We start from the raw sequence: 42,720 nt of genomic DNA, 5'->3' as shown, positions 1-42,720 counted from the left end.
GCGCGCCCTCGCCGAGGCGGCCTCCGTGTTCGCCCGCGAGGCCCGCCCGCTCACCGCCCAGGGCGCGCCTGTCACCCTCCTGCGCCGCGAGGGCCGGGCCGGTGCCGGAGCCCTGCTCATCCTGCTCAACACCGACGCCGAGGCGGAGGCCGCGCCGCCGCCGCTGCCGCCCGGCGCGCGCCCGCTGCTGCCCGACGAGCAGGGCGATGGTCCCCTCGCCCCTGCCGAGTGCCGCCTCATGGTGCTGCCCCCCGAGGGCGCGCCGGCCCTGCCCCGCCGCAGCCGCCGGCGCGAGGCCGAGGCGGTGCGCGAGGCCGCAGCGCACGAGCACCGGGTGATCATCGAGGCCATCGCGCCTTCGGTCGACGGAGGCACCGTGCCGGTGAAGCGCATCGCCGGCGAGCCGGTGGAGGTGACCGCCGACATCTTCGCCGACGGCCACGAGAAACTGGGCGCCGAGCTGCTCTGGCGCCCCGCCGGCGCGCGCGACTGGGAGCGCGTGCCGATGAAGCCGCTCGGCAACGACGCCTGGGGCGCTTCCTTCACCCCCTGGACACCGGGCGCGCATGTCTTCGGCGTCGAGGCCTGGATCGATCCGTTCGGCGCCTTCGCCCGCGATCTGGGCCGCAAGCACGAGGCGGGCGTGGTGCTCGAGGTCGACCTCATGGAGGGCCGCGGGCTGGTGGAGGAGGCCGCGGGCCGCGCGCGCGGCAAGCTTGCCCGCCGCCTTTCCGCCGTGCTCACCGCCCTCGACGGGGCGGACGCGGCCGAGCGCACCGCTCTGCTCCTCGCGCCCGCGCTGCTGCCCGACATGGCGGCGGCCTGCGCGCGCCCGCACCGCACGGTCTCGGCCGGCATGCCGCTCGACGCCGAGCGCCTCGCCGCGCGCTACGCGAGCTGGTACGAGCTCTTTCCGCGCTCGATGAGCCCCGAGCCCGGCCGCCATGGCACGTTCCTCGACGTGATCCCCCGCCTGGCGGCGGTGCGCGACATGGGCTTCGACACGCTCTACTTCCCGCCCATCCACCCCATCGGGAGGGTAAACCGCAAGGGGCCGAACAACACGCTCACCCCCGGGCCCGGCGACCCCGGCAGCCCCTATGCCATCGGCTCGGCCGAGGGCGGGCATGACGCCATTCACCCCGAGCTCGGCACCATCGAGGATTTCCGCACCCTGCGCGATGCCGCGGCGGAGCACGGGCTCGAGCTCGCGCTCGATTTCGCCATCCAGTGCGCGCCGGACCACCCCTGGCTCTCGCAGCATCCCGGCTGGTTCGCCTGGCGGCCCGACGGCTCGATGAAATACGCCGAGAACCCGCCGAAGAAGTACCAGGACATCGTGAACGTGGACTTCTACGGCCCGGACGCGGTGCCCGAGCTCTGGCTCACCCTGCGCGACATCGTGCTGATGTGGATCGGCGAGGGGGTGAAGACCTTCCGCGTCGACAACCCGCACACCAAGCCCTTCGCCTTCTGGGAATGGATGATCGGCGACATCCGCGCCCGCCACCCGGAGGCGATCTTCCTCTCCGAGGCCTTTACCCGGCCCAAGGTGATGTATGCGCTGGCGAAGGCCGGTTTCAGCCAGTCCTACACCTATTTCACCTGGCGCGACGACAAGCAGGGCCTGACCGACTACATCACCGAGCTCACCACCACCCCGCCGAAGGAGTTCTTCCGGCCGCATTTCTTCGTGAACACGCCGGACATCAACCCCTACTTCCTGCAGACCTCCGGCCGCCCGGGCTTCCGCATCCGCGCGGTGCTGGCGGCCACGCTCTCGGGGCTGTTCGGGGTGTACTCGGGCTTCGAGCTCTGCGAGGCGGCACCGCTGCCGGGGCGCGAGGAATATCTCGACTCGGAGAAATACCAGATCCGCCAGCGCGACTGGCAGGCCCCCGGCAACATCATCGCCGACATCACCCTGCTCAACCGCCTGCGCCGGCTGCACCCGGCCCTGCAGACCCATCTCAACACCCGCTTCCACCACGTGGGCAACGACAACATCCTCTACTACGCCAAGCCCGCGCCGGACGGCTCGGACATGATCCTCGTGATGGTCTCGCTCGACCCGCACCACCCCCAGGAGGGCGATTTCGAGCTGCCGCTCTGGGAGTTCGGCCTGCCCGACGACGGCAGCCTCGCGGCCGAGGATCTCGCCACCGGCGCCCGCTTCACCTTCACCGGAAAGGGCCAGCGCGTGTCCCTCACGCCCGAAGAGCCCTACCGCATCTGGCATGTCATGCCGCAGGGAGACGAACCTCATGGCTGAGCGCATCCACGCCGCCGACCCGCACTGGTACAAGGACGCGCTGATCTACCAGCTGCACGTGAAATCCTTCATGGACAGCAACAACGACGGTATCGGCGACTTCCCGGGCCTGATCTCGAAGCTCGACTACATCGCCGATCTCGGCGTCACCGCCATCTGGCTGCTGCCCTTCTACCCCAGCCCGCGGCGCGACGACGGCTACGACATTTCCGACTACCGCGACGTGAGCCCGGACTACGGCACGATGGAGGATTTCCGCGCCTTCGTGGCCGCCGCGCACGAGCGGGGCATCCGGGTGATCACCGAGCTCGTGATCAACCACACCTCCGACCAGCACGAGTGGTTCCAGCGCGCGCGCAAGGCGCCGCCGGGCAGCCCGGAGCGGGATTTCTACGTCTGGTCGGACACCGACAAGGCCTACGAGGGCACGCGCATCATCTTCCTCGACACCGAGAAGTCGAACTGGACCTGGGACGAGGAGGCCGGCGCCTATTTCTGGCACCGTTTCTACTCCCACCAGCCGGACCTGAACTTCGACAACCCCGCCGTGATGGCCGAGGTGCTCGACGTGATGCATTTCTGGCTCGACCAGGGCGTGGACGGGCTGCGCCTCGACGCCGTGCCCTACCTCGTCGAGCGCGAGGGCACCTCGAACGAGAACCTGCCCGAAACCCACGAGGTGCTGCGCCGCATCCGCGCCGATCTCGACGCCTACGCCCCCGGCCGCATGCTGCTGGCCGAGGCCAACATGTGGCCCGAGGACACCCAGGCCTATTTCGGCGAGGCGGGCGACGAGTGCCACATGGCCTTCCACTTCCCCCTGATGCCGCGCATGTACATGGCCGTGGCCCAGGAGGACCGCTTCCCCATCACCGACATCATGCGCCAGACCCCGGACATCCCGGAGGCCTGCCAATGGGCGATCTTCCTGCGCAACCATGACGAGCTGACGCTGGAGATGGTGACCGACGCCGAGCGCGACTACCTGTGGAACACCTACGCGAACGACCGCAAGGCGCGCATCAACCTCGGCATCCGCCGCCGCCTCGCGCCGCTTATGGAGCGTGACCGCCGGCGCATCGAGCTGATGAACGCGCTGCTGCTCACCATGCCGGGCACCCCGGTGCTCTACTACGGCGACGAGATCGGCATGGGCGACAACATCCATCTGGGCGACCGTGACGGCGTGCGCACGCCCATGCAGTGGAGCCCGGACCGCAACGGCGGCTTCTCGCGCGCCGACCCCGCCGTCCTCACCCTCCCCGCCATCATGGACCCGGTCTACGGCTTCCAGGCGGTGAACGTCGAGGCGCAGGTCTTCGACCGCCATTCGCTGCTGCACTGGCTGCGCCGCATGCTCGCCGTGCGCCGCGAGAGCCAGGCCTTCGGCCGCGGCACCCAGCGCTTCCTGCGCCCGCGCAACCGCCGGGTGCTCGCCTACCTGCGCGAGCATGGCGAGGACGTGATCCTCTGCGTTGCCAATCTCGGTCGCACCGCGCAGGCGGTGGAGCTCGACCTGTCGGAGTTCGGCGGCCGCATCCCGGTGGAGCTCACCGGCGAGACGCCGTTTCCCGCCATCGGCCGGCTGCCCTACCTGCTCACCCTGCCGCCCTACGGCTTTTCCTGGTTCCGCCTCGCCACCGAGGCGGAGGCGCCGGACTGGGCCTCCGCCGCCCCGCCCTCGGAGGCCGAGCAATACACCTTCGTGCTGCGCCCGGCGCTGGAGGACGTGGCCCGCGGCCGCAACCTCGAGGTGTTCGAGCGCGAGATCCTGCCCGACTACGTCTCCCGCCGCCGCTGGTTTGCCGGCAAGGACGCGCTGATCTCGCGCGTCGAGCTGCTCACCACCGCGCCGATGCCCGATGCGACCGACCTGCTCTATGCCGAGGTGGCCGTGACCACCGGCGAGGGCGCCGAGGCGGTGACGGAGACCTACGCCCTGCCCCTCGGCATCGCCTGGGAGGGGGGCGAGGCCGGGCCCTTCGCGCCCAATCTCGCGCTCGCGCGGGTGCGGCGCGGCCGGCACGTGGGCCTGCTGACGGACGGCTTCGCCATGCCCGCCTTCGCCGATGCGGTGGTGGCGGGGCTGCGCGACGGTGCCGCGGTGCCGCTGCCCGGCGGCGAGTTGCGCTTCCACCCCGCCGAGGCGCTCGATCTGCCGGAGGCGCCGGAGGCGGAGTGGATCGCGGCCGAGCAGTCCAACAGCACGCTCATCCTCGGCGGGCGCGCGGTGATCAAGCTGCTGCGCCGGCTGCAGCCCGGCCAGCACCCGGAGGCGGAGATGATCCGCCACCTCCGCACCCGCGGCTTTGCCCATGTGCCGCCCTTCCTCGGCACGGTGGAGAAGAACACCGGCGGCGAGAGCTCGATGCTGATGCTGGTCGAGGGCTTCGTGCCCAACCAGGGCGACGGCTGGCGCTGGACCCTCGATGCCATCGCCCGCGCCGCCGGCGACGCGGAGGCGGAGGAGGAGCTCTCCCGCGCCGAAAGCCTCGCCACCTCCCTCGGCCGCAGGCTGGCGGAGATGCACGCCGTGCTCGCCGCCCCCGACGCGCCCGAGGCCTTCGCCCCGCGCCGCATGAACGCCGAGACCGCCGAGGCCCTCGCCGCGCGCATCCGCACCGAGGTGGGCGAGGCGCTCGACCTCATCGAGCGCGCCAATCTCGGCGGCGAGGGCGGCACCGAGGCCGGGCGCTGGCTGATCGAGCAGCGCGAGGCGCTGCTGGCCCGCGCCGGCGAGGTGGCCGGCGCCGCCCGCGGCCGCGAGACCATCCGCGTGCACGGCGACCTGCACCTGGGCCAGGTGCTGGTGACCGGCTCCGATGTCACCTTCATCGACTTCGAGGGCGAGCCGGTGAAGACCCTCGCCGAGCGCCGGGCGCATGACCTCGGCCTGCGCGACCTCGCCGGGCTGCTGCGCTCCTTCGGCTATGCCGCGGCGAGCGCGCGCGCCGCCCACCCGGACATGCCGGCCACGCTGGCCGATGCCTTCGAGGAGCGGATGCGCGACGCCTGCCTCGCCGCCTACCGCGACGGCGCGCCGGAGGGGGCTGCCGACACCGGCCTGCTCGCCCTTCTCGTGCTGGAGAAGGCCGCCTACGAGGTACGTTACGAGGCCTCCAACCGCCCGCAATGGCTGCGCATTCCGGTTCACGGCATGGCCGGCGCCGCCCGGGCCCTGCTGGGGGAGACAGTGTCATGAGCGCGATGCAGAGCATGGAGGACGCGGGCCTCGTCGGCGCCCTGGCCGCCGACGCGATGAGCGGGCGGATGGAAAACCCCTTCGCCGCCTTCGGCCCCCGACGGCTGGAGGACGGGCGCCTCGCCCTGCGCAGCTTCCAGCCCGGCGCCGAGGCGGTGGAGGTGGCAGCCCCCGACGGCACCAGCCTCGGCCAGCTCGAACAGGCCCCCGGCGGGCTGTTCTTCGGCGCCATCGCCGCCCCCGCCGCCGAGGGCCCCGGCGCCTACGTGCTGCGCATCCGCTGGCCCGGCGGCGTGGTTCAGGAGACGGAAGACCCCTACGCCTTCGGCCTGCTGCTGGGCGACCTCGACCTGCATCTCTTCGCCGAGGGCCGGCACTTCGACATGGGCCGGGTGTTCGGCGCGGTGCCGATGGCGGTGGAAGGCGTGCAGGGCACGCGCTTCTCGGTCTGGGCGCCGAACGCGCGGATGGTCTCGGTGATCGGCGATTTCAACGGCTGGGACGGCCGCCGCCACCCGATGCGCCTGCGCCATGACGCGGGCGTGTGGGAGCTGTTCGTGCCCCGGCTCGGCCCCGGCACGCGCTACAAGTTCCAGCTCCGCGGTGCGGGCGGCGGCGTGTTCGACAAGGCCGACCCCCTGGCCCGCGCCACCGAGCGCCCGCCCGCCACGGCCTCCGTGGTCGCCGCTCCGCCGGATTTCGACTGGTCCGACGAGGCCTGGATGAAGACCCGCGCCGCGCGCGCGGCGAAGGACGCGCCGATGTCGGTCTACGAGGTGCATTCCGCCTCCTGGCTGCGCCCCGGCCCCGGTCCGCACGCGGTCCATGACTGGGACGGGCTGGCCGAGCGCCTGGTGCCCTATGCCGCCCTCATGGGCTTCACCCATCTCGAGCTGATGCCGGTGATGGAACACCCGTTCGGCGGCTCCTGGGGCTACCAGCCGCTGTCGCAGTTCGCCCCCACCGCCCGCCACGGCAGCCCGGAGGGCTTCGCGCGCTTCGTGAACGCCGCGCATCGCGCGGGGCTGGGCGTGATCCTCGACTGGGTGCCCGGCCACTTCCCCACCGACCCCCACGGCCTCGCCCGTTTCGACGGCACGCCGCTCTACGAGCACGGCGACCCGCGCGAGGGCTTCCACCACGACTGGAACACCTACATCTACAATCTCGGCCGGCGCGAGGTGTCGGGCTTCCTGCTCGCCTCCGCCATCTGGTGGCTGAAGGAATACCACGTCGACGGGCTGCGCGTGGATGCGGTCGCCTCGATGCTCTACCGCGACTACTCGCGCAAGCACGACGAGTGGGTGCCCAATGTCTACGGCGGGCGGGAGAACCTCGAGACCGTCTCCTTCTTCCGCAGTCTCTCCACCCTGGTGGCCGAGCACGCGCCCGGCGCCGTCACCATCGCGGAGGAGAGCACGGCCTGGCCGGGTGTCACCGCCCCGGTCACCGAGGGGGGCCTCGGCTTCGACTACAAGTGGAACATGGGCTGGATGCACGACACGCTGCTCTACGCGGGCCGTGACCCGGTGCACCGGCGCTGGCACCATGACGAGCTGACCTTCGGCCTCGTCTACGCCTTCTCCGAGGCTTTCGTGCTGCCGATCAGCCATGACGAGGTGGTCTACGGCAAGGGCTCGCTCTTCGGCCGCATGCCGGGGGATGACTGGCGCAAGCGCGCCGGCCTGCGCGCCTATCTCGCCTTCATGTGGACGCACCCGGGCAAGAAGCTGCTGTTCATGGGCCAGGAGCTGGGCCAGCCCGGCGAGTGGAACCATGACGCCGACCTGCCCTGGGACCTGCTCTCCGACCCCGGCCATGCCGGCATCCAGGGCCTGGTGCGCGCCCTCAACACCCTGATGCGCGAGAACCCGGCGCTGCACCGCCACGACACCCGCCCCGACGGTTTCGCCTGGGTGGTGGGGGATGACCGCGAAAACAGCGTCTTCGCCTGGACCCGCCACGGCGGGCCGGACGACCCCCCCGCGCTGGTGGTGCTCAACATGACCCCCACCCCGCAGGAAGCCTACCGCATCGGCGTGCCGCGCGCCGGGCGCTGGCGCGAGGTGCTCAACACCGATGCCGCGGCCTTCGGCGGCTCCAATCTCGGCAATGGCGGCGGGGCGGAGACAGCGCCCGAGCCCGCGCATGGCCGGCCCCACAGCCTCTCCCTCACCCTTCCGCCGCTCGCCGCGGTGGTCTTCACCCACGAGGATGACGCATCTTGACGCGATTTCCGGACACGCTCGAGCCCGGCTCGGCCTATCCCCTCGGTGCGTCCTTCGACGGGCTGGGGGTGAATTTCGCGGTGTTCTCCGCCAATGCCGACCGGATAGAGCTGTGCCTCTACGACCCCACCGGCCGCCGCGAGATCGCCCGCTACACCCTGCCGGAATGGACCGACGAGGTTTGGCACGGCTACCTGCCGGACGCCCGGCCGGGCCTGCTCTACGGGCTGCGCGCCCACGGCCCCTACCGCCCGGAGGAGGGCCACCGCTTCAACCCCGCGAAGCTGCTGATCGACCCCTATGCCCGCGGGCTCCATGGGCCCCTGCGCTGGTCGGACGCGCTGCACGGCTACTCGGTGCGCTCGCGCCGCGCCGACCTCAGCCTTGACCGGCGCGACAGCGCGCCCTTCCTGCCCAAGAGCGTGGTGACGGCCGAGCATTTCGACTGGTCGCAGGACGTGCGGCCCCGCACGCCCTGGTCGCGCACGGTGATCTACGAGGCCCACCCCCGCGGCCTCACCATGCTCTTCGACCAGGTCGACCTGCCCGAGCGCGGCACCTTCGCCGCCCTCTCCCACCCCGCGGTAATCGACCACCTGCTCTCGCTCGGCGTCACCGCGCTGGAGCTCTTGCCCGTGCACGCCTACGCGCAGGACCGCTTCCTGCTCGAGAAGGGCCTGTCGAACTACTGGGGCTACAACACGCTCAACTTCTTCACCCCCGAGCCGCGCTACTTCGCCTCCGCCACGCGCGACGAGTTCCGCTACGCCGTGCGCCGGCTGCACGCGGCAGGCATCGAGGTGATCCTCGACGTGGTCTACAACCACACCGCCGAGGGCTCCGAGCTGGGCCCCACCCTGTCCTGGCGCGGGCTCGACAACGCGAGCTACTACCGCCTGGTGGCCGACGCGCCGCGCCACTGCGTGAACGACACCGGCACCGGCAACACGCTGAACATGAGCCATTCGCGCACCGTGCAGATGGTGGCGGATTCGCTGCGCTACTGGGCCACTTCCTACGGCATCGACGGCTTCCGCTTCGACCTCGGCACCGTGCTGGGCCGCACCGACGCGGGCTTCGACCCCGGCCACGCCTTCTTCCACGTCGTGCGCCAGGACCCCGTCCTGCAGCGCCTGAAGCTGATCTCCGAGCCCTGGGACATCGGGCCGGGCGGCTACCAGCTGGGCCATCACCCGCCCGGCTTCGCCGAGTGGAACGACCGCTTCCGCGACACGCTGCGCAGCTACTGGCGCGGCGACCCCGGTCGCCGGGGCGAGCTCGCCGCCCGCCTTTCCGGCTCGGGTGACCTCTTCGACCGCCGCGCCCGCAGGCCCTGGGCCTCGGTGAACTTCCTCGCCTCGCATGACGGCTTCACCCTCGCCGATCTCACCGCCTACGAGCACCGCCACAACGAGGCCAACGGCGAGGACAACAACGACGGCCACGGCCACAACCTGTCGCGCAACTGGGGTGCCGAGGGCGAGACCGACGATCCCGCCGTGCTGGAAACCCGCGGCCGCGTGCAGCGCGCCATGCTCACCAGCCTCTTCGCCGCCATGGGCACGCCCATGCTGCTGGGGGGCGACGAGTTCGGCCGCACGCAGCACGGCAACAACAACGCCTATTGCCAGGACAACGAGCTGAGCTGGTTCGACTGGGAGCAGGCGCGCAGCCCCGAGGGCGCCGCGCTCATCGCCTTCACCGGCCGGCTCGCCGCCCTGCGGGCGCGCTACGAGAGCCTGCGCTCGCCGCGCTACCTCTACGGGCAGGAGCAGCCGGCCGAGCATGTCTCCGACCTCGAGTGGTTCGACGCCTCCGGCGAACGCACCGGCCCGGAGAGCTGGGACAACCCCGAGGAGCGCTGCCTGGTGATGCGCCGGGCCCTGCGCACGGCCGAGGGCGAGGTGGTGGCGATCACCCTGCTGCTCAACGCCGCCGACACCGAGCGCGAGGTGCAGCTGCCGCCGCCGGGCGAGACCCACCTGCTGCTGGTCGACAGCGCCGAGCCCGAGGCGCCCGAGCGCGAGATCGGGGCCCGCTACACCCTGCAACCCCAGTCCGCCGCCATCATCTGCGGCAGCGAGGCCCCGTCATGAGCCAGGCCACCCCCCGCAGCCTGCCGGAGGCGCCCGAGCCGCTCTGGGGCCCGCTGGTCACCGGCCCCGGCCGGGCGCTGTTCCGCCTCTGGGCCCCGGCCTGCGACACGCTCTCGCTGCTGCTGGAGGGGGCGGAGCCCGAGCCGATGCGCCCCGCCCCCGGCGGCTGGTTCACGCTCGAGACCGAGGCCGCCCCCGGCGCGCGCTACCGCTTCGTTCTGCCCGACGGCACCGAAGTGCCCGACCCCGCCTCCCGCGCCCAGTCGGGCGGGGTGCACGGCTGGTCGGTGCTGCGCGCGCCGCTTTCGCCCGCGCCCGGCTGGCCCGGTCGCCCCTGGGAGGAGACGGTGCTCTGGGAGGCGCATGCCGGCGTCTACGGCGGGTTCGACGGCCTCGCGGCCGAGCTGCCTCGCCTGCGCGCCCTGGGGATAACCGCGCTGGAGATCATGCCGGTGAACGCCTTCTCCGGCAGCCGCAACTGGGGCTATGACGGCGTGCTGCCCTTCGCGCCCGCCGAGGCCTACGGCCCCCCCGAGGCCCTGCACGCCCTGGTGGCGGCGGCGCATCGCGAGGGGCTGATGGTGTTCCTCGACGTGGTCTACAACCATTTCGGACCGGACGGGAACTTCCTCAACGCCTACGCGCCGGAGTTCTTCGACAGCCGCGTCGACACGCCCTGGGGCGGCGCCGTCGCGGTCTCGCGCCCCGAGGTGGCGGCCTTCTTCACCGAGAACGCGCTGATGTGGCTGGGGGAATACGGCATCGACGGGCTGCGCTTCGACGCGGTGCACGCCATCGCCAACCCCGCCTTCCTCGACCGCATGGCCGCCGACATCCGCGCCGCCCTGCCCGGCCGCCGCGTGCACCTCGTGCTCGAGAACGAGGAGAACGATGCGCCCCGGCTGGAGGCCGGCTTCGACGCCCAGTGGAACGACGATTTCCACAACACCATGCACGTGCTCCTCACCGGCGAGACCGACGGCTACTACGCCGATTTCGCCGAGGCGCCGGCCCGCCGGCTGGCGCGCTGCCTCGCCGAGGGGTTCGTGTGGCAGGGCGAGACCACGCCGCGCGGCCGGGTGCGCGGCCATGCCTCCGCCCACCTGCCGCCCACCGCCTTCGTGAACTTCCTGCAGAACCACGACCAGACCGGCAACCGCGCCATGGGCGACCGGCTGATCACCCTCGCGGCCCCCGGCCCCCTGCGCGCCGCCACCGTGCTGCTGGCGCTGATGCCCGCCATCCCGATGCTCTTCATGGGCGAGGAGCAGGGCGCGGTGACCCCCTTCCAGTTCTTCACCGATTTCCACGACGACCTCGCCGAGGCGGTGCGCGAGGGGCGGCGGCGCGAGTTCGCGCATTTCCCCGCCTTCGCAAACCCCGAGGCCCGCGCCCGCATCCCCGACCCCAACGCGGCCGAGACCTTCGCGCGCAGCCGCCCCGCCCCGGGCCCGGAGGCCGCGGCCTGGGAGGCGCTGTGGCGCGCCCTGCTCGACCTGCGCGCCGCCGAGATCGTGCCGCGCCTGCCCGGCGCCCGCGCCCTCGGCGCCGAGGCCACGGGCCCCCGCGGCGTGATGGCCGCCTGGCGGATGGGCGACGGCGCGCGGCTCGACATCCTGCTCTCGCTCGACCCCGCGGGCGCGGGCGACATCGCCTGCCCGCCCGGCGACCCCCTCTTCCGGGAGGGCGACCCGCTGCGCGGGCCGGGCTGCACCGTGTGGCTGGGCGCGTCATGACCGGGGTCGCGGAGCTGGCCGCGGCAACCGGCCTCGCCACCACCTGGCGCGACGCCCATGGCGAGGACCAGGAGGTGAGCCCCGAGGCCCTCGCCGGCGTGGTCGGCGCCCTCGGCCTCGCCGCGGGCTCGGATGCGGAGCGCGCCGACAGCCTGCGCGCCCTGCACGAGGAGGTCGCGCGCCCCGCCCCCCTCGCCATCGGCGAGGCCGGGCAGCCCGTGGTGCTGGAGGGCCGCGGCGGGCTCGAGGGCCGGGCCCTGCTCACGCTCGAGAGCGGCGCGCGCCACGAGATCACCTTCGAGGGCGGCCCGGCCCCCGCCCTGCCCCCGATCGAGGAGACCGGCTATCACCGGCTCGAGCTGGCGGACGGAACCGCGGTGGAAATCGCCGTCTGCCCGCCCCGCTGCCCGACGCCCCGGGCGCTCGGCGCCCGGGCGCGCAGCTGGGGGCTCGCGGTGCAGATCCCCGCGCTGCGCGACCCCGGCGCGCCGGATTACGGCGATTTCGGTGCCCTCGCCCGCTTTGCCTCCGCGCTGGCCGGCCGCGGCGCGGACATGCTGGCGATCAGCCCGGTGCACGCGCTGTTCCCGGCCGATGCCGGGCGCTTCAGCCCCTACGCGCCCTCCAGCCGGCTGTTCCTGAACACCGCCCTGGCCGACCCCGGGCTGGCCGGGCTGGAGCCGATGCCGCCCCGGCCGGGCGATTTCATCGACTGGGAAGCCGCCCTGCCGGCTCGCCGCGCCGCCCTGCGCGCGGAGTTCGAGCGCAGCCGCGGCGCCCTTGCCCCCGCGCTGGAGGACTACGCGCGCGAGCGCGGCGAGGAGCTGGTGCTGCACGCCACCTTCGACGCCTTGCACGCCCGCTTCCCCGGAACCTCCGGCTGGCCGGACTGGCCGGAAGAGTATCACGACCCCCGCGGCCCCGACGTGCGCGCCTTCCGCGGCCAGGCGGAGCCGGAGATCGCCTTCAACATCTACCTGCAATGGCTGGCCGAGCGCGGGCTGGCCGAGGCGCAGGCCGCCGCGGTGGCCGGCGGCATGGGCGTGGGGCTGGTGGCCGATCTCGCGGTGGGCACGGAGGCGGGCGGCAGCCATGCCTGGTCGCGCCCCGACGAGCTGCTCACCGGCCTCTCCGTCGGCGCGCCGCCGGACCCGCTCGGCCCCGACGGGCAGGACTGGGGCCTCACCGGCTTCGACCCCCGCGCCCTGCGCCGCACCGGCTTCCGCGCCTGGCGCGACACGCTGCGCGCCAGCCTGCGCCACTGTGGCGGGCTGCGCATCGACCACATCCTCGGCCTGCGCCGGCTCTGGGTGATCCCGCGCGGGGCGCCTTCGGCCGAGGGCGCCTACCTCGCCTTCCCCCAGCAGGCCATGCTGCGCCTGGCTGCGCTGGAGGCGGAGCGCGCCGGGGCAATCGTGGTGGGCGAGGACCTGGGCACCGTGCCCGAGGGCCTGCGCGAGGAGCTCGACGCCGCCGGGCTGATGGGCATGCGCGTGCTCTGGTTCGAGCGCGACAGCCTCGGCGCCTTCACGCCTCCCGGTGCCTGGGACCCCGGCGCGCTGGCGATGAGCGGCACCCATGACACCCCCACCCTCGCCGGCTGGTGGAGCGGGCGCGACATCGACTGGACCTGGCGGCTCGGCCGCGGCGCCCCGGCGGCCACCGAGCCCGCCCACCGCGCCCTGCGCGCGCGGGAGCGCAGCCGACTGTGGCAGGCGTTCTGCGCCAGCGGCGCGGCGTCCGGCCCGGAGCCGGACCCGGCGCAGACCGCGCCCGTGGTCGATGCCGGGCTCGCGCATGTGTCCTCGGCCGCCTGTGTCGCGACGCTGCTGCCGGCGGAGGACCTGTTCGGCCTGCCCGAGCAGCCCAACCTGCCCGGCACCACCGACGCCCATCCCAACTGGCGCCGCCGCCTGCCCGCCGACACCCCCGCCAGGCTCGAGGACCCGGCGGTGGAGGCACGGCTCGCGCGCATCGCCGCCGCCCGCGAAGCCCCCCCGCCCGAGGCGCCGCCGGCATCCGATCCGTCCCAGGAAGGACCCCGCCACAGATGATCCCCCGTGCCACCTACCGGCTGCAGTTCCACCCCGGTTTCACCCTCAACGATGCCCGCCGCATCGTGCCCTATCTCGACGCGCTGGGGGTGAGCCATGTCTATGCCTCGCCGCTCACCGCGGCGCGCCCCGGCTCCACCCACGGCTACGACGTGGCCGACCCCACGCGGGTGAACCCCGAGCTCGGCGGCGAGCCCGCGCTGCGCGCCCTCTCCGCCGCGCTCGGCGAGCGGGGCATGGGCCTGATCCTCGACATCGTGCCGAACCATATCGGCATCGGCGCCGACACGCCCTGGTGGGCCGACCTGCTGGCCCACGGGCCGCAGAGCGCCCATGCCGCGGCCTTCGACGTGGACTGGTCGCGCCACGGCGGCCGGCTGCTGCTGCCGCTGCTCGGCACGCCGCTGACGCAGGCGCTGGCGGCGGGCGAGATCCGGGTGATGCTGGCGCCCGGCCTGCCCGGCGGCTACGGCGTGGTGGCGCATGGCGCGCACTGGCTGCCGCTGCGCCCGGCCGATTGCGCGGCGCTGGCGGAGGCAGGTCCCGAGGGGCTCTCCGCCCTCGACCCCGGAACCCCCGTCGGCCGCGAGGCGCTGGAGGCCCTGCTCGCCCGCCAGCACTGGCTGCTGGCCTGGTGGCGGGCCGGGCACGACCTGCTGAACTGGCGGCGCTTCTTCTCCATCACCGATCTCGCGGGCCTGCGCATCGAGGAGGAAGCGGTGTTCGAGGCCGTCCACGCCCTGCCGCTGGCGCTCTACGGCGAGGGGGTGATCGACGGCTTGCGCGTCGACCATGTCGACGGGCTCACCGACCCCGCCGGCTACTGCCGCCGCCTGCGCGCCGCCCTCGACGCCCGCGCCGCCGACCGCCCGGCCCATGCGCTGCCCGGCCCGGCCTGGCTCGTGGTGGAGAAGATCCTCGGCCCCGGCGAGCAGCTCGCGCGCGACTGGGAGACGGACGGCACCACCGGCTACGACTTCATGGACGCGGTCTCCGCCCTGCAGCACGCGCCGGAGGGGGCGGCGCCGCTGGCACGCGCCTGGGCCGCCGCCTCCGGCCGGCACGCGCATTTCGCCCCGGAGGAGCTGCGCGCCCGCCGCCAGATGCTGGCCTGGGAGTTCGGCGCCCAGTTCGGGGCCACGCTCGACGCCTTCGAGCGCCTCGCCGCCGAGACGGAAGCCACCGCCCATCTCACCCGCGGCATGCTCGAACGGGCCCTGCGCGCCCTGCTCGAGACCTTCCCGGTCTACCGCACCTACGGCACCGGCGGCGCCGCGCCGGAGGGCGATGCGGAGATCCGCGCCCGGGCGCGCGCCCGCGCGCTGCCCGAGGCGGCCCCCGGCGAGGCGGAGGTGATCGACCTCGTGCTCGCCTGGCTCGCGGGCACCGGCCCCGGGGCCGCGGGCCGTGTGGCCGAGGCGGTGCGCCGCTTCCAGCAGCTCTCCGCGCCCATCGCGGCGAAGGCGGTGGAGGACACCGCCTTCTACCGCCACGGTCCCCTGCTGTCGCGCAACGACGTGGGCTTCGACCCCGAGTGCTTCTCTCTGCCGGTGGAGAGCTTCCACGCCCGGATGGCCGGCATGCAGACGCGCTTCCCGCACACGATGCTCGCCACCGCCACGCATGACCACAAGCGCGGCGAGGATGCCCGCGCCCGGCTCGCCGTGCTCTCCGCCGCCCCGCAGGACTGGATCGCGGAGATGGCGGCCTGCACCGCGCTGCTGGGCGACGCGGCCGAGGGGGTGGACGGCGGCGACCTCGCGATGCTGCTGCAGGGGCTCGTCGGCGCCTGGCCCGAGGGGCTGGAGAGCGCCTCGCGGCCCTCGCGCGAGGCTTTCGGCGACCGGCTCTCGGCCTGGGCGGTGAAGGCGCTGCGCGAGGCGAAGCTGCGCTCGTCCTGGACCGCGCCGGACGAGGGCTACGAGGCCCGGCTGACCGGGCTCGTCGGCCATGCCCTGCTCGAGCCTGGCGGCCGCACCCTGCGTGACCGGCTGGCGGAGTGGATGGCGCGCATCGAGGCGCCGGCGCGGCTCAACGCCCTCTCGCAGCTCGCGCTGCGCCTCACCGCGCCCGGGGTGCCGGACACCTACCAGGGCAGCGAGGGCGGGGATTTCTCGCTGGTCGACCCCGACAACCGCCGCCCGGTGGATTTCGACGCGCTCCGGGCCACGCTCGCCGACGACGCCTGCGTGAAGCAGGCGCTGCTGCGCCGGCTGCTGGAGCTGCGCCGCAGCCATCCCGCGCTGTTCACCGGCCCCTGGGAGGGGCTGCAGGCCGAGGGCCCGGCGGCGGGCCATGTGATCGGCTGGATGCGCAGCGCCGGCGAGACGCGGCTCGTCTGCGCCGCCGGCCTGCGCTTCGGCGGCCCGGGCCTGCCCGGCGCCTCCTTCTGGGACGGCACGGTGCTGCGCCTGCCCGAGGCCATCGCCACCGCGCCCTGCCGGGACGTCGCCGCCGCGCCGCTGGGCGTGCCGGCGGCGGCCACGCTCGCGCGTGGCAGCCTCGCGCGGCTTTTCGCCGGGCGGGACATGCCGCTCGCCATCCTGATCACCGGACCGGAGGCCGACGATGCCTGACGATACCCTCTCCGCCACCGCCACGCTGCCGCCCGTCCTCTCGCCGGCCGGCCAGGCGATCTTCCTCGATTTCGACGGCACGCTGGTGGAGATCGCCGAGCGGCCGGACGCGATCGAGGTGCCCGGAACGCTGCCGACCCTGCTCGCCGCCCTTGGAGAGGCGGCGGGCGGGGCGCTGGCGCTGGTCTCCGGCCGGCGGCTGGCGGACCTGCAAGGCTTCCTGCCCGGGCACCGCGGGGTGATCGTGGGCTCGCACGGCTCGGAGATCTGGCCGCCGGAGATCGCCGGGGAGGCCTCCGCCTTCCCCGATGCCGCGCCGGTGCGCGCCGCCCTGCATGCCCTGGCCGAAACCCGGGCGGCCTATCTCTGCGAGGACAAGCCCGCCGGCGCGGTGATCCACTACCGCGCCGACCCCGGCCTCGCCGAGGAGGCCCGCGCCGCGGCCGAGGCGGTGGTGGCCGCCCACCCGGGCTTTGCCCTGCAACAGGCGAAGATGGCCTGGGAGATCCACCCCGCCGGCGTCTCGAAGGACCGGGCGGTGGCGGCGCTGATGGAGCGTCCGCCCTTCCGCGGCCGGGTGCCGGTGTTCGCCGGCGACGACGTGACCGACGAGCCCGCGCTGGCCTGGGTCCGGGCGCGGGGCGGCATCTCGGTGCATGTCGGCACGGTGGCGGAGACGGCGGCGGAATGGCGCGTCGACAGCCCGGCCGCCCTGCTGGGCTGGCTGGCGGCGGCCCTGCCCCACCACGCCTGAGCGCAGGCCGCGCGGGCTTCGCCCCAGGGGCGGGCAAGGGCCTTCGACGGCCGGTGATGGCGTCGGGAGCGGCTCCCGCCCCGGCTGGCCACGGGCCCGGGCCGCGCGATGCGGCCCCGAGGCGGGCGGCCCGCGCATGCGGACGGGCCCCGGGGCCCCTCTCCGCTCCGCTGCGCGGTTTCGGGCGAGGGGCCGGGAGCGCTGCAGCTCCGGGCGGAAGAAGGGCCGGTCAGCCCGGGAGCTGACCGGCGAAGAGCTTGCTCGGTTCCGGCACGCCGCGCCGGTGCCAGACCACCTCGCGCAGGCGCTTGAGGTAGGTGGTGCTCCACCAGGTGATGTCCTGTTCGAGCAGCCGGCCCATGAGGGCCGCGTGACGCGTGCGGCGCTCGGCCAGCGGCATGCGCAGGGCCCGGTGGATGGCCTGGGCCACCTCGCCGCGGTCATGCGGGTTCACCAGCAGCGCCTCGCCCATCTGCTCGGCAGCACCCGCGAAGCGCGACAGCACCAGCACGCCGGGGTTCTCCGGGTCCTGGGCCGCGACATATTCCTTCGCCACCAGGTTCATCCCGTCGGCGAGCGGCGTGACCAGCCCCACCCGCGCGCGGCGGTAGAGCGAGCCGAGCTGCTCGCGCGGCAGGGCGCGGTGGATGTAGCGCAGCGGCGTCCAGTCTATGTCGGCATGCGCGCCGTTGATGCAGCCCGCGAGCCGCTCCAGCTCGGAGCGGATCTCGCTGTAGGCGCGCAGGCCCGAGCGGGTGGGCGGCGCGATCTGCAGGAACGACACCCGGCCGGAGAGCTCGGGATGCGTCTCCAGCAGGCGCTCGTAGGCGAGGAAGCGCTGCGGCAGGCCCTTGGAATAGTCCAGCCGGTCGACCCCGATGATGAGGTGCTGGCGCTCGGGGTCCTCCACGTGGCGCGGCGGCAGGGTGCGCGAGGCCTCCAGCGCGAAGCCCTCGGTGTCGATGCCGATGGGAAAGCTCGCCACCGTGGTGCGCTTGCCGAAGGCCGATACCGTGCCGTCGATCAGCAGCTCCGCGCCGGCGCAGGTGCGGCAGGTGCCGAGGAAGGCGTTCACGTCGCGCCGGGTCTGCAGCCCGATGAGGTCGTAGTCGAAGAGCGCGCGCAGCAGCTCCACGTGGTCGGGGACCACCTGGATGTCATGCGCGTCCGGAAAGGGGATGTGCAGGAACAGCCCGATGGCATTGCGCACCCCCAGACGGCGCAGCTCGGAGGCCAGCGGCAGGAAGTGGTAGTCCTGCACCCACAGCAGGTCCCCCGGCCGCAACAGGCCGGCTATCATCTGCGCGAGGCGCGCGTTCAGCGCGTGATACGAAATATCGTATTCCTCGTGATAGTCCATCAGGTCGGCGCGGCCGTGGAAGACCGGCCAGAGCACCGAGTTGGAATACCCGAGGTAGTAATTCTCGTGCTCCTGCCGGGTGAGGGCGAAGCCGAGCTTCACGAAAAGCGATTCCTCGAACTCGTGCAGGCGCTGCTCCGGTTCGTCGGCGATCTCGTCACTGGTGCCGATCCAGACGCCCCCGGTTGCGGAAAGGCAGTCGGACAGCGCCACGGCAAGACCCCCGGCCGAACTGCGCGCGCTCGGAAGGCGGTTCGATACGACGATGATGCGGGACATCAGCAGCGCCCTCCCCGGGCGGTGCCGTGCGGCGGGCGTTGAACGGGGCCGCGGGTCTCCCGGGCAGGAGCAGCGGCGGCAGGCGGGTTTCGGTCGGCGGGCTGCATCGGACTCTCCCCATGTCGATTGATGACAGACGCGCGGAGACTGAATTCTTCTTCCCGTCTTCCGACCGCCAATACCCGCGGGCGAAAGCCGGTTTTCTCCGATGCAGTGTTAACCTTTCAGTGAGGAAAAAGTTCCCGCGCAGCGCGCTGAATCGGCGAGATACCACCCGGAGCGCGACCATGGCCCGGCCGGGCCGGGCGGGATTTCGCGAGCGTTCTGCGGGGCATGCGTGCACCGGCGCGGCGCGGGGCCCGGCAGGCGCGCCGCGATCGGGCGCCCGCCGGGGGAGTGCAGTGTCAGAGCTTGCCGAGGGCGATGAAATGCGTCTCGCCGGAGCTGTCGTCCACGCCGTCGTTGTCGGTCACGGCGAAGGCATTGCCGGCGGCATCGACCGTGAAGCCCTCGATCTTGTCGACGACATAGCCCTTGGGCGCCTTCAGCTCGGGCAGGAAGTCATGCACCTTGGTCTTGTCCACCACCGGCAGTTCGCCGCCGAGCGGTGCGGGCTGCAGCGCGGAGACCGGCACGGCGTAGAGCTTCTTGATGCGCGCGGCGGCGCCGATCTGGTTGTCGCGCTCCAGGATCAGCACCCGATCGCCGTCGAGGCTGATCTCGGAGAGCCCCACCCAGCCGGCCTCGGCCGCGTCGAGCGGATAGTGCACCGCGCCCCACTCCCCGCTCGCGAGGTCGTGGGAGACGAATTTCACCATGCCCTTCGGGTCGTCCCCCCACTCGCGCTGGATGGCGAGCCAGAGCCGGTCGCCGATGCGGGTGATGCCCTCGATGCCGAAGCGCTTCTCGCCGGCGAGCAGGGTATCGGGGAGGGCGATCTCCTCCGCGATCGCGCCGTCGGCGCCCACATGCAGGATGGCATGGGGCACCTGCTTCTCGCTGTTGCCCTCGTTGCCCACCCAGAAGCTGCCGTCGGCATCGGCGAAGATGCCTTCCATGTCGAGATGCTCCGCGGGCCGGCCGTCGCGGGTCACCCGCAGCGCCGAGGTGATGCGCGCGGGGCGCGCCGTCGCGTCGATGGTGAAGATCGTGGGCTGCATGGCGTAGAAACTGTCGTTCACCGCATGGAGGCGGCCCGCCTCCTCCGGGTCGGCCGAGAGGCCGGAGAGCGCGCCCCAGCCGATCAGCTCCTCCGCGCCGGCGGAGGTGATGGAGGGATAGGCCGCCGGGGCGTCCTCCAGCCGGTAGATCATCACGTGCGAGCGCGCGCCGCCGTCCTCCACGAGGTCGGCTTCGTTCGCGCTCACCAGCAGCCCGCGCGCGGGGATGGCCACCAGCCCCTCCGGCGCGATGCCCGAGGGCAGGAGCTGGCGCAGCACCGGGGCCTCGCCGCCCATGTCGTAGACACCGATCACCGAGCCGCGCTCGGAGCCGATGAAGGCATAGGGCGTGCCGTCGAAGGTGGCGGTCTCCAGCGCCTCGGGCTCCACGCCCTTCTTGTCGGAGCGCTTCTCGGGGTAATGGCCGATCTGCACCACGGCCTTCTCGAAGCCGGCGCCGTTCTCGTAGAGCACCTCGCCCGCGGGGGAGAACACGGTCCAGCCGCGCGAGCCGCCCTTCCAGTCGCCCTCGTTGGCGGTCACCAGCCGGTCGTCGCCCAGCCACTGGATGGAATCGGGCTCGCGCGCCACGCCGGAAAGCGTGTCGGTGAAGGAGAGCGCGCCGTCGCGCTTCGTGTCGATGCCCTCGAGGTCCACCGTGCCGGCGGAGAAATGCGACAGCACCTTGCCCGTGCGGTCGAGCACCACGACGTGGTTGTTCTCCTGCAGGGTCACGGCGATCTCGCCGCGGGCGTTCACGTCGACGAATTCCGGCTCGGGGTCTTCCGGCGCCACCTCGGCGAGACCGGTCACATCGGCCTTCACCATGTTCGCGCAGTCCACCACGCCGTCGGTCACCGGCAGGATCACCACGTAGCCCGCGGGCATCTGCGGCAGGCCGCCGTCGCCCAGGTCCTCGTCGCGCTCGTTCTCCACCGCGACGGCGATGAAGCTCGCGTCGGGCGCCGCGGCGACACTGTCGGGCTGGCCGCCGATGTCGCAGCTCGCCCGCTCCTCGCCGCTGGTCAGGTCGAGGGTCACCAGCCTGCCCGAGGGGGCGGTGTAGCTCTCGGAGGTGTTCACGCCGACATAGGCCTGCTCCCCGATCACCACCACGGAGGTGGGCTCGCCGTTCATCGCGGTGACACCCAGCGGCTTCGGCGCCTCGGGGTCTGTGATGTCGATGCGGCCCACCACGCTGGCGGGGCTGTCGGTGTAGATCAGCATGTTGCCGGTCTCGTCGGCGTAGATGATCTCGGCCGAGGTCTCGGTCTTCGGGTCGGCGTCCCCGGGCAGGTTGTCGTTCACCGCGAAGGCGGCGATGCGGTTGAAGTTGCGGGCGCTCTCGGAAATCGCGTCCTGCGCGCCGGCGCGTGCGGCCGGAAGGGCCACCAGCGCGGCCAGCGCGCAGGTGCCGAACAATGCCTTTTTCATGGATCCATCTCCCCTCGGAATCACCGCCCGCACATCTGAACCGTTTTCGCGACGGTTCCGTGACGGCGGGCGGCGGGGAGACGGGGTATCAGGCCAGGGTGGCGTCGAGCGTGATCTCGGCGTTGGAGCCGAAGAGCTTGGACACCGGGCAGCCGGCCTTCGCCTTGGCGGCGAGCTCGGCGAACTGCTCGGCGGTGGTGCCGGGCACGCTGGCCTTGAGCTCGAGGTGAATCGCGGTGATGGCGAAGCCGCCGTCGACCTGGTCGAGGCTCACGGTCGCGGTGGTGTCCATCCGGTCGGCGGTGAGGCCCGCATCGCCCAGGATCAGCGACAGCGCCATGGTGAAGCAGCTCGCATGCGCGGCGCCGATGAGCTCCTCGGGGTTGGAGCCGGCCACGCCCTCGAAGCGGGTCTTGAAGCCGTAGGGATATTCCTTCAGCGCACCGCTCTGGGTGGAAATGGTGCCCTTGCCATCCTTCAGGCCGCCTTCCCAGGCGGCGGAACCGGTCTTCTTGATCGTCATGGCTAGCCTCGCTCTGCTTGTGTGAGTGAGACCCGGGCAGCCCCCGGGCCACGGCTTGACGTAGTACGGCCCGCGCAGCTTTCGAACCCCCGGCGGCAGGAAACATCCGAAACATGCAACGGCGCTTGACGGGCGGGCGGCCGGGATGCTCCCTGAGCCCCGGACCCGCCGCCGCCGCAGGGGAGACCCCGATGCGCTACTCGACAGGAACCATCCCCGCCACGCTCTGCGGCCCCGGCGCGATCGACCGGCTCGGCCCGGAGGCGGCGGCCCTCTCACCCGCCGGGTCGGTGCTGCTGGTGGCCGACCCCTGGCTGCAGGCGCAGGGGCGCCTTGCGCCGCTGGAGCAGGCCCTGGCCGGCGCCGGGCTCCGGGTCACCGCCTTCACCGGGCTCTCGGGGGAGCCGAAATCCACGCAGGTGGCGGCAGCGGCCGCGGCCGGGCGCGCGGCGGGGGCCGATCTCGTGGTGGGCATCGGCGGGGGCTCGGCGCTCGACACCGCCAAGCTCGCCACCGCCTGCATCCCCGGCGCGCCCGACCCGATGGCCTACGCGCTCGCCGCCGCCCCGATGCCGCCCGGCCTGCTGCCCTCGCTGCTGGTGCCCACCACCGCCGGCACCGGGGCCGAGAGCTGCGCCACCTGCATCTTCTCCGGCCCCGACGGGCGCAAGCTCTGGGCCTGGGACCCCGGGCTGAAGCCGCGGCTGGTGCTGCTCGATCCGGCCCTCACCGTGAGCCTGCCGCGCGATCTCACCGCCTTCTGCGCGCTCGACGCCTTCGTGCATGCCTTCGAGGCCGCCACCAATGCCCGTACCCACCCCGGCGCCGCCCTGCACGCGCACCACGCGCTGGGGCTGATCTGCGCCGCCCTGCCCCGGGTGGCGGAGGCGCCGGGCGACCTCGCGGCGCGCGAGGCGCTGCTGCTCGGCGCCTTCCACGCCGGGGTGGCGATCGACATGTGCGGCACGGCCATTGCCCATGCGCTGAGCCATGGCGCCGCCGCTCTCGCCCCGGTGCAGCACGGGCTGGCGACGGCCCTCGGCTTCGGCGTGAGCCTGGGCTGGCTCGCCGCCCGGCCCACACCGCAGGTCGAGGCCGCGGCCCGGGCCTGCGGCTGTGCCGGCGCCGCCGCCCTGCCCGGGTTCTGGGAGGCGCTGGTGGCCCGCTCGGGCGCCACGCTGGCCCTGCCCGCGGCCTTTCGCGGCGTGAGCGCCGAGGCCCTCACCCGCGCCGTGGAGGGGCCGGAATGCGCCCCGATGCTCACCGCCCATGCCGAAACGCCCGACCGCGAGACGCTGCTCGGCTTCGCCGCCGCCATGCTCGCCACCGCCGCCTGAGCTGACACGCCTGACCTGACCTGCCCACGCCTGACCTGTCCGAAGCTGCCGGAGCCTGCCCATGTCCCGTATCGCCGCCATCGAGATCAGCCATCACCGCCTGCCGCTCGATCCCGCCTTCAAGGCGAGCTGGGACGGCCGCCCCCGCCGGCATTTCGACGCCACCATCGTGCGCGTGCGCGACGATGAGGGCCGCGAGGGCATCGGCTCGGGCGACCTGATGCACGGGTTCGAGGGCCACGAGGAGCTGTTCCTCGGCCAGGACCCCCGCCACCTCGAGCGGCATTACGAGGTGCTGAGCCACATCCAGTTCCACGGCGGGCGCTGCTGGCCGCTCGACCTCGCGCTCTGGGACCTCGCGGGGAAGGTCACCGGCGAGCCGGTGTGGCGCATGCTCGGCGGGCGGGCGGAGCGGGTGCGGCTCTACGCCTCCTCCGGCGTGCTGCGCGACGCGGGCGCGATGGCCGCGCAGGCCGAGCGCTACCTCGCCGAGGGGTTCACCGCGATGAAGGTGCGCTTCACCTCCTCCGCCGGCGGCCGCGGCGGCTGGCGCGACGACCTCGCGGCGCTGGAGGCGATCCGCGCCCGCACGGGCGACAGGCTGGCCCTGATGGTCGACTGCAACCAGGGCTGGCGCATGCCCTGGGACACCTCGGCCCCCTGGACGATGAAGGATGCGCTGGAGGTGGCCCGCGCGCTGGAGCCGCTGGGAATATACTGGATGGAGGAGCCCCTGCACCGCGGCGACAGGCGCGGCATGGCCGAGCTGCGCGCCGCCTCGCCCCTGCGCATCGCCGGCGGCGAGATGACCCGCGAGCTGCACGAGTTCCGCGACCTGATCGGCGAGCGTTGCCTCGACGTGCTGCAGCCCGACGTGGCGCTGGTGGGTGGCATCACCGGGCTGCGGCGGGTGGCGATCATGGCGCGCGAGGCCGGGCTCACCTTCACCCCGCACAGCTGGACCAACGGCGCCGGCGTGCTCGCCAACGCCCATCTCGCCGCGGGGCTGGGCGAGGTGCCCTTCCTCGAATGGCCCTACGATCCGCCGGAATGGTCGCTCGCGCGGCGCGACTACCCGCTCGCGGCCCCGCTTCAGGCGTGGGACGGCTGGCTGCAGCTCTCCGATGCCCCCGGCCTCGGCCTCGTGCCCGACGAGGAGCGGCTGGCGGCGCTGCGGCTCTGAGCGGCGGCGCGGGGCAGTGCTTCCGGGCGGAGGCTGCGGAGGCTCCGGGGGGGCCCCGGCTCTGAACGGCTGTGCGGCCTACTCCCAGAGCTGCCAGGTGTCCCAGGGCTCCCAGGGGGCGGGCTGCGGCTCGACGTTCTCGGGCAGCACGTCGGTCGAATCCCAGGTGACGAGCAGCATCAGGATCCAGTCCGCCTTGTGGGAGAAGCCGTATTGCGGCCCGGTGGAGGACACCATCTTGCCGGTCTCGCGGTCCCAGGCGGTGGCGGCGATCTTGGCCACGCCCTCCACGGTGTCCTGCTTGAAGAGCGCGATCTCGGGGGTGGAGGCCACGTCGACGAAGGGGATCGGCAGGCTGATCTCCGGCAGGCCGAGCAGCGAGCTCTCGGTGTCGAGCGACAGCGCCCCGGTGCGGATCTCCACGATGGTCTGCGCCGTCTCGCGCGATTCGGCCAGGGCGGCGCCGTGGCGCAGCAGGCTGTCGCGGATGGTGGCGATGGCGTATTTCGCGTCGTAGCCCTCGAAGTAGCCGGCATCGACGAAGATCTTGCCCTCGACCTTGAGGGATTTCGCCAGCTTCTCCGCGGCCTTGTCGACCGCGGTCGAGATCAGCAGCTCTTCCGTCGCCGTGCGCGCCGGCGTGCTGATGGACTTGCTCGAACACCCGGCCGCCAGCAAGCCTGCGGCCGCCAGCCCGGTGAGCCTTGCGATACGTGACGCCAAAGGTTCCTCTCCGCCGTTGGTCTTCCCGGATCCCCGGCGCCACCGAAACACGCGGCACCGGATCTGCCTGTTCATTGCCCCTCACCACGGGGGTCTGCCCGGACCGGGCCGGCGGCGGGGGGTGAGACCTCCCCCGCGCTCCCCCGCCTTAGCATGTGCAGCATTGCACGTCCCTTCAAATTTTCCCGGGGGCGGCGGATTGCCGTTGCGTACCCCCTCCACGTCCCGCCCCTGCGCGCCCGAAGCGCGGGTTCCGGACGCGGCGCTGCCGCGAGAGCCGGCGCGGGGTGCGCGAGCCTCTGGTTTATTCGGCGAATTACCTTATAAAGAGGTGGTTCGCAGGGAATGGAGCATGACCAGCCGTACCGCCACAGCCGCGCTGCCGCCCTCACTCGGGCTGGTGGTTGATCACCAGGTCGGAGGCCTGGTCGTAGACGCCCGACAGCAGGTGCATGAGCGTGGTGGTCTCGGAGAGCTCGCCCGTCACCGGGGCCATGCGCGCGTAGAGCCGCAGCAGGGTGCGCCGGCGCTCGGCCAGATAGGCCTCCACGATCTCGCGGCCGCGCGGCGAGACACCGTAGGTCATGGTCTTGCGCGCCGCCCCGCGCTTCTCCAGCAGGCCGAGGCGCAGGAGCTTCTTCACCCCGTACTGCAGGTTGGTGTGGTCGTCGCGGTGCAGGATGCGGCCGATCTCCGAGAGGCCCTTCGCGGTGTCGTTCATGTGGACCACGTGCAGGATCGAGGCCTCGGTGCCGCCGAGCCCCAGGTCGCAGACCGCGGCGAAACAGTCGCGCCGCCAGCGCGCGAAGGCGGCGCCCAGGTGCCAGAGCGCGAATTCGAAATCGGCCAGGCCGCGCTCGGCCTCGGCGGGCATCTCGCCCGCGGGATGTTCAGGCGGCATGTCCCGCAGCCCTCCCTCTTCTCTCAGGCCCCCATCACCCCGTATCGACAGGACCCGGCATGACGGCGCAGCAAGACCCATCGACCCCCGAAAGTCAACGCGCCGGCAGCGTGCATGCGCTCTTCGCCGCCCGGGCCGCGGAATGGCCGGGCAACGACCTCCTCGTGCTGCCGGCGAAGGTGGCGGCGCTCTGGGGCGCGGCGAAAACCCGCTGGAGCTATGCCGAGGCGGCGGCCGAGGTGGCGCGCCTCTCGGCCCGCTATGCCGCCGCCGGCTACGGCGCCGGCCACCGGGTGGCGCTGCTGCTGGAGAACCGGCCGGAGCATTTCCTGCACTGGCTGGCGCTCAACGCGCTCGGCGCCGGCATCGTGCCGGTGAACCCCGACTACCGGGAGGACGAGCTCGACTACCTGCTCTCCCATTCCGAGAGCGTGCTCGCCGTGCGCCTGCCCGCCCGCGCCGGGCAGATCGACGGTGTGGCGGCAAGGCTGGGCGTGCCCGTGGCGGGGCCCGACGACACGCCGCCCGCCGCCCCACCAGCCCCGGGCGGGCCATCGGGCGAGGCGGCGGAATGCGCCCTCGTCTACACCTCCGGCACCACAGGGCGGCCCAAGGGCTGCATCCTGTCCAACCGCTTCTTCCTCGGCTGGGCGGAGTGGTATCCGGCGCAGGGCGGGGCGATCTCGCTCACCCCCGGGGCGGAGCGGCTGATGACCCCCCTGCCCACCTTCCACGTGAACGCCACCGGCCATTCCTTCATGGGCATGCTGGGCGCGGGCGGCGCGCAGATCATCATCGACCGCTTCCACCCGCGCGACTGGTGGGAGACCGCGATCGAGACCGGCGCCACCTGTTTCCACTACCTCGGGGTGATGCCCGCCATCCTGCTCGAGCTGCCCGAGGCGCCGCATGACCGGGGCCACGCGCTGCGCTTCGGCCTCGGCGGCGGGGTGCACCCGGGCCATCACGCGCGCTTCGAGGCGCGCTTCGGCGTGCCGCTGCTCGAGGGCTGGGCGATGACCGAGACCGGCGGTGCCGGCACCTTCTGCGCGGTCGAGGCCCCGCGCCACGTGGGCGCGCGCTGCATCGGCCGCCCGGACCGGCCGGGCCCGGCGATGGAGATCCGCATCCTCGACGATGCCGGCGCCGAGGTGCCCCCCGGCACGCCGGGCGAGCTGGTGCTGCGCGCCGCCGGCCCCGACCCGCGCCGCGGCTTCTTCTCGGGCTACCTGAAGAACGCCGAGGCCACCGAGGCCGCCTGGGAGGGCGGCTGGCTGCACACCGGCGACGTGATGCGCCAGGGGCCGGACGGCGCGGTGTTCTTCGTCGACCGTAAGAAGAACATCATCCGCCGCTCGGGCGAGAACATCGCCGCGGTGGAAGTGGAGCAGGTGCTGGCCTCCGTGCCCGGCGTGCGGCAGGTGGCGGCCATCGCCGCCCTCGATGCCCTGCGCGGCGAGGAGGTGATGGCCGTGGTGCTGGCGGAAGCGGGCGCCGACCGCCCCGCCCTCGCCCGCGCGCTCTACGAGGCCTGCGCCTCACAGCTCGCCTATTACAAGGTGCCCGGCTGGGTGGTGTTCGTCGAGGACATGCCCACCACCTCCACCCAGAAGGTGCGCAAGGCCGCCCTGCGCGACCTCGCGGAGGCGCCCGAGGCTGCCCCCGGCGCGTTCGATTTCCGCGCCGGGAAGCAGGCGCTCCGGACCCGCGGCGCATGAGCCGGGCCGCCTTCCGCGACGTGGTGCTCGCCTGCCCGGTGAGCGTGCCCTACGAGCGCTTCTCGGCCCGCGGGGCGCAGTATTTCATCGGCACCGCGCTGCGCGGGCTGCTCGCCGAAGGCGGGCTGGCGAAGCGCGAGGTCGACGGGCTCTGCGCCTCGAGCTTCTCGCTGTTCCCCGACAGCGGCATCGGCCTGCTGCGCGCGCTGGGGCTGGAGGCGACCTGGCTCGACACCATCCCCCTCGGGGGCGCGAGCGGCATCGTGGCCCTGCGCCGCGCCGCGAGAGCGGTGGAGAGCGGCGACGCCGATATCGTCGCCTGCATCGCGGGCGACACCTGCGCCCCCGGCGGCTTCCGCGAGGCGACGGCGCGGTTCTCCCAGGCCTCGCAGGACGCGGTCTACCCCGTGGGGGCCGGCGGGCCGAACGCCTCCTTCGCCATGATCACCGACCATTACATGCGCCGCTTCGGCGCGGTGGCGGAGGATTTCGGCCGGCTCTGCGTCGCACAGCGCGCCAATGCCGGGCCAAACCCCCGCGCCCTGCTGCGCAAGCCGATCACGCTGGAGGAGTACCTCGCCTCCCGCCCCATCTCGGCGCCGGTGCGGCTGCTCGACTGCGTGATGCCCTGCGCCGGAGCCGAGGCCTTCCTGGTGATGCGCCGGGAGGAAGCCGAGGCCCGGGGCCTGCCGCATTGCCACCTGCTCGCCGCCACCGAGCGCCACAACGCCTATGCCGATGACCCGGTGCAGGAGCGTGGCGGCTGGGCGGCGGACCGCGAGACGCTCTTCGCCGCCGCGGGCGTGACCCCCGCCGGCGTCGACCTGTTCCAGAGCTACGACGACTACCCGGTGATCTCCTTCCTGCAACTCGAGGACCTCGGCTTCTGCGCCAAGGGCGAGGCCGGGGCCTTCGTGGCCGCGCATGACCTTTCCACCACGGGGGATTTCCCGATGAACACCGGCGGCGGCCAGCATTCTACCGGGCAGGCCGGGGCGGCGGGGGGCTTCCTCGGCCTCACCGAAACCCTGCGCCAGCTCACCGGCGCGGCCGAGGGGCGCGCGGTGCCCGGCGCGCGCATCGGCCTCGTGAGCGGCTTCGGGATGATCGCCTATGACCGGGGCCTGAGCTGCGGTGCGGCCGTGCTGGCGGCGGCATGAGCGCGCCCGCCCTGCCCCCGCGACTGCGCTCCGCCCCCGCGCTCGGCCTCACCGCCCGGGCGGCGGAGGGGCGTTTCGCGCTTCAGCACTGCGCCGAGTGCGGCGCGGTGCAGTACCCCCCGCAGGAGATCTGCGCCGCCTGCCTCTCGGGAGATCTGCGCTGGAAGGATGTCGCCCCGAAGGGCCACCTGCTCGCCGGCACGCGGCTCAGCCACTCGCTGGAGCCGTTCTTCCAGGCCCGCGCCGGCCGGCCCGCGCCCTGGCGGCTGGGGCTGGTGCGCCACGAGAGCGGCGCGGTGCTCACCTGTTTCGTGCATGCCGCCTGCGCCGGGGCAGGCCCGGTGCGCCTCAGCCTCACCACCGACCGCGCCGGCATGGCCTGCCTGCTCGCCCTGCCGGAACACGCCGAGGAGGAAGACCCGATGCTTGCACAGATCAGCGCCGTCACCGGCCGGGGCCCCGCCCTCGTGACCGACGCCACGACGCCCGTGGGCGCCGCCTTCGCCCGCGCCCTGCTCGCGCGCGGGGCGGGGCCGGTCTGGCTCGGGCACGCCGGGCCGCTCGACCCCGCGCTGGCCGGGGCCGAGGGCGCGCGCCCGCTCGATATCTCCGCCCTCGCCGATGTGGCGGAGGTGACCGGGCCGCTTGCGCTGGTGGTGTCGGTTCCGGGGCCGGGCACCGGCACGCTGGAGGAGGAGATGGCCGCCACCTGCTTTGCGCCCGCGCGCCTCGCCGCGGCGCTGTCGCCCGTGCTGGCGGGAGCGGCCTGGCTCGCCGTGCTGGGCATCGAGGCCCGGGTGCCGGACCCAGCGCGGCCCGCCCCTTCCGCAGCCCTCGCGGCGGCGGAGGCCTGGCTCATCGGGCTGCGCGAGACGCTTTCGGCCAGCGGCGGCCGGGCCATCGGGGTGTACCCCGGCCCGCTCGCCCTGCCGGGAACGGAGGAGGAGGCGGGCCCGCGCCTCGCCCTCCCCGCCCTCGCCCGGGCCGCGCTGGCGGCGCTGGAGAGCGGGGTGCAGGAGCTGTTCCCCGACCCGGTCTCGCGCCACCTGCTGGCCCGCGCCGCCACCGAGGGGAAAGCGGTGGGGCGCGGGGCGTAGGCGCTCAGCCGCGGCGCGGCAGCTGGATGCCCGAGGGCTCGACGTAGACCGCGTAGAGGCTGGTGGTCGCGGTGATGAACAGCCGGTTGCGGCGCGGGCCGCCGAAGCACAGGTTCGCCACCACCTCCGGCACCCGGATCTTGCCGATCAGCGTGCCGTCGGGGGCGAAGCAATGCACCCCGTCCTCGGCCGAGGACCAGAGGTTGCCGAACTCGTCCACCCGCATGCCGTCGGGGATGCCGGCGTCGATGGTGGCGAAATCGCGCCCCGGGCCGAGGGCGCGGCCGTCCTGCACGTCGAAGACGCGGATCACGGGCGGCACCGTCGGGTCATGGCTGGCGCCCGATTCCGCCACGTAGAGCAGCGCCTCGTCGGGGGAGAAGGCGAGGCCGTTGGGCTGGGTGAAATCCGCCGCCACGGCCGCGATCTCGCCCGTATCGGGGTCGAGCCGGTAGACCCGCCGCGCCGGCTGCTCGGGCACGGCGCGGTAGCCCTCGTAGTTGGAGATGATGCCGTAGGTGGGGTCGGTGAACCAGATGCCGCCGTCGGAATGCACCACCACGTCGTTGGGCGAGTTCAGCCGCCTGCCCTCGAAACGCTCCGCCAGCGTGGTGATGCGCCCGCAGGGCTCGGTGCGGGTGAGCGAGCGCGTGCCGTGCTGGCAGCTCACCAGCCGCCCCTCGCGGTCGCGCGTGTGGCCGTTGGCAAAGCCGGAGGGGGCGCGGAACACGCTCGCCCCGCCCTCGCTCCAGCGCAGGATGCGCTCGTTGGGGATGTCGGAGAACAGCAGGCACTGCTGGTCGTCGAACCACACCGGGCCCTCGGTCCACCGACAGCCGGTGGCGAGGCGCTCCAGCCGCGCGTTGGGCTGGATGAGGGCGCGGAACCGCGGGTCGCGGATGTCGTAGATATCCTCGAGCAGGAGAGTCACCGGGACACCTTCCTTCCGCCTGCGGCCGCGACGATGGCGATGATGATGACCCCGGTGAGGATCATCCGCACGCCGGCGCCCGCGCCGTAGGAATTGAGCATTGAGACGATGAGGAACATGAAGAGCGAGGCGCCCCAGATCCCCGGCACGTTGGAATTGCCCCCCGCGATGGAGGAGCCGCCGATGACCACCACCGCGATGGACATCAGCAGGTATTCCGCACCCATGTTGAGCGCCGCCCCGCCCGAGAAGCTGGCGAGCAGGAAGCCCGCGAGCCCGGCGAGCACCGCGCAGCTCACGTAGGTGGCAAAGCGCACCGCGTCGACCGGCACCCCGGCGAGGCGGGCGGCGCGCATGTTCTGCCCGATGGCGAGCACCCGCCGCCCGGCGAGCGCGCGCTCCAGCACCACCCAGGCCAGCACCGCGACGAGCAGCGCCACCACCGCCACGTTGGGCACGCCGAGCGCGCGGCCGGTGGCGAAATCGGCCAGCGCCTGCGGCGGCTTCACCCGCAGCCCGCGGTTCGACCAGATGGCGGCGGACTGGATGAGGAAGGAGGCCGAGAGCGTGGCGATGATCGGCGGGATGGAGAGCAGGCGGATGAGCCCGTAGTTCACCACCCCCACCGCGAGGCCGGAGGCGAGCGCGATGGCGAGCCCCACCGGGATCATCGCCGGGTCCCCCGCCATCGCCTTGAGCGCCAGCGTGCCGGCGAGGGTCATGGTGGCGGGGATGGAGAGGTCGACATTGCCGGGCCCGAGCGTGATCACGAACATCTGCCCGATGCCCACCAGCACCGAGAAGGCGGCGAAGGTGAGCGCGGTCATGCCCAGCCCCCAGCCCCCGGCCTGGGTGACGGCGGCGGTGGCCACGAAGGCGGCACCGGCCGCGATGAAGGCCCAGAGCCAGGGCTTGCGCAGGATGCTCAGGAGAGAGGTCACGGGCTTGTCTCCGTGTCTGTGCGGGGGATGGGCGGCAGAGGCGTCCGGGCGGCTCATGCGGCCACCCTCCGGCCGCGCCCGCGGCTCACCAGCAGCCGCACGGCGAGCACGAGGATGAGGATCGCGCCCTGTGCGCCGATCTGCCAGTCCGGGCTCAGCCGCATGAAGGAGAGGAACGAGCCGGCAAGGGCGAGCGTGAGCGCGCCGATCACCGCGCCCACGGGCGAGACTCGGCCGCCGGTGAACTCGCCCCCGCCCAGGATCACCCCGGCGATGGAGAGCAGGGTGTAGCGCAGGGCGATGTTCGCGTCCGCCGCCGTGGTGAGGCCCACCAGCGCCATGCCCGAGAGCGTGCCGAAGAAGCCGGCCAGCGCATAGGCCGCGGCCTTGGCCTTCAGCACCGACCAGCCGGCGCGCTCCACCGAGGCCGCGTTGCCGCCCACCCCGCGCAGCACCACGCCGAAGGCGGAGCGGCGCACCAGCAGGTGGGCGGCCACCGCGATCACCACGCTTGCCACGATGGCCATGGGCACCAGCGGCGGCTTCACGGTCATCAGGCTGCGCAGCCACTCGGGCGAGGCGCCGCCCGGCGAGGGCAGGATCAGCACCGCGAGCCCGCCCCAGACGAAGGACATGCCCAGCGTCACCACGATGGCCGGCAGGTTGCGCAGGTGGATGAGCGCGCCCATGGCCGCGTAGCCGGCGATGCCGGCGGCGAGGACGAGATAGCCCAGCACCGGGTCGGTCTGCACCAGGGTGGCGGTGACACAGGCCACGAAGCTCACGAAGGTGCCGATGGACAGGTCGAGGTCGTTGACCATGATGATCAGCATCTGCGCGATGGTGGCGAGCGCGATCGGCACGGCGAGGTTGAACAGCAGGTTGAGCCCGAGGTAGCTCATCGCCCGCGGCTGGAGCCAGAACACGGCCCCCAGCAGCACGGCAAGCGAGACGACGGGCAGCAGGATGCGCAGCTGGTCGCGGTTCATTCGGCAGCCTCCATTTCGAAGGAGGCGGCGAGGATGTTCTCCTCGGTGATCTCCGCCCCCGTGAGCTCGGCCGCGATCCGGCCCAGCCGGAACACGTAGACGCGGTCGCACTGGCACACTTCCTCGGTCTCGGTGGAGTACCAGATGAAGGTGCGCCCGCCCGCGGCCTCGGCCCGGATCATGTCGTAGACGTCGCGCTTGGTGCCCACGTCGACGCCGCGCATCGGGTCGTCCATCAGCACCACCGGCGCCGAGGTGCCGAGCGCGCGGGCAAAGAGCACCTTCTGCTGGTTGCCGCCCGAGAGCGACAGGATGGGGTTGTCCATGTCATCGGTGCGGATGCCGATGCGCCGGCGCCACTCCGCCGCCATCTCCTCCTCCGCCGCGCGGTCCACCAGGCCGCGGCGGGTGAGGGCGGGCAGGCGCGAGAGCGTGGCGTTGCGCAGGATCGACCAGATGGGAAAGAGCCCGTCGCGCGCCCGGTCACCGGCCACGAAGGCCACCTTCGGGCTGCGCGTGCCCTTCCAGGACGAGGAGCGCGCGAGGCAGATCTGCTCCAGCGCCTCCGCCTGGCCGTGGCCGCCGAGCCCGGCGAGCCCGACGATCTCGCCCCGCCGGGCGGTGAGGCCACCGGGGGTGGAGATCACCACCTCGGCGCCCTCCAGGCTGCGGGCCGCGGCGCGGGGGTCCTCCGCGCCCTCGGCCGCCACGTGGCCCATCGCGTCCACGAGCCCCTGCCGGTCGAAGCCGCCGCGGGCGCGCTCCTCGGTGATGCGGCCGTCCTTCATCACCACGATGCGGCTGGCGATGTCGAGGATCTCGCCCAGCATGTGCGAGATGAAGATCACCGCCCCGCCCGCGGCGCAGAAGCGCCGCACATGGGCGAGGAGCTGCTCGGCGAGGCCCGCGTCGAGCGAGGAGGTCGGCTCGTCGAGGATCACCAGCCGGGGCGGTTCGTCGAACACCGAGAAGGCGATGGCGATTTCGACCATCTGCCGCTCGGCGATGGAGAGCGCACCCACCGCCGCACCGGGGTCGATGGCATGGCCGGGGAAGATCTCGGCGAGCTTTTCCGCGACGATGGCCCGCGCCCGGCGCCGCCAGCCGCGCCCGGTGAGGCCGCGGTGCGGGATGCGGACATTCTCCGTCACGGTGAGATTGGGGCAGAGCGAGAGCTCCTGGAACACGCAGCGCACCCCGGCCGCGCGCGCCGCGGCGATGGAGGTCTCGGGCGAGGCGGTGCCCGCGCCGAGGCGGATGGTGCCCTCGGTGAGGTTCAGCCCGCCGTTCACCAGGTTCACCAGCGTGGACTTGCCGGCGCCGTTGTGGCCCACGAGGCCGAGGCATTCGCCCGGCGCGATGGCGAGGGTGACACCGTCGAGCGCGCGAACGGCGCCGAACAGCTTGCGCGCGTTCTCGAGCGCCACGACCGGGGTCGTGTCGGTTTGGTCTGACATGGGGTGCTCCCGCAACAGGGGGAACGCGGGCAGGCCGGCGGCCCGCCCGCGGGGAGGGCGCCGTTACTGGGCGGCGTCGCTGATCACGGCCTTCGCGTCGTCGAGCGTGTATTCCACGTTCGCCACGCCGCCGGCCTGGGTGGAGGCGAGCACCTCCTCGAGATCCTCCTGGGTCACCTTCAGGAAGGGCACCGTGAGGTCCTTGGGCACGTCCGCGCCGTCGAGCACCTGCTGGGCCACCCAGAAGGCGAGGGTGGAGACACCCGGCGCGATGGAGAGCGAGACGGTCTCGTAGCCGTTCTCCTCATGCGCCTGTTTCCACCACTCCATCTCGTCATGGCGGTTGCCCATCACGATGATCGGCATGTCGCGCCCCGAGGCGGCGAAGGCCTGGGCGGCGCCGTAGCCGTCACCGCCCTGGGTGACCACGCCGGCGATGTCGGGCAGCGAGGGCAGCACGCCGGCCACCGCCTTCTGCGCCACGTCCTGGGCCCAGTCGCCGTTCACCGCGGCGGCGACCTTGAAATCGGGGTGCTCCTGCACGCCCGCGGCGATGCCGGCATGGATCTCGTCATCCACGAACACGCCCGCAAGCCCGCGGATCTCGAGCAGGTTGCCGCCCTCGGGCAGGCGCGAGGCGAGATACTCCACCTGCTGGCGGCCCATCTCCTGGAAGTCCACGGCGATGCGCCAGGCGCAGGGCTCGGTGACGATGCCGTCGAAGGAGACCACGACAATGCCGGCGTCGCAGGCTTCCTTCACCGCGCCGTTCAGCGCCGTGGGCGAGGCCGAGTTGATGACGATGGCGTCATAGCCCTGCAGGATCATGTTCTGGATCTGGGCGGCCTGCTCGGTGGCCTGGTTCTCGGCGGTGGTGAAGGCGTCGGCGGCCGAGACCACCCCCTCCTCCACGGCCTGCGCGGTCACCTTCTGCCAGCTCTCCAGCATGGCCTGGCGCCAGGAGTTTCCGGCGTAGTTGTTGGACAGGGCGATGGATTTGTCGGACGTGTCGGCCAGCCCCATGAAGGGAACGGCGGCGCAAAGCCCGGCGATGCCGAGCAGTCGTGTCGTGCTGATCATGTTTTCCTCCCGCAAGCGCGGCCCGGCCGCGCCCGGTTGCTCTCTCTGTCACCGGTCTGCGCCGGATGGGGGAAGGTTGCGGGGGAAGCGCCGGCCTGTAAAGCACGTCATCCGCAGGAAATCTGCGGGTTTCCGCATCTCTTTTGCGGGAAACCGCAAGGCCTCTTGCCAGCGGCGGCCCGCCTGCGCCACTCTCGGCCGCAAGGGAGACGACATCACAACATCAGAACAGGTCGTGGCGTGCAAGAGCTCGGTCGCGCGGATGCGCAGCTTCATCATTTCCTGAGGATTTCCCGCCACCTGGCCGGGCAGCTCGATGTCCAGTCGGCGCTGCAGGCCGTGCACGAGGAGATCAAGGAATTCCTCGAGCACGACCATCTCGACGTCTGCCTGATCGACGGGGCGGACGCGTTCCACACCTCCTACGAGGTGGGGCTGGGCACGCTCTGGGGCACCCAGCGCTCGATGGTGGCGGTGAGCCCGGTGCGCGACATCCTCACCGGCCGCACCGAGGCGATGCTCTCCGAGAACGCCCTGAAGGACCAGCGCTACACCTACCCCGGCGCCTTCTGCCAGCCGATCTTCGAGCACAACCTGTGCAGCCGCATCAACGTGGCGATGAAGGTGCGCGGCGAGATCATCGGCGCGCTCAACTTCTCCGCGCAGCGCGAGGCGGCCTACGGCGCGGCCGAGCTCGACTACGTGCGCCACGTGGCCGACACGCTCTCGCCCTATTTCTACGCCCTGCGCGCCGGCGAGCGCGCCCGGCGCGCCGCGGCGGTGGAGGCGGGGGCCCGGGCGCGCGAGGAGGGCCTGCGCCTCGGCGCGCTGCAGCTCACCGAGGCGCTGGAGCGCGAGCGCCAGCGCATCGGCATGGACCTGCACGACCAGACCCTCGCCGACCTCACCCGCATCCTGCGCGACCTCGAGCAGGCCCGGCCCGACAGCCTCGCCGCCTCGGTGGTGCCGCGGCTGCAGGACTGCATCCAGGACCTGCGCCAGATCATCGACACCGCGATGCCCGCGCTGCTGGAGCTCTTCGGCTTCGTGCACGCGGTCGACATCCACCTCGAGCGCGCCACCGCCGGGCTGCCGGGCGTCTCCACCGAGGTGACCGACAGCTCCGCCCATGCCCCGGACAGGCTGGAGCGCACGGTGCGCATCGCGCTCTTCCGCATCGTGCAGGAGGCGGTGAACAACGCCGCCCGCCATTCCGGCGCCGCACGGGTGGAGGTGGCGATCGGCCGGGCCGCCTCCGGCGCGCTCAGCGTCGAGGTGCGCGACGACGGCACCGGCCTGCCCGCCACGGGCAGCGGGCGCAGCGGCGGCCTCACCCACATGCAGACCCGCGCCAGCCTGATCTCGGCGCGGCTGGAGGTCGGCCCCTGCGCGGGCCGCCCCGGCACCTGTGTTCGCGTAACCCTTCCCCAGGAGATGGCACGATGACCCTTCCCCCCCGCCCGGATCCCCGCGCATGAGGGTGCTGGTGGTCGAGGACGACCCGCTGCACGCGAGCTACCTGCGCGAGGCGGTGCGCGGCGCCCTGCCCGGCGTGATCGACATCGTCGAGGCCCGCGACGGCATGGAGGGCGAGCGGCTGGCGCGCGAGCCCGGCTGCGCCTCGGTGGTGATGGACCTGCAGATGAGCCGGCGCACCGGCATCGAGGCCGCCCGCACCATCTGGGCCGAGCGCCCGGCCACGCGCATCCTGTTCTGGTCGAACTATTCCGACGAGGCCTATGTGCGCGGCATCTCGCGCATCGTGCCCAAGGAGGCGGCCTATGGCTACGTGCTCAAGACCGCCTCCGAGGACCGGCTGAAGCTCGCCCTGCGCGCCATCTTCCTGGAGGCGCAGATCGTCATCGACCGCGAGGTGCACCAGATCCAGCACGCCCGCGGCCGGCCCGAGCGCGGCCTCACCGAGGCCGAGCACGCGGTGCTGGTGGATGCCGCCCTCGGCCTCACCGACCGCTGCATCGCCCGGCGCCAGCACCTGTCGCTGCGCTCGGTGCAGAACCGGCTGCGCGGGCTCTACGACAAGCTCGAGGTGCTGCCCGAGGGCAACGACCTCGCCCCCGGCGACTTCAACCAGCGCTCCCGCGCCGTGGCCCGCGCCCTGCAGAAGCGCATCCTCAACCCCCAGGAGCTGGAATACGCCGAGACCAAGCTGCAGGCCTGGCTGCGCGGCGACCGCTGAGCCCCGGTGGCCCGGTGGCCCGGTGGCCCGGTGGCCCGGTGGCCCGGTGGCCCGGTGGCCCGGTGGCCCGGTGGCCCGGAAGACGGGCGCGCGGGTCCCGCTCGGGCTCAAGCCCCGGAAGGCGGCACCCGGTTCCGGCGGGGGGTTGCCAGCCCGCCCTGCCCGGGTGCAGATGGGCCGCCCGGGAGAATGGGCAGGGAGAACGGCATGAAGATCGCGATACTGGACGACTACACCGGCGAGGCGCTGCAGATGGCCGACTGGGCCAGCCTGGGCGCGGAGATCACCGTGTTCGAGGCGCCGATCCCGGAGGCGGATCGGGCCGCCCTGCTGGCCCCTTTCGACGTCATCTGCCTGATGCGCGAGCGCACGCCGATGCCGGCCGCGCTGATCGCCGCCCTGCCGGCGCTGAAGCTCATCGTCACCAGCGGCATGCGCAACCTTGCCATCGACATCGAGGCGGCGAAGGCCCGCGGCATCCCGGTCTGCGGCACCGCCTCGCGCAAGACCACCACCTCCGAGCTCGCGCTGCTGCTGCTGCTCGCCCTCGCCCGACGGCTGATCCCCGAGGCGGCCTCGGCTGCGGCCGGCGGCTGGCAGCGCGCGCTGGGGCGCGACCTCGCAGGGCTCACCCTCGGGCTGATCGGGCTGGGGCAGATCGGGGCGCAGATGGCGGTGCTCGGCCGGGCGCTGGGGATGGAGCCGATCGCCTGGTCGCAGAACCTCGACCCCGCGCGGGCCGCGGCGCTCGGCGTGCGGGCCTGCCCCTCGCTGGGCGCGCTGATGGCGGAGGCCGACGCCGTCTCGGTGCATGTCGTGCTGTCGGAGCGCAGCCGCGGGCTGGTGGATGCCGCCGCCCTCGCGGCCATGAAGCCCGACGCGATGCTGGTGAACACCTCGCGCGGGCCCATCGTCGACACCGAGGCCCTGCTCGCCACCCTGCGCGCCCGCCCCGGCATGTCCGCCGCGCTCGACGTGTTCGACGAGGAGCCGCTGCCCGCCGGCCACCCGCTGCTCGCCCCCGACCTCACGGGCGAGGGCCGGCTGCTGCTCACCCCGCACCTGGGCTATGCCACCCGCGCCACCTTCCGCGCCTACCACGAGGGCATGGTCGAGGACATCGCCGCCTGGGCCGCCGGCAGCCCGCTGCGCCTGCTCGCCTGAACCGGGGCCCGAGCCGGTGCAGCCCGGGCACGCCGTCGGACCAATCGGCCCGCTTCGCACCGCCATCCCTGTACAATCGCGGCCATGCGCAGTAGGAGCGGGGGGAATCGTTCCTCGCCCTGGCCGGATGCCGGGGCAGGACGGCGTACGCGTCCGGGCTCTCCGGCTTCGCGGCGAGAGAGCGACTTTTCCGAAAGACGGAACATGACAGAGTTCGAAGGCATCGTGCCGGCGCTGGCCGCGGCATTGGAGAAACGCGGTTACGAGCGGCTCACCCCGGTCCAGAAGGCGGTGATCGCGCCGGAACTGGGCGCGGCGGACGCGCTGGTCTCGGCCCAGACCGGCTCGGGCAAGACGGTGGCCTTCGGCCTGGCACTTGCCCCCGGGCTGCTGGGCGGGGAAGACCGCTTCGGCCGCGCCGGCGCCCCGCGCGCCATGGTCATCGCGCCGACGCGCGAACTGGCGCTGCAGGTGTGCCGCGAGCTCGAGTGGCTCTACGGCGAGACCGGCGCCGTGCTTGCCACCTGCGTCGGTGGCATGGACATGCGCACCGAGCGCCGGGCGCTGGAGCGCGGCGCCCATATCGTCGTGGGCACCCCCGGCCGCCTGCGCGATCACATCGCCCGCGGCGCGCTCGACCTCTCGGAGATCGAGGCCGTGGTGCTCGACGAGGCCGACGAGATGCTCGACCTGGGCTTCCGCGAGGACCTGGAGGCGATCCTGCAGGCCTCGCCGGAGGAGCGGCGCACGCTGATGTTCTCGGCCACGGTCTCGCGCCCGATCGCGGCACTGGCCAAGCGCTACCAGCGCGACGCGCAGCGCATCACCACCACCGCCGAGGCGAGCCAGCACGTCGACATCGAGTACCGCGTGCTCATGGCCGCCGCGAGCGACAAGGAAAACGCGATCCTCAACCTGCTGCGCTTCTACGACGCGGAAAACGCCATCGTGTTCTGCAACACCCGCGCAGGGGTGACGCACATGACCGCGCGGCTGGGCAACCGGGGCTTCCCCGTCGTGGCGCTCTCGGGCGAGCTCAGCCAGTCCGAGCGCAGCCACGCCCTGCAGGCGATGCGCGACGGGCGGGCGAAGGTCTGCGTCGCGACCGATGTCGCGGCGCGCGGCATCGACCTGCCGGGGCTGGAACTGGTGATCCACGCCGACCTGCCCACCAACCGCGAGGCGCTGCTGCACCGCTCGGGCCGCACCGGCCGGGCCGGGCGCAAGGGCGTGAGCGCGCTGATCGTGGCGCCCTCGGGGCGCAAGCGCACCGAGCGGCTGCTCGCCACCGCGCGCATCGACGCCGAATGGGCCGCCCCGCCCTCCGCCGCCGAGATCCTCGCGCGCGACGACGAGCGCCTGCTCGCCGACACCACGCTGCAGGCCGCACCGAACGCCGAGGAAGCCGCCCTGGTGGCGAAGCTGCTCGAGGAGCACGGCGCCGAGAAGGTGGCCGCCGCCTTCATCCGCCGCGCCCGGGCCGGCCAGTCCGCCCCCGAGGAGCTGCTCGACGTGGCCTCCGCCGCCGCGGGCCAGAAGCGCAAGCCCGAGGCCTTCGGCGAGAGCGCCTGGTTCTCGCTCTCGGTCGGGCGCCAGCAGAACGCCGAGCCGCGCTGGCTGCTGCCGATGCTCTGCGAGGCGGGCGGGCTCTCCCGCCGCGAGGTGGGCGCCATCCGCATGCAGGCCGAGGAGACCTGGGTGCAGATCTCGGCCAGCCACGCGGAGGCCTTCATCGCCGCCCTCGGCCCGCACCGCACGCTGGAGAAGGGCATCACCGTGACGCCGCTTCCCGGTGAGCCGGCCGACACCGGCCCGGCCCCCTCGGCCCCGCGCGGCGACAAGCCGTTCCGCGGCAAGCCCCACCGCAAGGGCGCGCCCTCCCGCAAGGGCCCCGGCGGACCGCGCGCCGGCGCCCCGCGCGGCCAGGCCCCGGCCCGTCACCGCAAGGGTGCGCGCGCCGACTGAGACACGCCTTCCCTTCGCGGCGCCCCCCGCCGCGAAGGGCGCGCTGCCGCAGGGAGGCGCGCCTCCCGCCCGGACACAGCGCCGGAGGCTCCCTCCGCACGCCGCTGCCCCGCATGGAAGGCGGCCGTGACCGGCACCGGCGGCGTCTGCCCGCAAGGCGCACTCCTTCCCCCACGCGGCGGTCGCACCTGCCGTGCCACGAGGCCACGGGCCCGTCCGGAATGCCGCCGGCCCCGTTCCCCCGGTGCCGCGACCCGTGGATCATCGGGCCGCAGGCAGCCGGCATCTTCCGGTCGCGTCTGGAGCATGCGGGCGCCCCGCGACACGCGCGCCCCTCATGCGGACCGTCGCGGTCCGTCATCCGCGGGCGCTCCCGCCGGATGCCCTGCATCCGGCCCGGCCCAAAGGGGCGGACACCGACAGGTGGCCGCATCGCGGGAGCGCCCCGGCCGCAAGGCCCTGCGCGCGGAGCCCGGTGGCGCGGGCGCTCCAACCGGCCCTGAACCGCCCCGTCCGTGGGCGCGGAGACGGGGCCCTCCCGCCCTCCGTCAACCCGCCCTCACGGGCGCGTCTCCTGCGGTTTGGGCCGGGCCGCGCGTGCCGCGCGGCGGGCGCCGAACACGGGCGGGCGGCTCGGCCGGGGCGGGGTTTCGCGCCGCCGCCGGAACACGGCCCCGTGATCTGCCCTCGACGCCCCCGGCCCCGCGCGCCATTCTCCCCGGCACCGCAACCCGATGGGAGACCAGCATGGCCAGCGCCCGCCGCATCTACCTCGCCGCCTTTCCCGAAGGCATGCCCACCACCGAGCACCTGAAGCTGGAAGAAGTGCCGGTGCCCGCACCCGCCGAGGGCCAGGTGCTCCTGCGGGTGATCTACCTCTCGCTCGACCCCTACATGCGGGGCCGCATGAGCCCCGTGCGCTCCTACGCCAGCCACATCAACCCCGGCGACACGATGGTCGGCGGCACGGTCTGCGAGGTGATGGAGAGCCGGCTCGAGGGCTTCGCGCCCGGCGACATCGTGCTCGCCGGCGCCGGCTGGCAGACCCACGCGCTCTCCGACGGCACCGGCCTGCGCAAGCTCGACCCCGCCCGCGGCCCGCTCTCCGCCGCGCTCGGCGTGCTCGGCATGCCCGGCTTCACCGCCTACGCCGGCCTGCTGGAACATGGCAGGCCGAAGGCGGGCGAGACGGTCGTCGTCTCCGCCGCCTCGGGCGCGGTGGGTCAGGTGGTGGGCCAGATGGCCCGGATCCTCGGCTGTCGCGCCGTGGGCGTGGCCGGGGCGGAGGACAAGTGCCGCTACGTGACCGAGACCCTGGGCTTCGACGCCGCGGTGAACTACCGCGACGCGGATTTCCCGGAACAGCTCGCCGCCGCCTGCCCGGATGGCGTCGATGTCTACTTCGAGAACGTGGGCGGCGCGGTGTTCGACGCGGTGCTGCCGCTGATGAACGACTTCGGCCGCATCCCGGTCTGCGGCCGCATCGCCCATTACAACGACAGCGCCCCGCCCCCGGGCCCGGACCGGCTGCCCGCCGCCATGGGCCTGGTGCTCACCCGCCGGCTCACCTTCCGCGGCTTCCTGCAGTTCGACCATCTCGACCGCTGGGAGGATTTCATGCGCGACATGGGCGGCTGGCTCGCCGAGGGCCGGGTGCAGTACCGCGAGGAGATCGTCGACGGGCTGGAGAACGCGGTGGAGGCCTTCCAGGGCCTGCTCACCGGGCGCAACCGCGGCAAGCTGGTGATCCGCGTGGGCGAAGACCCCGCGGCGCGCTGAATGCGGGCGGCGCCGCGCTCAGGCGGCGCCGCTCCTTCCCTCCAGGCTCATCTGCGCCAGAACCTTGCGGATGGTGCCGGCGTTGTAGGGCTTGGAGAAACGCGGCGCGTTGCGCAGCAGGTCGGGGAAGTCCGCCCCCTCGCCGTAGCCGGACGCGAAGGCGAAGGGGATGCCGGCGGCCAGAAGCTGCTCGGCGAAGGGGAAGCTGGTCTCCGCCCCGAGGTTCACGTCGAGCAGCGCGAGGTCGAAGGCCGAGGCGCGCAGATGCTGGCTCGCCTGGGCGTTGGACGCGGCGAGGATGACGTTCTCGGCGCCGAGGTCGCGGAAGATGCCCTCCGCGTCCATGGCGATCACCAGGTTGTCCTCCAGCACCAGAACCCGGCGCGGGCTGCGCGCCACCCGGGCCGCGGCCTCCGCGAGGGGA

The 42,720-nt window shown here is 73.3% G+C and carries 29 protein-coding genes (1 of these 29 cut by a window edge); 18 read left to right on the top strand and 11 right to left on the bottom strand.

Translation table 11 applies throughout. The features are described 5' to 3' along the window. Positions 1-238: 238 nt before the first annotated feature. The 8 genes from D3P35_RS12375 to otsB are packed head-to-tail and all read left to right on the top strand — an operon-like array spanning position 239 to position 16,918. Positions 239-2,272: an alpha-1,4-glucan--maltose-1-phosphate maltosyltransferase gene (locus tag D3P35_RS12375; protein WP_118135049.1), complete on the top strand. Its 2,034-nt coding sequence runs from the start codon at positions 239-241 to the stop codon at positions 2,270-2,272. Continuing rightward, positions 2,265-5,474, top strand: a complete 3,210-nt coding sequence (treS, locus tag D3P35_RS12370) for a maltose alpha-D-glucosyltransferase (protein WP_232830483.1) — start codon at positions 2,265-2,267, stop codon at positions 5,472-5,474. Before D3P35_RS12375 ends, treS begins: the two co-directional genes overlap by 8 nt. A 5-nt stretch (positions 5,475-5,479) precedes the next feature. Then, positions 5,480-7,702 (top strand): 1,4-alpha-glucan branching protein GlgB, encoded by a 2,223-nt coding sequence (gene glgB / locus D3P35_RS12365; protein WP_232830485.1) that lies wholly within the window; start codon positions 5,480-5,482, stop codon positions 7,700-7,702. Further along, on the top strand, positions 7,699-9,798 hold the full coding sequence (glgX, locus tag D3P35_RS12360) for a glycogen debranching protein GlgX (RefSeq protein WP_118135041.1): 2,100 nt from the start codon (positions 7,699-7,701) through the stop codon (positions 9,796-9,798). Before glgB ends, glgX begins: the two co-directional genes overlap by 4 nt. Then, complete coding sequence (gene treZ / locus D3P35_RS12355) at positions 9,795-11,534, top strand: malto-oligosyltrehalose trehalohydrolase (RefSeq protein WP_118135040.1); 1,740 nt, start codon at positions 9,795-9,797, stop codon at positions 11,532-11,534. The genes glgX and treZ overlap by 4 nt, the downstream gene beginning before the upstream one ends. Then, positions 11,531-13,588: a 4-alpha-glucanotransferase gene (gene malQ, locus D3P35_RS12350; protein WP_118135039.1), complete on the top strand. Its 2,058-nt coding sequence runs from the start codon at positions 11,531-11,533 to the stop codon at positions 13,586-13,588. The genes treZ and malQ overlap by 4 nt, the downstream gene beginning before the upstream one ends. Continuing rightward, on the top strand, positions 13,585-16,164 hold the full coding sequence (gene treY / locus D3P35_RS12345) for a malto-oligosyltrehalose synthase (RefSeq protein WP_118135038.1): 2,580 nt from the start codon (positions 13,585-13,587) through the stop codon (positions 16,162-16,164). The genes malQ and treY overlap by 4 nt, the downstream gene beginning before the upstream one ends. Beyond that, entirely contained in the window at positions 16,157-16,918 is a 762-nt protein-coding gene (otsB, locus tag D3P35_RS12340) for a trehalose-phosphatase (protein ID WP_118135037.1), read from the top strand. The genes treY and otsB overlap by 8 nt, the downstream gene beginning before the upstream one ends. Before the next feature lie 229 nt (positions 16,919-17,147). Here the strand turns inward: otsB and D3P35_RS12335 are convergent, their stop codons facing one another. The 3 genes from D3P35_RS12335 to D3P35_RS12325 all read right to left on the bottom strand — a co-directional run bounded on the left by D3P35_RS12335 (position 17,148) and on the right by D3P35_RS12325 (position 21,674). Further along, the gene (locus D3P35_RS12335; RefSeq protein WP_118135036.1) at positions 17,148-18,557 is read right to left on the bottom strand and encodes a trehalose-6-phosphate synthase; all 1,410 of its coding nucleotides are present in this window, start codon (positions 18,555-18,557) and stop codon (positions 17,148-17,150) included. 404 nt (positions 18,558-18,961) lie between these two features. Then, complete coding sequence (locus D3P35_RS12330; RefSeq protein ID WP_118135035.1) at positions 18,962-21,151, bottom strand: esterase-like activity of phytase family protein; 2,190 nt, start codon at positions 21,149-21,151, stop codon at positions 18,962-18,964. Positions 21,152-21,239: 88 nt separating this feature from the next. Beyond that, entirely contained in the window at positions 21,240-21,674 is a 435-nt protein-coding gene (locus tag D3P35_RS12325) for an OsmC family protein (protein ID WP_118135034.1), read from the bottom strand. A 191-nt stretch (positions 21,675-21,865) separates the two neighbouring features. Between D3P35_RS12325 and D3P35_RS12320 the strand changes: the two genes are divergently transcribed. Both D3P35_RS12320 and D3P35_RS12315 read left to right on the top strand, forming a co-directional pair. Then, positions 21,866-23,011 (top strand): iron-containing alcohol dehydrogenase, encoded by a 1,146-nt coding sequence (locus D3P35_RS12320; protein ID WP_157982126.1) that lies wholly within the window; start codon positions 21,866-21,868, stop codon positions 23,009-23,011. 61 nt (positions 23,012-23,072) lie between these two features. Continuing rightward, positions 23,073-24,194: a mandelate racemase/muconate lactonizing enzyme family protein gene (locus D3P35_RS12315; RefSeq protein ID WP_118135032.1), complete on the top strand. Its 1,122-nt coding sequence runs from the start codon at positions 23,073-23,075 to the stop codon at positions 24,192-24,194. 78 nt (positions 24,195-24,272) lie between these two features. Here D3P35_RS12315 and D3P35_RS12310 read toward each other — a convergent pair whose 3' ends face one another. Together D3P35_RS12310 and D3P35_RS12305 are read right to left on the bottom strand one after the other, a co-directional pair. Beyond that, positions 24,273-24,917, bottom strand: a complete 645-nt coding sequence (locus D3P35_RS12310) for a DUF6655 family protein (protein WP_157982125.1) — start codon at positions 24,915-24,917, stop codon at positions 24,273-24,275. A gap of 388 nt (positions 24,918-25,305) precedes the next feature. Next, the gene (locus tag D3P35_RS12305) at positions 25,306-25,818 is read right to left on the bottom strand and encodes a winged helix DNA-binding protein (RefSeq protein ID WP_157982124.1); all 513 of its coding nucleotides are present in this window, start codon (positions 25,816-25,818) and stop codon (positions 25,306-25,308) included. A 59-nt stretch (positions 25,819-25,877) separates the two neighbouring features. On the opposite strand from D3P35_RS12305, the gene D3P35_RS12300 reads away from it, so the two are divergent. Genes D3P35_RS12300 through D3P35_RS12290 form a run of 3 tightly spaced genes read left to right on the top strand, consistent with a single transcriptional unit; the run spans position 25,878 to position 29,793 of the window. Further along, complete coding sequence (locus tag D3P35_RS12300) at positions 25,878-27,536, top strand: AMP-binding protein (RefSeq protein WP_198670599.1); 1,659 nt, start codon at positions 25,878-25,880, stop codon at positions 27,534-27,536. Beyond that, complete coding sequence (locus D3P35_RS12295) at positions 27,533-28,696, top strand: thiolase family protein (protein WP_118135028.1); 1,164 nt, start codon at positions 27,533-27,535, stop codon at positions 28,694-28,696. The genes D3P35_RS12300 and D3P35_RS12295 overlap by 4 nt, the downstream gene beginning before the upstream one ends. Continuing rightward, positions 28,693-29,793, top strand: coding sequence for an SDR family NAD(P)-dependent oxidoreductase (locus D3P35_RS12290; RefSeq protein WP_118135027.1), 1,101 nt, complete (start codon positions 28,693-28,695; stop codon positions 29,791-29,793). Before D3P35_RS12295 ends, D3P35_RS12290 begins: the two co-directional genes overlap by 4 nt. A gap of 4 nt (positions 29,794-29,797) precedes the next feature. Here the strand turns inward: D3P35_RS12290 and D3P35_RS12285 are convergent, their stop codons facing one another. The 5 genes from D3P35_RS12285 to D3P35_RS12265 form a co-directional block, all read right to left on the bottom strand. Next, the gene (locus D3P35_RS12285; protein ID WP_118135048.1) at positions 29,798-30,715 is read right to left on the bottom strand and encodes an SMP-30/gluconolactonase/LRE family protein; all 918 of its coding nucleotides are present in this window, start codon (positions 30,713-30,715) and stop codon (positions 29,798-29,800) included. 5 nt (positions 30,716-30,720) lie between these two features. Further along, positions 30,721-31,665 (bottom strand): ABC transporter permease, encoded by a 945-nt coding sequence (locus D3P35_RS12280; RefSeq protein WP_232830482.1) that lies wholly within the window; start codon positions 31,663-31,665, stop codon positions 30,721-30,723. Positions 31,666-31,718: 53 nt separating this feature from the next. Continuing rightward, a complete protein-coding gene (locus tag D3P35_RS12275) occupies positions 31,719-32,654 on the bottom strand; it encodes an ABC transporter permease (RefSeq protein WP_118135025.1) in 936 nt (311 codons plus the stop codon). Further along, positions 32,651-34,111 carry a sugar ABC transporter ATP-binding protein gene (locus tag D3P35_RS12270; RefSeq protein WP_118135024.1) on the bottom strand — a complete coding sequence of 487 codons (1,461 nt, stop codon included), beginning with the start codon at positions 34,109-34,111 and terminating at the stop codon, positions 32,651-32,653. Before D3P35_RS12270 ends, D3P35_RS12275 begins: the two co-directional genes overlap by 4 nt. Positions 34,112-34,174: 63 nt before the next feature. Further along, positions 34,175-35,191, bottom strand: a complete 1,017-nt coding sequence (locus D3P35_RS12265; RefSeq protein WP_118135023.1) for an ABC transporter substrate-binding protein — start codon at positions 35,189-35,191, stop codon at positions 34,175-34,177. 240 nt (positions 35,192-35,431) lie between these two features. On the opposite strand from D3P35_RS12265, the gene D3P35_RS12260 reads away from it, so the two are divergent. From D3P35_RS12260 to D3P35_RS12240, 5 genes are all read left to right on the top strand, one after another. Further along, on the top strand, positions 35,432-36,637 hold the full coding sequence (locus tag D3P35_RS12260) for a sensor histidine kinase (protein ID WP_118135022.1): 1,206 nt from the start codon (positions 35,432-35,434) through the stop codon (positions 36,635-36,637). Between the two features lie 28 nt (positions 36,638-36,665). Further along, complete coding sequence (locus D3P35_RS12255) at positions 36,666-37,388, top strand: response regulator transcription factor (RefSeq protein ID WP_118135021.1); 723 nt, start codon at positions 36,666-36,668, stop codon at positions 37,386-37,388. Positions 37,389-37,595: 207 nt separating this feature from the next. Further along, entirely contained in the window at positions 37,596-38,552 is a 957-nt protein-coding gene (locus tag D3P35_RS12250; protein WP_118135020.1) for an NAD(P)-dependent oxidoreductase, read from the top strand. A 204-nt stretch (positions 38,553-38,756) separates the two neighbouring features. Beyond that, a complete protein-coding gene (locus D3P35_RS12245; RefSeq protein WP_118135019.1) occupies positions 38,757-40,517 on the top strand; it encodes a DEAD/DEAH box helicase in 1,761 nt (586 codons plus the stop codon). Between the two features lie 747 nt (positions 40,518-41,264). Beyond that, positions 41,265-42,296, top strand: a complete 1,032-nt coding sequence (locus D3P35_RS12240) for an NADP-dependent oxidoreductase (protein WP_118135018.1) — start codon at positions 41,265-41,267, stop codon at positions 42,294-42,296. 18 nt (positions 42,297-42,314) lie between these two features. On the opposite strand, the gene D3P35_RS12235 is transcribed toward D3P35_RS12240, so the two are convergent. Next, positions 42,315-42,720 carry the final stretch of an HWE histidine kinase domain-containing protein gene (locus D3P35_RS12235; protein WP_118135017.1) on the bottom strand. The gene runs 2,162 nt beyond the window's last position, so only the last 406 of its 2,568 coding nucleotides appear in the window; the start codon falls outside the window, past its right edge — the gene reads right to left on this strand; the stop codon is at positions 42,315-42,317.

Origin of the sequence: Oceanicella sp. SM1341 (assembly GCF_003448965.1) — a bacterium.
Taxonomy (GTDB): Bacteria; Pseudomonadota; Alphaproteobacteria; order Rhodobacterales; family Rhodobacteraceae; genus Paroceanicella.
Note: the sequence above shows the minus strand (reverse complement) of the source record. Positions and strands in the feature narration are given on the sequence as shown.

Excerpts from the sequence above, each read along its gene's own strand:
- D3P35_RS12375 (WP_118135049.1), top strand. The coding sequence starts at position 239 with ATGGTGCTGCCCCCCGAGGGCGCGCCGGCCCTGCCCCGCCGCAGCCGC.
- treS (WP_232830483.1), top strand. The coding sequence starts at position 2,265 with ATGGCTGAGCGCATCCACGCCGCCGACCCGCACTGGTACAAGGACGCG.
- glgB (WP_232830485.1), top strand. The coding sequence starts at position 5,480 with ATGCAGAGCATGGAGGACGCGGGCCTCGTCGGCGCCCTGGCCGCCGAC.
- treZ (WP_118135040.1), top strand. The coding sequence starts at position 9,795 with ATGAGCCAGGCCACCCCCCGCAGCCTGCCGGAGGCGCCCGAGCCGCTC.
- malQ (WP_118135039.1), top strand. The coding sequence starts at position 11,531 with ATGACCGGGGTCGCGGAGCTGGCCGCGGCAACCGGCCTCGCCACCACC.
- treY (WP_118135038.1), top strand. The coding sequence starts at position 13,585 with ATGATCCCCCGTGCCACCTACCGGCTGCAGTTCCACCCCGGTTTCACC.
- otsB (WP_118135037.1), top strand. The coding sequence starts at position 16,157 with ATGCCTGACGATACCCTCTCCGCCACCGCCACGCTGCCGCCCGTCCTC.
- D3P35_RS12335 (WP_118135036.1), bottom strand. The coding sequence starts at position 18,557 with ATGTCCCGCATCATCGTCGTATCGAACCGCCTTCCGAGCGCGCGCAGT.
- D3P35_RS12330 (WP_118135035.1), bottom strand. The coding sequence starts at position 21,151 with ATGAAAAAGGCATTGTTCGGCACCTGCGCGCTGGCCGCGCTGGTGGCC.
- D3P35_RS12325 (WP_118135034.1), bottom strand. The coding sequence starts at position 21,674 with ATGACGATCAAGAAGACCGGTTCCGCCGCCTGGGAAGGCGGCCTGAAG.
- D3P35_RS12320 (WP_157982126.1), top strand. The coding sequence starts at position 21,866 with ATGCGCTACTCGACAGGAACCATCCCCGCCACGCTCTGCGGCCCCGGC.
- D3P35_RS12315 (WP_118135032.1), top strand. The coding sequence starts at position 23,073 with ATGTCCCGTATCGCCGCCATCGAGATCAGCCATCACCGCCTGCCGCTC.
- D3P35_RS12305 (WP_157982124.1), bottom strand. The coding sequence starts at position 25,818 with ATGCCGCCTGAACATCCCGCGGGCGAGATGCCCGCCGAGGCCGAGCGC.
- D3P35_RS12300 (WP_198670599.1), top strand. The coding sequence starts at position 25,878 with ATGACGGCGCAGCAAGACCCATCGACCCCCGAAAGTCAACGCGCCGGC.
- D3P35_RS12295 (WP_118135028.1), top strand. The coding sequence starts at position 27,533 with ATGAGCCGGGCCGCCTTCCGCGACGTGGTGCTCGCCTGCCCGGTGAGC.
- D3P35_RS12290 (WP_118135027.1), top strand. The coding sequence starts at position 28,693 with ATGAGCGCGCCCGCCCTGCCCCCGCGACTGCGCTCCGCCCCCGCGCTC.
- D3P35_RS12275 (WP_118135025.1), bottom strand. The coding sequence starts at position 32,654 with ATGAACCGCGACCAGCTGCGCATCCTGCTGCCCGTCGTCTCGCTTGCC.
- D3P35_RS12270 (WP_118135024.1), bottom strand. The coding sequence starts at position 34,111 with ATGTCAGACCAAACCGACACGACCCCGGTCGTGGCGCTCGAGAACGCG.
- D3P35_RS12265 (WP_118135023.1), bottom strand. The coding sequence starts at position 35,191 with ATGATCAGCACGACACGACTGCTCGGCATCGCCGGGCTTTGCGCCGCC.
- D3P35_RS12255 (WP_118135021.1), top strand. The coding sequence starts at position 36,666 with ATGAGGGTGCTGGTGGTCGAGGACGACCCGCTGCACGCGAGCTACCTG.
- D3P35_RS12250 (WP_118135020.1), top strand. The coding sequence starts at position 37,596 with ATGAAGATCGCGATACTGGACGACTACACCGGCGAGGCGCTGCAGATG.
- D3P35_RS12245 (WP_118135019.1), top strand. The coding sequence starts at position 38,757 with ATGACAGAGTTCGAAGGCATCGTGCCGGCGCTGGCCGCGGCATTGGAG.
- D3P35_RS12240 (WP_118135018.1), top strand. The coding sequence starts at position 41,265 with ATGGCCAGCGCCCGCCGCATCTACCTCGCCGCCTTTCCCGAAGGCATG.